Origin of the sequence: Chelativorans sp. (assembly GCF_031180965.1) — a bacterium.
GTDB lineage: Bacteria > Pseudomonadota > Alphaproteobacteria > Rhizobiales > Rhizobiaceae > Chelativorans.
Map to the genome: position 1 here is coordinate 1 of NZ_JAPSLH010000001.1, position 56,691 is coordinate 56,691.

Consider the following 56,691-nt stretch of genomic DNA (forward strand, 5'->3'; position numbering starts at 1 on the left):
TGCATCCCGGCACCGCCGGCCTGTCGCGGGCCCTCAGCATGCCTCCAGGTACCGATCCCTGGAGGGGGAGGTTGCCGCCGCTCTCCCGAACACCCGGTGCGCATCCGGTTCCCGCAAGAGCGATGGGACGGATTGTAAGAGGGCTGCCGGGGGTGGGGATAAAAAAACACAGAAATTTTTTCGGCGGCGTGCCGGTGTGATTGAAAACAGCAGATTAGCCGGCCAAAAATTCTCCTGGCCTTCGAGATATATCACTCCGCCGCATCACCGAGGCGATCCTGAAGCACCAGGGGCGGCGCGCAGAATCGATCCCCAATCGCGGAGCCGTCAGCCAACCCGCGGTTCAGACGTGTTGGCCGCCGTTGATATGGATCTCGGCCCCTGTGACATAAGATGCGTTCTCCGAGCAGAGGAAGAAGATGGTGTCCGCCACCTCCGCCGTCTGCCCCAGGCGACGCAGCGGGATCGTCTCCACCAGCCTGTCGGTGCCGGGCGAAAGGATCGAGGTCTCGATCTCGCCCGGCGCGATCGCGTTGACGCGGATGCCATAGGGACCGAAATCGGCGGCCATTTCGCGGGTCAGGGCGGCGAGTGCCGCTTTGGAGGTGGCATAAGCCGTGCCTGCGAAGAGATGAACCCGGCTGCCGGCGATAGAGGTCACATTGACGACGGTGCCTTTTGCGGCCGCCAGTTCCTTGAACAGGCCGCGCGCCAGCATGATTGGCGCAAAAAAATTCACCTGGAACACGTCGCGCCACACATGCATCGGCGTGTCTATGGAATTCATGCGCTTGCCGCCGTCAAGCTTGGGGGAAATCGCAGCATTGTTCACCAGCGCGTCGAGCCTGCCGCCATTGGCGTCCAGCCGATGGCGTATTTCGCCGATGGCGATGCCGACGCCCTCCTGGTCGGACAGATCGAGCTGGATATGGTCTTCGGGCCCGGCGGGCCAGGGGCAGTCCTCGGAAAAAGCCTGGCGCGAGCAGGTGATGACGCGCCAGCCCTCGCGCGAGAAGCGCTTCACCGTGGCATGTCCGATGCCGCGGCTGGCGCCGGTCAGCACCAGCGTTTTCCTCTTGTCGGTCTCGCTCACCGCGCTCTCCATCTCTGCCCGATATGTAATCCCTGGGCGCGGAGAAGGCGATAGGGCTAGTTGCCGAGGATGACGTCGAGGATGGAGAGATTGCGCCGCTGGGGCGGGGCGCCGCCGACCTCCGCGGGCGGGACGGGCCGGCGCTCTCCCCGTTCGACCGATGATGGGATCCCGGCCGAGGACGGTATCGGCGCGGGCCGCGCCGTCTCGCCCACAGCGTTCTGCGGCGCCGGCGTTGACGCCTGCAGCGGCTCCGGCGCTGGATTTCGACGCGGCCTCCAGCCTCCCGGCAGGCCTGCGACAGGGACACCTTCGTGGGCGGCGGCCATGAATTCGCGCCAGGCCTGCGCCGGCAACGAACTGCCGGCCGCCCTGGTGGCGCGGCTATCGTCATTGCCGAACCAGACGCCGGTCACCAGGTTGGACGTGTAGCCCACGAACCAGGCATCGCGGGAGTCCTGGGTGGTGCCGGTCTTGCCGGCGGCAGGCCAGCCGAAAGCGGCGGACCGGCCGCTGCCATATTCGATCGTGCCCGCCATCATGGAATTCATCATGCCGATGATCTCAGGGCTCGCCACGCGCGGCACGCGGCTTGTCCGGTGCTCGTAGAGGACCTTTCCGGAGGCTGTGACCACACGCTCGACGAAATGCACCTCCGGGCGGAAACCGCCATTGGCGAAGGGTACATAGGCCGCCGTCAGCTCCAGCGGGGTCACTTCGGAAGTGCCGAGGGCGATTGAGGCGTTGGGCTTGAGGACCGACTCGATGCCCATGCGCTGCGCCACCTCGATGACCGCCTCCGGCCCCACCTCCATGACAAGCTGGGCGGCGACGGAATTCAGCGAGCGGGCAAGCGCCTCGGCGAGCGTGACCTGCCCGTAATACTTGCCTTCGTTGTTCTCCGGCCGCCATTTGCCGATTCTGACTGGCGCGTCGTTGCGCATGCTCTCTGGCGTGCGGCCCTGCTCCAGCGCGGCCATGAAGACGAAGGGCTTGAAGGCGGAGCCGGGCTGGCGGCGCGCTTCGGAAGCGCGGTCGAACTGGCTGTTTGCATAATCGTAGCCGCCGACCATCGCGCGCACCGCGCCCGACCCGTCGATCGAAACCAGCGCCCCCTGGCTCACCTGCAACTTCCCGCCTTTTTCGTCGATCAGCCGGCGGATCGATTTCTCCGCGACCTTCTGCAGGTGGAAGTCGATGGTCGTATGCACCACCAGATCCTTCTCGACGGCCCCGATCAGCGCCGGCAGTTCTTCCACGATCCGGTCGGCCACATAGTGCTCAGATCCGGTCCAGAAGGCGCTTGCGCGGGCGGCCGGCGCGCTCATGGCGGCCGTAAGCTGGCCATCGCCGATCATGCCTTCCTCGCGCATCGCGGCGAGCACGACCTGCGCACGCTCTTCGGCGGCCTGGGGATCGCGGGCGGGCGACAGCCGCGAAGGTGCTTTCAGGAGGCCGGCGAGCAAGGCTGCTTCGGCAAGCGTCACGTCACGCGCGGATTTGTTGAAATAGCGCTTCGCTGCCGCCTCCACGCCATAGGCTCCGGAGCCGAAATAGACCCGGTTCAGATACATTTCGAGGATCTGGTTCTTGGTATATTTCTGCTCCATCCAGATGGCGAGCAGCATCTCCTGCACCTTGCGCTCGAGCGTGCGGTCGGGCTTGAGGTAAAGGTTCTTGGCAAGCTGTTGGGTGATGGTGGAACCGCCTTGGCTCAGTTCCCCCTGCATCAGGTTTTCCACCATGGCGCGGCCGATGCCGACCGGATCGACGCCCCAATGGGAGTAGAAGCGCCGGTCCTCGATGGCGATCACCGCCTGCGGGATGTGCGGCGACATCTCCTGCAATCCGATGGCTTCTCCGCCCGTCATCCCGCGATTGGCAATGACGGTGCCGTCCGCGGCGAGAATTTTCACATTCGGCGGCCGGTCTGGAATCGACCATGTGGTAAGGCTCGGCATCTTCGCGCCGTAGAAGGCGACAAGCCCGGCCGCGCCGATGCCCGCCCAGAGCGCAAGCACGAGCGACCAATAGACAAGACCCCGCATGAATCCGCCGAAGCCGCCCCGCCGGCTTCGCCCGGAACGCCCACGCGACTTCCTCTTGCCCTTTCCTCTGCCCGCAGGCGGCAGCACGCGGTCGGACGCGCGCACCGAAAGCGCAGCGCGGCGCGATCCCGGCGCGTCAAAGCTCGGCTCTATGCGCCTGTTGCGATTGGACTTGGCCATTCCCGAAGTCACCCCAGCGCCACCCCGATGGGCGCGTCAGCCCCGATGGAGGCTAAACATGGCAATTTAAGGGGGTGTTAAGGCGGTCTCGGGACGCCGTAGGTACAGGAGGTCAGATGGCCCGCACATGCGGGCCATCTGACGGTCAGGTCCTAAAAATCTATATCAACGCCGCCCTCTCCAATGCCGACGGAAGCCCCGTCGGAGCCGCCGATCCCGGCATTGATGCCGCTGGAGTTGCCGCTGCCGGCGCCCCGGCCGCCCACATCGGCATTGATGCCGCCGGTGTTGCCGGTCGCTGCATCCGGGCCGACGCCCACATTGATGCCGCCCGTCGTTCCCGAGGCCGCACCGCTGCCCACGCCGGCATTGACGCCGTTCTGATTGCCGGCGGCGGCACCGCTTCCGACGCCGGCATTGATGCCGCTGGAGTTGCCGGAAGCGGCGTTTGCCCCAGCGCCCACATTGACGCCGCCAGTATTGTTGTTGCCGCCGCCTGCCGCACCGACATGAAGGCCGTCCGGGGTTGCCGCGCCGGGCAATGCGGCCGCGCCCGGCCCGCCGACACTGCCGCCCGGTCCGGTAACGCCAGGTGCGCCGGCGCCCCGCCGGCCGATCGCGGAGGTCTGCCCGGGATCGACCTGGCATCCAGACTCGGCGATTTGCCTTAGCTGTTCCGCCGAAAGAGCGCTGGCGGGCAGGTCGCAGATATCCTGCGTCTGCGCGCCAACGGCCAGCGGCGTCATCGTCGTGCCCGCCAGAGCAATGCCGAAGTAAATAGCAAGGCGCGACGGTACTTTTGTCATTTTCATGGAAGAGACTCCTGTCGTTGTCTCCCACGTCCCGATCATCGAACTGAAAAATCTTTATTTTGTTCAACCCCTTGCCGTCAGGCTCCGCTTCCGAAGCGCCGAACTGCCCTTGTCGAAGCGAGGAGCGGGCGAGTGATCCGGCTTGCGGATGTCGCGCAACCAAGCAGCGGCGGTGGCGTTAGACCGGACCATGAGCGATGAGAGTCAAGCGCCCGACCGCAGGAACCAGCTTGCCGCCGACCGCACGGTCTTCGCGGCCGAGCGCACCTATGCGGCCTGGGTCCGAACCGGCCTGGCGGCGCTGGCGAGCGGGATCGGCGCCAAGGCCCTCCTTGAAAACGTCGTACCGGAATTCCTGATCATTGCCACCGGCACGATTCTTGTCCTGTTCAGCGCCTTCTGCTTCGGCACCGCCGTGTGGCGCGAGATCAGCCCCGGGCCGCCGCCGCCGCGGCCGGAGGTCAAACGCATCTCGCCCTATCTTCTCGTGCTCGTGAACGGCTTCCTCGTGCTGGTCGCCTTCGCCGCCCTCATCGGCATCTGGTTCGGCGATACAGGGGGCCAGGGGCAATAGTGCGGTCCATCCGCCGGGTTTAAGCCTTTGCCTGCCCCATATCGGCGTGGCGATGGACGAGCTTCCAGCTGCCGTTCTCGCGGCGGAAGACCTCGGTGACCCGAAGCCGCATCGGAACGCGGCGGCCCTGAATCTCAACCTCGGCGACCTGCAAGCCCGTCCAGAATCCGAGGTCACCGTCCGAACCCATCTGCAAGATCTCGAAGCGGCTTTCGCCGCCCGGCCCGAACTGTGCGGCGCCCCCTCCGTAGTCTTTCCGGACCGCCTCAGCACCCTCGAGGATCTTGCCGTCGGGGCCGAAGAAGGTGGCCGGGTCGTTCTCCGCCGACAGGGCCACAACTTCGCTGCCGTCACCGCGGCAGAACGCGCGCGCCGCCTGCTCCCGGCGCTCGATGAACTGCCTGAAATCGTCCATGGCGTTCTCCTTTGTTCCTATCCGAACGCCAAGATATGAAGGGCTGCCGAGGCAGCAAGGGATCGGGCATTCCGCTCCTGACATCCATGTCAGGATGTGAACCGCCCCCGTTGAATGCCGTCAGCTATGGGCGAAAATATCCTCTTCCTCCCATCCCATCAGGTCGAGCTTGGCGCGCGTGGGCAGGAACCTGAAGCAGGCAGCCGCCTCCCGCATGCGACCGTCGCGCTCCAGCCGCTGCGCCAGCACATCGCGCAGGCGGTGGAGGTAGAGAACGTCGGATGCGGCATATTCCAGTTGCTCCGGCGTCAGCTGGTCTGCGCCCCAGTCGGAGGACTGCTGAACCTTCGATAGATTGACGCCGAGCAATTCGGCGCAGATGTCCTTGAGCCCGTGCCGGTCCGTATAGGTGCGGGCCAGCCGCGAGGCGATCTTTGTGCAGAACACCGGATCGGCCATGACTCCGAACGCGTGGTAAAGCACCGCAATATCGAAGCGGGCGTAGTGGAACAGCTTGGCGATACGCCTGTTGCGCAGGATGGCGACCAGATTGGGCGCGCGCTTCTGCCCCGGTGCGATCTGGATCACGTCCGCCGTCCCGTCCCCCGGCGAGATCTGCACCACGCAGAGACGGTCCCGGTGGGGTTTCAATCCCAGTGTCTCCGTGTCGATCGCCACCGCCTCGACATCATAATGGGAGAGGTCTGGAAGGTCGTGCTGGTGGAAGCGGATCGTCATCGGCCTTCATCCGCAAGAGCGGCGAGGATGCGCGCCCAGGAGCGCTGCCCCTTATGGAAGGAGCTGAGCTCGTATTTCTCGTTCGGGGAATGTATGCGGTCGTCCGCGAGCCCGAATCCCACCAGCAGCGACTCCATGCCCAAGAGCTTCTGGAAATCGCCGACGACTGGAATGGAGCCGCCCATGGCGGTGGTGACCGCCGGCTTCGGCCATTCCTGCGAAAGCGCAGCCTGCGCCGTTTTCACCAGCGGGGAGTCGTAGGAAAGCTGGATCGCCGGCGAGCCGCCATGCGGCGCAAACTCCACCGAGCAGTCGGCCGGGATGCGCTCGCGGACGAAGGCGCGGAAAGCGTCGCGGATCTTGTCCGGGTCCTGCTTGTGCACCAGCCGGAAGGAGACCTTTGCCGAAGCCTCGGCCGGGATGACGGTCTTGAAGCCCTCGCCCGTATAGCCGCCATGGATGCCGTTCACCTCCGCCGTGGGCCTTGCCCAGACCAGTTCCAGCACGGAGCGCCCCTTCTCCCCGGCAGGATGCGCAAGGCCGATCGGCCCCAGCAGCATCTCGGCGCTCCGCCCGAGCGCTTCCCAGCTCTTCAGGACCTCCGGCGGGGTCTCTTCCACTCCCTCATAGAAGCCGGGGATCGTCACGCGACCGTTCTCGTCATGCAGGTCGGCCAGCACCTTCGCAAGGATGCGGATCGGATTGGCCGCCGCGCCGCCATAGGAACCGGAATGCAGGTCGCGATTGGCGGCCTTGACGGTCACCTCCTCGCCGACGAGCCCGCGCAAGCCGACGCAGATGGCCGGCGTCTCCGCGTCCCACATGGAGGTGTCGCAGACAAGGGCGAAATCCGCCTTCAGCTCGCTGGCATTCTCCTCCAGAAACGGTTTCAGGGAAGACGAGCCGGACTCTTCCTCACCCTCCAGGAGGATGCTGATCCGGCAGGGCAGCTTGCCATGCACGGCTTTGTAGGCGCGGCAGGCCTCGATGAAAGTCATGAGCTGGCCCTTGTCGTCGGAGGCGCCGCGCCCGGTGATCACCTTGCGGCCGGGCGCGATCTCCTTGATCTCGGGTCTGAACGGATCGTTCTCCCAAAGGGGGAGGGGATCCACAGGCTGCACGTCATAATGTCCGTAGAAGAGCACATGCGGCCCCTCCCCCGGGTGATGCGCGACGACCATCGGATGCCCCGTCGTGTCGCGGACGCTTGCTTCGAAGCCGATGGATCTGAGGTCCTCCGCCAGCCAATCGGCGGCCCGCCGCACTTCCGCTGCGAAGGCCGGGTCGGTGGAAATGGACGGAATAGCCAGAAGACCGAAAAGCCTTTCGAGGCTTTCCCCGATCGAGCGGTCGAGATGGTCGAGCACGGGCGAAATATCTGTCATAGGCAATAGGCTCCAAACGGCTGCTGGCCGGGCGCTGCGGAACGGCCCGGACCCTGTAGCACATGAAAAAGGGCCGCGACGGCCCTTTCCCAGCGTCCTTGAAGAGCGTTTACCAATAGGGGCAGGAATTGTCTTCCAGGTAGTTGTGGACGGTGAGCGTGCCGGAGATGATGTCGGCCTTCGCCTTCTCGACCGCGTTCTTCATCTCTTCGGTGATCAGATCCTTGTTGTTGTCGTCGAGCGCGTAGCCGACGCCATCCTCCTTCAAGCCCAGATCCTGCTGGCCGTAGCTGAACTCGTTGTTCTTCGCGTCCACGAAGGAATCATAAACGGCCACATCGACCCGCTTCAGCATGGAAGTGAGCACATGGCCGGGATGCAGGTGGTTCTGGTTGGCATCGACGCCGATGCCGAGCTTGCCGGCGTCCGCCGCAGCCTGCAGCACGCCGACGCCCGTGCCGCCGGCGGCGTGATAGATCACATCGGCCCCCTGGTCGATTTGCGTGCGCGCGATTTCGCCCCCTTTGGTCGGGTCGTTCCAGGCGGCCGGCGTGTCGCCCGTATAGTTGCGGATGACCTTGGCGTCCGGGTTGGCGGCCTTGACCCCGCCCACATAGCCGCACTCGAACTTGGCGATCAGCGGCACCTGCATTCCACCCACGAAGCCGACCGCGCCGGTCTTGGACGCCATGGCCGCCAGCATGCCGACGAGATAGGAGCCCTCATGCTCCTTGAAGGTAATGGAGCGGACATTCGGCTGATCGACCTTGTCGTCGATGATCGTGAAGCTCACATCCGGGAATTCGGGCGCTACCCTGTTGAGATATTCCACCCAGGAAAAGCCGGCCATCACGATCGGATTGTGGCCGCGTTCGGCGAAGCGGCGCAGCGCCTGCTCGCGCTGGGCGTCGTTCGAAATCTCGAACTCGGCATATTCGACGCCGGTCTCCTGCTTGAACTTCTCCGCGCCCATATAGGCCATTTCGTTGAAGGATTTGTCGAACTTGCCGCCGAGATCGAAGAGGAGAGCCGGCGAAACCTCCTGGGCCATGGCGGTGCCCGCCATCGCGGCCGCAGCCAAGAGTCCGAGAACGATACGCTTCATGTGATCCACACCCTGTCGGTTGCTTTGACACTGGACTGAGCGCCAGACCGTCAAGGGCACGGCGCGCCATCCATCGGCAGGCATTCTTTCTCCTGCTTACCGCCCACTCTCGCATGGGCGGCATCAAAATTCCACGCGGAAAATTGCGGGTTTGGGTAGCCCGGCGCGGGGCCAGAATCCCTATTGCAGACCAGAGGCGCCCGGCATCGGGCAGGTGACGCCGGTACCCTGAAGGCCGCAATAGCCGCCGGGGTTCTTGGCCAGATACTGCTGATGCTCCTCCTCGGCGAAGTAGAAGGTCGGAGCCCGCGCGATCTCGGTCGTGATGGAGCCGCCGCCAGCAGCCCTCAGCGCCCTCTGATAGGCCTCGCGCGAGACCTGGGCCTCGCCGAGTTGCTCGTCCGTCGCCGCATAGATGGCCGACCGGTAGGTGGTGCCCACATCATTGCCCTGGCGCATGCCTTGGGTAGGATCGTGGCTTTCCCAGAACACCTTGAGAAGTGCGGACAAGGAGACGATCTGCGGGTCGTACACCACAAGAACCACTTCAGCGTGGCCGGTCAGGCCCGTGGTCGTCTCGCGGTAGGTCGGGTTGGGCGTCAGCCCGCCGGCATATCCGACCGCTGTCACCCAGACCCCTTCCATCTGCCAGAACAGGCGTTCGGCACCCCAGAAGCACCCCATGCCGAAAAACACCTGCTCGGTACCTTCAGGATATGGCCCCTTGAGAGGCCGGCCATTGACGAAATGCCGTTGGGCGGTCGGGATCGGCTGCTCGCGCCCGGGCAGGGCCTCCTGTGGCGAGGGAAGTCTGAGTTTCTTTTCCGAGACTTGAAAGAACATGTCGTCCTCCGCGGTTGCGCCGTGCGGTCAGCGCGAGATGATGAGGGAGCCGCCTGGGCGCCGCCGCCTATGCCCGATGGCAAAGAGCAGCAAGGCAAGCGCGGCGAAGACCAGCCAGCCCGGCAGGGTAAGGATGAAAGTCATCACGGGATCCCACAGCACGGGAGCCCTGCTGCCTTCGAGGAACCGCTGTAGCGAGGCGAGCGTCTCGGGCCAGGTTCCGCGCCAGCTTTCTCCCAGTGGTGTGAACGTCCAGGCATCGGCGGCTACGGTGCGTGTCGCGTCGATGACCGCCATGACCACTGCGACGGAAAGGGCAAAAAGGGCAAGCAAGCGGAAGATGAAGCGCATCGGCACATCCGGCAAGGCTGATGCTCGGGAGATAGGCACTGAAGGATCGGTTGGCAATCGCTGCTCGGCCGGTTGTCGGCTGCGCATGCGCGTTCCACCGCCGAGCCCGAGAGAAAAGCCGCTGGGCATCTTGGCAGGGCGGGTCAATTCGACTAGATGAGCCGCGGGCATCTTGGGTGCCCCGGCGGCCGCGGCTCATTGCCGGGATCGTTCGCGGAGAGGTGGCCGAGTGGTTGAAGGCGCACGCCTGGAACGCGTGTATACGGGAAACCGTATCGAGGGTTCGAATCCCTCTCTCTCCGCCAGTCGCTTGGCGCCTCAGATTACGGTGTCCAGGCCGGCTTGGATCAGGACCCACCGCGCCGTCAGCAGCTTGTATAAACGCTGATCCGACCTGTTCGACCGGGTGAATCGATCTAGGCAAGAATGCCCGCTTCTTCGGCCGCAGCAACGAAAGCCTGCCGTGCAGCCGCGACATCGGTACTTCCGTCCAAGACATCGAAGCATACGGCCAAGGCCTGCCTGTGCAGAGGCCCACCTTGCACAGGCCATTGGTGGATGAGCACCTGAACGGCCTCAAGGGTGCTGTCGACTGCGTCCATAATGCCGCCCGTGGGGCCCAGTCGCACGGCAACGGGCTCGCTCCAGTGGCCGATCTCCATACCACCGAACAGCCGTCGAACCGCCTTGTTCCTGCGCTGGGGTCTAGTGTGCTGCCGGCCGGTTGACGTCAGTCGTCCTCGACTTCGCCATTCTCCACTTCAACGTCCTCGCCCTCGCCGCATCCAGCCATGGCGAGCGGAGCAGCCAAAGCCAAAATCAGCGTCACGATACGAAATATGGACATGCATCTACCTCCTGCTTTGATGCGGGAAACGGTCTGGAGCCTCCTGGGTTGCTCGACCAGGATAACATTCGCAGGAAGGGAGCCCTCTTTGCGTTGGAGCTGGACCTACCACGCCTTGAACGCACCGAGTCGCTAGACCCACTGCAGTCCAAAAATCGCGGTTCTCCTGCAACATCATTTCTCGAAGCGGCTCCGCGTCGGCTGATCCTTTCTGCTTGGGCCCGGTTACGCGGATTCTGTTTGACGCGTAGGTAATTTCCATGCTGAATCGGGCTTCAACCTGGCTCGTACGAGCACGCCAGTTGGAGCGCATAGGTCGCTCGGCCGGAGGGGGTAAGGCAGGATATGCGTTCTGCGTTTTCGACCGATCAGATTGGCGAAAGCGGCACTTCCTTCCGCCTCGATGGCTTCTCCCCATTCCTGTTCATGCAAGCATGGCCGCGGCGACGCGGCTTTTTTTGTGTCGAACGATGGGGAGCTGCGCCTCCATGGAATTGCGCGGCGGGTCGAGAGAACAACAAGCGTATCAACGCGAAAGTGATGGGAGTCCGATATGAAGAGAATGGCAGCAATCCGTCCGGCCGTAGCCGGCGCGCTGGCGCTGGCCGGTGTTTTCATCGGCGCGAGCACGGCGCTGGCGCAAGTCACCTATGTGCGCGGCAACGACGCCAATCCTGAGACGCTGGACCAGCACAAGACCTCGACGATCGCGGAGGCGAACATCCTGCGCGATCTCTACGAGGGTTTGGTCATCTATAGCGCGAAGGCTGAGGTGATCCCTGGCGTCGCCGAAAGCTGGGAGACGTCCGATGACGGCCTCGTCTGGACCTTCAAGCTGCGCGACGATGCGGCATGGTCGAATGGCGACCCGGTGACCGCCGAGGATTTCGTCTACTCGTATCAGCGGATCCTCAACCCGGAGACCGGCGCGAAATACGCCAACATGCTCTACGTCATCAAGAACGGGGAAAAGGTGAACAAGGGTGAGCTTCCGCCCACCGAAGTCGGCGTACGGGCGGTGGACGAGAAGACGCTGGAGATCACGCTGGAGAACCCGACCCCCTATTTCCTCCAGCTTCTCACGCACCAGACGAGCTACCCGGTACACAAGGCCAGTGTCGAGCAGCACGGGACGGATTTCGTGAAGCCCGAGAATCTCGTCACGAATGGACCCTACAAGCTCGTCTCCTTCGTGCCCAACGACAAGGTGGTGCTCGAGAAGAACCCCGAGTTCCGCGAAGCGGATAAGGTGGCGATCGACCGCGTCGAGTTCGTTCCCTTCGAGGAGCGCGCCACCTGCGTGCGCCGCTTCGAGGCGGGCGAGGTGCACAGCTGTTCCGACCTGCCGGCCGAGCAGTTGGAGCAACTGCGCGAACGGCTGGGCGAGCAGGTGCATGTGGCCCCTTATCTCGGCACCTACTACTACGCGCTCAACAACAAGAAGGACGATCTGAAGGACCCGCGGGTCCGCCAGGCGCTTTCCATGATGGTCGACCGCGAGTTCATCGCCGAGGAGATCTGGTCGGGCGCCATGCTGCCTGCCTACACCTTCGTGCCGCCGGGCATCGGCAACTATACGGGCGGCGGCGCCAAGGTCGATTGGGCCGACCTTGACCCGCTCGACAAGGAGGACCAAGCCATCGCGCTGATGAAGGAGGCCGGCTATGGCCCCGACAAGCCGCTGGAGCTGGAAATCTCCTATAGCGCCGGCGAGAACCACAAGAACACCGCGACAGCCATCGCCGACATGTGGAAGCCGCTCGGCGTCAACGTCACCTTCAACGTGCGTGACGGCTCGGCGCACTACTCGCATCTGCGCGACAGCGAGGACTACGAAGTGGCGCGCGCCGGCTGGATCGGCGACTTTTCCGACCCGGTCAACTTCCTGCAGCTGTGGGAGAGCGACAACAAAGGGTTCAACTATTCCAAATATGAGAACCCGGAATACGACAAGCTGATGGACCAGGCGGCCGCCGAAACCGATCTTGCCAAGCGCGAGGAGATCCTGCGCCAGGCCGAGGCCCTGCTTGTGAAGGACGCGGCGGTCATCTCCATGCTGTACTACTCGTCCCTCTCGCTCGTCTCGCCCAAGCTCAAGGGCTGGGAGGACAATATTCAGAATGCTCACGCCACCCGCTGGATGAGCCTTTCCGAATAATTGCAATGCCCGGAGCCGCGCGTGAAGGCGCGGCTCCGGCGCACAGCCGAGAGTGACGGCCCATGTTTGGCTATGTTTTGCGGCGCCTCCTCGGGGCGATACCGACGCTATTTGTTATCATCACGCTTTCCTTTTTCCTCATGCGCGTCGCGCCCGGCGGTCCCTTCGACCGCGAGCGCGCTCTGGAAGCCAAGGTCCTTGAGAATCTGAACCGGGTGTTCCACCTCGACCGGCCGCTGTGGGAGCAATATCTCTACTATCTCGGCAACCTCATGCGCGGGGACCTCGGCCCGAGCTTCATCTACCGCGACTTTTCCGTGCAGCAGCTTTTAGGCAGCGGATTGCCCATCTCGATCCAGCTTGGAGGGACCGCGCTGCTGCTCGCCCTTTTCGTCGGCTCCGTGCTGGGCACCATCGCCGCACTGCGCCAGAACTCCTTGATCGATTATGGCGTCACCGCCGTTGCCACATTCGGCATCACCATCCCGAACTTCGTCGTGGCGCCGCTTCTCTCGCTCATTTTCGGCGTGTGGTTCGGCCTGCTCCCGGCGGGCGGCTGGGGCAATGGCGCGCCCGCGAACATGCTGCTGCCCGTCATCACTCTGGCGCTGCCGCAGGTGGCCATCGTCGCGCGCCTGATCCGGGGCTCCATGATCGAGGCGCTTCGCTCCGACCATGTGCGCACCGCTCGTGCCTACGGCCTTCCTAAAACGATGGTGGTGGGGGTGCATGCCTTTCGCGCCGCCTGCCTCCCAGTCGTCTCCTATCTTGGGCCTGCCGCCGCGGCCCTGCTCACGGGTTCCGTGGTGGTGGAAACGATTTTCGGCTTGCCGGGGATAGGCCGCTATTTCGTGCAGGGCGCGCTCAACCGCGATTACACGCTGGTGATGGGCACGGTGATCATCATCGCGGTCTTCGTGGTCGTCTTCAACCTTATCGTCGACCTGCTCTACGCGGCGCTGGACCCGAGGGTGCGCTATGACTGACATCGCCACCAACACCCCCGAAGCCGCCGTCGGCGCACCGGTCAAGAGCCGCTCGCTCTGGGCGACAGCGCTGATGCGGCTTGCCCGCAACAGGGCAGCCATGGTCAGCCTCGGTCTCCTCGCCATCTTCGCGATGGCCGGAGTGTTCGGACCGATGCTCGCGCCGCACCACTATTCCACGGTCTATCCCGAATATGTGCGGGTCCCGGCGAGCCTTGAAGCCTATCCGCCCGAGGATGAGATCATCCCGCAGGCGGAGAGCGTGCTCGCGCGTACGCGGCTCGACATCGACTCGGTCGAGATCGATGGCAACACGCTGCGGGTGGAGGCATCCTCCGCACGCGAGATCGATCCTCGCGTGACGCGCTATCTCGACCGTTCGGACATTTTCTCCAATGCCCGGATCGTCGAGACCGGCCCTGATGGACGCTCCGTGGTCATGGAGGCCAATGTCCAGCGCCTGCGCTTCATTTTCGGCACAGACGCCAACGGCCGCGATCTGTTCGCCCGCATCCTTATCTCTATCCGCATCTCCCTCATCATCGGCGTACTCGCGACCGGGGTGGCTCTCCTCATCGGCGTTCTCTATGGGGCGACGGCCGGGTTCCTCGGCGGCCGCGTCGACAATCTCATGATGCGCGTCGTGGACATCCTCTATGCGCTGCCCTTCACATTCTTCGCCATCCTTCTGGTGGTGTTCTTCGGCAGGCATATGGTCCTCATGTTCATCGCCGTCGGTGCGGTGGAGTGGCTCGACATGGCACGCATCGTGCGCGGCCAGACGATATCCCTGCGGCGGCGCGAATTCGTGCAGGCGGCCGAGGCGCTTGGCGTAAGCTCGGGCGGCATCCTGCGCCGTCACATCATTCCCAACACGCTCGGTCCGGTGATCATCTACATGACCCTGCTCATCCCGAAGGTCATCCTGCTCGAAAGTTTTCTCTCCTTCCTTGGTCTTGGTGTGCAGGAGCCGCTCACCAGCCTCGGCGTGCTCATTTCCGAAGGAGCGCGCAATATGCGCAGCGCGCCCTATCTCCTTCTCTATCCCTCGCTCGCACTCACGCTCCTCCTCTTCTCCCTGAATTTCCTGGGAGACGGCCTGCGCGATGCGCTCGATCCGAAGGACCGCTGAGATGGCGGTAGGTGAGAGAGGCGAGCGAATTTTCGACATCCGCGACATCCGCGTCGCCTTCGATACGCCGGATGGCGTCGTCGAAGCGGTGCGCGGCGTCGATATGCATGTGAATGCGGGGGAGACCGTCGCCGTCGTCGGCGAGTCTGGTTCCGGGAAGAGCCAGATCATGATGGCCGCAATGGGCCTGCTCGCCGCGAACGGGCGGGCGCGAGGCTCGGCCACCTATCGCGGGCAGGAGTTGATCGGCCTCCCCAAGGAAAAGCTGAACCGCATCCGCGGTGCGAAGATCACCATGATCTTCCAGGAACCGATGACCTCGCTCGACCCGCTCTATACTATCGGGCGGCAGATTTCCGAGCCAATCATGGTGCATGGCGGGCTGTCGCCGTCTGCCGCCCGAGCCCGGGCTTTGGAGCTTTTGAAGCTGGTGCATATCCCGGACCCGGAGCGGCGCCTCAACTCCTATCCGCATGAGCTTTCGGGTGGTCAGCGTCAGCGCGTGATGATCGCCATGGCACTTGCCAATGGTCCGGATCTGCTCATCGCGGACGAACCGACCACGGCGCTCGACGTGACGATCCAGGCGGAGATCCTGCGGCTGCTCGCCGAATTGCAGCGCAAGCTGGGCATGGCGATCCTCTTCATCACCCACGACCTCACCATTGTGGAGGCCTTCGCCGACCGCGTTTATGTGATGCAGAGCGGGAAGGTGGTCGAGGAGGGCCCAACGGACGATATTTTCCGCCGCCCGAGGCAGGCTTATACCAAAATGCTGCTCGCCGCCCAGCCTGAGGGTTCGAAGCCGCCTGTGCCGGAGCGCGCGCCCATCCTGCTCGATGCAAGAAAGGTATCCGTCACTTTTTCCTCCGGCGGCGGCTTTTTCTCGCGTGCCGCATTCGAGCTGAAGGCGGTGCAGGAGGTCACGCTCTCGCTGCGTGCGGGCCAGACCATCGGGATTGTAGGTGAGTCCGGATCGGGTAAATCCACCCTCGGCCGGGCGCTCCTGCAGCTGCTGCCCTGCGAAGGGCGCGTGGTCTACCAGGGCACACCGATCCAGGGGTTCGACCGCGCCGCCATGCGGCCCTACAGGAAAAACCTGCAGATGGTCTTCCAGGATCCCTACGGCTCGCTCAGCCCGCGCATGACGGTGGGAGAGATCGTCACCGAAGGCCTTCTTGTGCACGAGCCGCAGCTGTCTGCGCGCGAGCGCGAGGACGCGGCCATGAAGGCGCTGAAGGAAGTCGGCCTCGAGCCGGCGGTGCGCAATCGGTTCCCGCACGAGTTCTCCGGCGGACAGCGCCAGCGTATAGCCATCGCGCGCGCCGTCGTCCTGAAGCCGACCATCATCGTTCTCGACGAACCCACATCCGCGCTCGACCGCTCCGTACAGAAGCAGATCATCCTGCTTCTGCGCTCCATCCAGGAAAGCCATGGTCTCTCATACATTTTCATCAGCCACGACCTGGCGGTTGTGAGGGCACTGGCCGACTATACGATCGTAATGAAATCGGGCCGCGTGGTGGAGGAGGGGCCGACGGAAGCGGTGTTCCGGCAGCCGGTCAGCGACTACACGCGCGCGCTCATGCAAGCCGCTTTCAACCTCAAGGAGGTTCTAAGCCGGCGAATGGAGCCGCAGGCCTAGGCTGCTCCTGCCCGGCACGGTGAACGCAGCGCTGACACAGACTCCGGCGCCGCGCTGTGAGCAATGTCGTTGATCGCGCCGGCCGGGGCGGTTAACGATGTCTGAATCAGAAGTGGCAGCGGATTCGGCTTCGGTGAAAGACGCTATCAGGAACGCGCTCCAAAAGGGCAACGCGCACGACCGGGCTTTCCGCGAGAAGGTCTACCGGCAGGCTTTCGCCGCCCTTGAGCGCTCCTTGCAGGGGCGGCCAAATATCGCTCCGGAAGAAGTGCACCGGCGCCGCGAGCAGCTGAAGGGCGCGATCATCGAGATCGAGCGCGAGTTCCTCACGGCAGCTTCACCTCCCTCGCAGCCGCCTTCTCCTGAAGCCGACCCGCCGCCGGTCGAACCCGTGTCGTCCGGCTATGACCACGATCTTTCGCCGCGGCTCGACCACGGCGATCTGGTGCAGCAGGAAATCGCTGCGGCGCCAGCCGGCGAGATGCGGACACCGCTCGTGGCGGGAAGAAGGCGCCGGCCTCTCATCCTGTTAGCCGTCATCGCCGCCCTGATCGCGGCAATAGGTCTCGGCATGTGGTGGATCATTGGCGGCGTGCCCCAATTGGGCGGGCCGCACCAGTCCAATCCGCCGGCTCAGGCGGCGGGCGACGACAGCGCAGCGCCGCCGGTTGCTGCTGGCGATAGCGCACAGGAGGAGGATTGGATCTCCGTCTTCACGCCCGACGACCCAACCGCGGTGACGGCGCCGGCGGGCGCGAGCGCCGAGGCTTCCACCAGCGCCGGCAACGAGCCGTTCCTCAGAATCAGCAGCGGCAATGCCGACGCATCCGTATCCTTCGATGTCGGCCAGGGGGTCCTGGAGCAGCTTGCGGGCAAGCACGCGATTTTCAGCCTCAGAGCGCGTGCCGAGGGAGGAGAGACCCAGATCTCGATTTCCTGTGATTTCGGCGCCTCCGTCGAATGCGGCCGGACGCGGTATGAAGTGGGGGCGCAGCCGTCCGAATACCTCTTCGAGGTGCAATTTCCCGACCAGGCGGTGAGCGGCGGTGGTGCGATATCGATTACGCCGGATGTCGAGGGGCAGGGCCGCCCGCTCGATGTGTTTTCGTTGCGGGTCATGGCCGTCGAGTAGCCGACGGCGCCACGATCTCGCTCCGCATATCGGCACCTTTCGAGCTATTCGCGCGGGAGCATCGCCTCCAGCGTCTCGATCCGGTCAGCCTCATGGGTCGGCTTGTCCCATCGTAATCGGGAAATACGGGGGAACCGCATGGCGATGCCCGATTTATGCCGGGTAGATCGCTGGAGCCCCTCGAAGGCAACTTCCAGCACGAGCCCGTGATTACGGTCCGCACGCACAGCCCGCACCGGCCCAAAGCGCTCGACCGTATTGTCGCGCACATACTTGTCGATCTGCTTCAACTCTTCGTCAGTGAAGCCGAAATAGGCTTTTCCCACCGGCAGCAGCACCGGCTCGTTCTCCGGCCCGGCCCAGACCCCGAATGTGTAGTCGGAATAAAAGCTCGATCGCTTGCCGTGCCCGCGCTGGGCATACATGAGCACGGCATCGACCGTGAAGGGATCGCGCTTCCATTTGAACCAGGGGCCTTTGGGGCGTCCCGGCAGATAGGGCGAATCCTTCCGCTTCAGCATCACCCCCTCGATGATCGGATGCGGCGGATTGCAGCGCTTCTCGTCGAGTTCCTTCCATGTCTCGAAAGGGATGGTCGGTGAAAGGTCGAAGCGGTCGGCGGGGAGCGTCGTCAGGAACTCCCGCAGGAGTTGGCGTCGCTCGGCATAAGGCAGCGGCCGCGTGTCGCGCCCCTCCAGCGCAAGAACATCGTAGCAGCGCATGAAGACCGGATAGTCCCTGAGCATTGTCTGGGAGACGGTCTTCCGGTTCAACCGCTGCTGAAGGTCGGAAAACGTGCCGGTCTTATCGCGCGGGTCGCCCACCAGGAGTTCGCCGTCGAGCGCAGCGTCGAAATGCATGGCATCCGCCAGGTCCGGGAACGCGCCCGAGATGTCGTCGCCGGTGCGGGAATAGAGCTTGCGGACGCCGCCCTCGGCGACCGCCTGGACGCGGATGCCGTCCCATTTCCATTCGGCTGCATAGTCGCTGGGCTCAAGGGAAGCAAAATCCCCCTCGGCGATCGCATGCGCCAGCATGACAGGCCGGAAGGGCGCCCTCGCTGCGTTTTCCGGCTTCGGGCCGCGCTTCTCCAGCCAGGCGAAAAGCTCCGCATAGGGCGGCCAGATCCCGTGCCAGAGTTCCTCGATCTCCTGCACGTCCACCTGCCCGAACTCGGCCAGCGCCTGCTTTGTCAGTCGGGCGGAGACCCCCACGCGCAGGCCGCCAGTCGCAAGCTTTATCGCCGCGAAGCGCCCCGAAGGGGTGAGCTGATCCAGAAGCCGCGCCATCACGGCGGGGGCATCGGACCGGCTTGCCTGCCCCAGGCGCTCCACGACTTCGGAGAGGGCAGGTGTCCTGGCGCCGTCGTTTTCGCCCGCCGGCCAGATTAGGGAGACCGTCTCGGCGAGGTCGCCCACATAATCGTAGGAATAGCCGAAGAGCACGGGATCGACCCGCTCCATGACGAGCGCTCGCAGCATGGCCGGTTTGACTGCCGGAAACCCGATGCCGCCGGTCAGCGCCGCAAGGCCGTAACCGCGGTCCGGATCGGGAACGGTGGCAAAATAGTCTGTGAGCAGCCGAAGCTTGCCGTTGCGGGACGGGGTCAGCACCAGCCGGTCGAGGAGTTCGGCAAAACGCTCCACTACTCGGCCTCGTCCTCGTAGCCGGCCAGATGCAGCGGCTTTGCCGCAATCCCGTTGATCTCGCACCAGCGCACCAACGCTTCCTCGCGGCCATGCGTGACCCACACTTCTCCCGCGCCCGTCTCGCGGATCGTTTGGGTAAGCTCGCCCCAGTCCGCGTGGTCCGAGATGATGAGCGGCAGTTCCACTCCGCGCTGGCGCACGCGCTGGCGGATGCGCATCCAGCCCGACGCGAAGCAGGCGAGGGGATCTGCGAAGCGGCGCGACCAACGGTCGTCTATGGCCGCGGGCGGGGCCACCACGATGGAGCCTGCAGGCGGCGCAGCCCCTCGGTCCTCCACCGTGGCAGGCTGGATGAAGCCGAGCGGCACGCCCGCGCTTTCGTAATAGTCGCAGAGCTTCTGCAGAGCGCCGTGGATGTAGACGACGTCGTTGTAGCCCGCCTGTCGCAGCAGCGCGATCACGCGCTGCGCCTTGCCCAGCGTGTAGGCGCCGACAATATGCGTGCGCTCCGGGAACTGCCGCACCGATTTCAGCAACTGGCCGATCTCATGCGAAGCATCGGGATGGGTAAAGACCGGCAGCGCAAAGGTCGCCTCGGTGATGAAGACATCGCAGGGAATCGGTTCCAACGGGGCGCAAGTGGGATCGCGGCTGCGTTTATAATCTCCCGAGGCTACTATGCGTGTGCCGTCCGCCTCCACGCAGATCTGGGCCGACCCCAGCACATGGCCGGCGGGCTTGAAGGTCACCCGCACGCCGTTGAGTTCGACCGTTTCGCCGAAATTCGCCGCCTGCGTGGCGCGGGCGAAGTCCGGCCCATAGCGCAGGCCCATGATGTCGAGCGTTTCGCGCGTGGCGAGTACCGCACCGTGTCCGGCGCGCGCATGGTCGGAATGGCCATGCGTAATCAACGCACGCTCCACCGGGCGCACGGGATCGATGAAGAAGTCGCCCTGCGGGCAATAAAGTCCCTCGGGCCGGGAGCGGAGAAGATCACGCGGCAGCATCACCGCTCAAAATAGGCCTTTTTCGCCGGAGCGGAAGCCGCTTGCAAAACGGTCGCTTCTCGACCATAAGCCGCGCTCGCTCCCGGACAGTTTGATGAAGCCGCTCTCCTTCTCCTCGGGCAATCTTCTGGCCGACCGCCGCGCTGACTATGCGGAGATGCTGCTTTCGGCCGGCGACCACAAGGCGGCTGCCGAGCTGATGGGTGAGGCGCTGGCGCTGGCGCCCGATTGGGCGGCAGGTCATTTCCGGCACGGTGAGATGCTGGCGGAAGCGGGCGAAACCGCAGCAGCGGTCGAAGCATGGCGCATCGTGTTGCGGCTCGACCCCGCAGATCGGCTCGGCGCGGCCTTGAAGCTCGAATTCCATGGTGCCGCCGCCGGGCTCAATGCGGCGCCCAGCGCCTTCGTCGAAACGCTTTTCGACCAATACGCGGACCATTTCGATGAAGCGCTGGTGGAAAAGCTCGCCTACCGGGTGCCGGAACTACTGCTTGGCGCACTGCAGAAGCTCGGGCGCGAGGAATTCGCCCATGCGGTTGACCTCGGTTGCGGCACGGGCCTGATGGGCGAGCGGCTGAGAGCGGGCGCGAGCTTCCTGGAAGGCATCGACATTTCCGGCGAGATGCTCAAGAGAGCCGAAGCCAAACGCATTTACGACCGTCTTTCGCGCAGGGATCTGCTGACGCTTGATTCCCTCCAAGAGGGAGTCGATCTCGTCGTGGCGGCTGATGTTTTCATGTATATGGGGGCGCTGGAGCGCATCTTTGCTGTCGTTGCGGCAGCGCTGGCGCCGGGCGGTGTCTTCGCCTTCTCTGTCGAACAGCATGATGGGCCGGGAGACATGGTACTGCGCCCGTCGCGCCGCTATGCGCATTCCCCCTTCCATCTGCGGTCGCTGCTGGAGGCGGCCGGTTTCAACATCGCCTCCTTCGAATCCGCGGTGATCCGTATGGACCGCGGCGAGCCGGTGGAAGGGCTCATTGTGGTCGCGGTGCGCAAGGAAGCGGCTGCCGACGATGTTGCGATGCTCGAAGAAGCAGCAGCCGAACGGACCGAGCTGCAATAGAAGCAACAGTATAGAGCCGGCACCTTTTGGGCCTTCTCGCCTCCCTTTCAATCTCTGGGAAACGAGAACGTGACATCCCGCTTGGCGGCGCCCTCGTTCTGCATTAGTTCTAGCCACCTTGGAACAGACGGACCTCATTGCCGGCGGCCGCGCCGCCTCTCTCCCTGCGCCTTTCCGCGAGTGGTTCGCGGCGCGCGGATGGTCGCCGCGACCGCATCAGCTCGAGCTTCTAAGCCGCACGCGCGAGGGCCGCTCGGTGCTGCTCATCGCGCCGACCGGCGCCGGCAAGACGCTCGCCGGCTTTCTGCCCTCCCTGGTCGATCTTGCCGAGCGGCCGAAGCGGAGACCTGGGCAGGCTCATGGTGGCATTCATACGCTCTACATCTCGCCGCTCAAGGCGCTTGCGGTGGACATCCAGCGCAACCTGACGAAGCCGGTGGAGGAGATCGGGCTCGACATTCGTATCGAGACCCGCACCGGAGATACCCCCGCCCACAAGCGCCAGCGGCAGAAATATGCGCCGCCGGACATCCTCCTCACCACGCCGGAGCAGCTGGCGCTGCTGATCGCTACGGCGGAGGCGGAAAGGTTCTTTGCCGGCTTACGGTACATCGTGCTTGATGAGCTGCATTCGCTCGTCACGTCGAAGCGCGGGCATCTCCTGTCGCTCGGCTTGGCGCGGGTGCGGCGGCTCACCCGCGGCGCGATCAGCATCGGCCTCTCAGCCACGGTAGCCGAGCCGGACGATCTGCGCCGCTGGCTCGTGGACCAGAGCCCGCCGGGCTTCATGGCCGATATCGTCGTGGTGGGCGGCGGCGCCAAGCCGGAGATCACGATTCTGGAGACGGAAGAGCGGGTTCCCTGGTCGGGCCATTCGGCTCGCTATGCGGTCCCGGCGATCTATGAGGCCATCAAGCAGCACAAGACCACGCTCCTCTTCGTCAACACGCGCAGCCAGGCGGAATTCCTCTTTCGCGAGCTCTGGCACATCAACGAGGACAATCTGCCGATCGCGCTCCATCATGGTTCGCTCGATGTAGCGCAGCGGCGCAAGGTGGAAAAAGCGATGGAGACGAACAGTCTTCGCGCCATCGTCGCCACCTCCACGCTCGACCTCGGGATCGACTGGGGCGATGTGGATCTCGTCGTCCATGTGGGGGCGCCCAAAGGGGCTAGCCGCCTCGCCCAGCGCATCGGCCGCTCCAATCACCGCATGGATGAGCCAAGCCGCGCCATTCTTGTGCCGGCTAACAGGTTTGAGGTGATGGAGTGCCGAGCAGCGCTCGAAGCGAACTACCTTGGCGCGCAGGACACGCCGCCTTTGGCCAAGGGCTCCCTCGATGTTCTGGCCCAGCATGTGCTTGGCCGTGCCTGCGCCGGCCCGTTCGACGAGGAGGAGTTTTTCGCCGAGGTGCGCAGCGCCGCTCCCTATGCAGGGCTTGGTCGCGCCACCTTCTCCCGTGTCGTCGAGTTCGTGGCGACCGGCGGCTATGCCCTGAAAACCTACGAGCGTTATGCGAAAATCCGCCGCATGAAGGATGGCCGCTGGCGCGTTTCGAATTTCAATGTGGCGCAGCAATACCGGCTGAATGTCGGCACCATCGTTGAAGCCCCCATGCTGAATGTGCGGCTCACGCGTCGCCAGGGCGCGGGCGGCAACGTGCGCGGCGGGTTGCTGCTCGGCCAGGTGGAGGAGTATTTTCTAGAAACGCTCGCGCATGGCGACACCTTCGCCTTCTCCGGCCGGATCTTGCGCTTCGAGGGCATCCGCGAGAACGAGGCCTTTGTCACCAACGCCGCCGGGCAGGACGCAATGGTGCCCTCCTATGCCGGCGGAAAATTCCCGCTTTCCACCTATCTCGCCGGCGAGGTGCGGGCGATGCTGGCAGACCCGTCGCGCTGGAAGGCGCTTCCGGACCAGGTTTCCGATTGGTTGCGCATCCAGCAGGAAAAGTCAGTGCTGCCGCGCAAGGAGGATCTCCTGGTCGAGACGTTTCCGCGCGGCAACCGCTTCTACATGGTTGCCTATCCCTTCGAGGGCAGGCTCGCGCATCAGACGCTCGGGATGCTCTTGACGCGACGGCTCGACCGTTTCGGGGCGCGTCCGCTTGGTTTTGTGGCGACGGATTATTCCCTGGGCATCTGGGCGCTTGAGGACATGGGGCGGATGATCCGGCGCGGTCAGCTTTCCCTCGGCCGGCTGTTCGACGAGGACATGCTGGGGGAGGATCTCGAAAGCTGGCTCGCTGACAGTTGGCTGCTGAAGCGCACTTTCCGCAATTGCGCGGTCATCTCGGGGCTGGTGGAGAGGAACCATCCCGGAAAGGAGAAGACCGGGCGGCAGGTCACCGTCTCCGCCGACCTTATCTACGACGTGTTGCGCACCCACGAACCGGACCACATCCTTCTGCAGGCAACCTGGAATGACGCTGCAACGGGGCTCCTCGATATCGGGCGCTTGGGCGAGATGCTGTCGCGCATCCGCGGCCGAATCATGCATAAGGACCTGGAGAGGATCTCGCCGCTCGCCGTGCCGGTGATGCTGGAGATCGGCAGGGAGCAGGTCCCCGGCAGCGCGAACGAATCGCTCCTGGGCGAAGCCGCGGAAAGCTTGATCGAGGAGGCCATGGGCCGCGCATGAATGTTCTGGAGAGGGTTGTTTGGGACGCCATCGAGATCACGGTCGCCGGCGAGCGCGCGATCTGTGATCCCTCGGGCGCGCTCTTCCTGCCTGCGGACGGCGTGCTCGTCGTGTCCGATCTGCACCTGGAAACAGGTTCTTCTTACGCCCGTCGCGGCAGCTTCCTGCCGCCTTACGATACCATGGCCACCTTGCGCCGTCTCCAGACGGTGATCGCGCGGCTTCAGCCTTCGGCGGTCATCAGTCTGGGCGACAGTTTCCATGATGCGGGCGGATCCGGCCGGATGCCGGAAATCTTCCGCGATCATCTCCTGGCGCTGATGGGCGGGCGCGACTGGTTCTGGGTCGCCGGCAATCACGACCCGGTGCCGCCCGAGGGGCTGCCGGGCCGCTCGGTGAGCGAGCTGGCGCTTGGCAGTCTTGTCTTCAGGCACGAGCCGTTGCGCGGCGCGGAGGGGGAGATCGCCGGTCACCTCCACCCCGGCGCGCGCATAGTGCAGCGTGGCCGCTCCGTGCGCCGCGCCTGCTTCGCCTGCGACGGCGCTCGCATGGTAATGCCCGCTTTCGGCAGCCTCACCGGCACGCTCAACGTGCTCGACCGCGCTTTCGCCGGGCTCTTCAGCCCCGATTCTCTGATGGCTTACATGCTGGGCCAGGACAGGGTCTATCCGATCTCCGGCGGGCAGCTCCGCGCCTGACCGAGGTCAATCGCGCCGGAAGATTATCCGGCCCAGCCAGCCGGTAAGCATCGCAAGCAGCACCGCAAAGAGGCCATAAAGAAGGCTCTGCTGGTGCGCGAATTGGAAGATGGTCTGCTCCAAGCCCGCCTTGCGGATGACGAGCGGTGCGGACGTCTCGCGCAGGAAGGTGCCGTTGCGGAACAGGAAGGCGCGCGCCTTGTGCGTGCCCACGGGAACGTGCGGCGCCAGATAGAGCGTGGCGCGGAACAGCGATCGTGAGAGGAACTGCACCCCGCCCACATTTTCCACATAGAGATCGGCCGACTGCTTGAGCTGGCGAAGCGCGGCCGTGAACTCCTCGATGGTGCGGGGATTGCCATCGGCGTCGAGCGGCCGCAGGTGGATGTTCTCGATTCTCAGCGCCAGCCGATCATAGCTGGCCGGGTCTGTTATGTCCTGCGGCTGCCGTGTCAGCGCGACGGAATAGGAGGCCGGCACATCGCGGAACACTACCGATTCCGTATTGATCCACATGCCGAGAACGCGTGTCTTCTTGCGCACCACTTCCGTCCGCGGTGGGCCTTCGAGCACCACGACGATGTCGTAGCGGCCCTGCCGACTCACCAGAGGGTCGGCATTGTCGAGCGCGCCGAAGATCGTCAGATTCGTACCGGCAAAGTCGGATGTGATGGCGACGCTGTCTGTCGAAAGGCCGATCTCGATCGCCTCCGGCTGGACCTCTTCCTGGGCCACGGCTCGCCCGGTGAGCGCGAGCAGAAGGACAAGTGGAATGAGGCGCGGGAAGGCTCGCATCACAGATTCCCCGCAAGCGAGTAGACGCTGGCCGGCCGCACGAAGAGGTCGAAGGCGAGCCTGAGCGCCACGGCAAGGACAAGCAGCGCCAGCAGCGCGCGCAATTGCTCCCCGCGCAGCTTCTGGCCGACGCGCGTGCCGTATTGGGCGCCCGCCACACCGCCCACCATGAGCAGGAAGGCGAGTACGACGTCCACCGTCTGGTTGGCCGCCGAGTGGACCACCGTCGTGAAAGCGGCGACGAAGATGATCTGGAACAGCGAGGTACCCACCACGACATTCGTAGGGACCTTGAGCAGATAGATGAGGGCCGGCACCATGATGAAACCGCCGCCCACACCCATGATGGAGGCGAGGAAGCCGATCATCGCGCCGATCCCCAGCACCGGAATGATGCTGACGAACAGTTTTGAGGTACGAAAGCGCATCTTGAGCGGCAGGCGGTGGATCCAGTTGTGCTGGCCGGGGCGGCGGAGCGATCCCGTTTGACCGCCGCGCGCCCGCTGGAGGGCTCGCACGCTCTCGACCAGCATCAGTCCACCCACCGATCCGAGAAACACGACGTAAAGCAGCGAGACGATGAGATCGAGCTGCCCGAGGCTGCGCAGATAGGCGAAGACATAGATGCCTATGGTGGAGCCGGCGATGCCGCCCAACAGCAGCACGAAGCCCAGCTTCACGTCGAGCGTGCCGCGCTTGAAATGGGCGAGCGCGCCCGAAAACGAGGAGGCGATCACCTGGTTGGCGCCGGTCGCCACGGCGATCGCCGGCGGCACGTTGTAAAAGATGAGCAGCGGCGTGATCAGGAAACCGCCGCCGACCCCGAACATGCCGGAGAGGAAGCCGACCGCAGCCCCCATGGTGAGCAGGACCACCATGTTGACGGACATTTCCGCGATCGGGAGATAAATGCCCACCCGCGACACCAAAAAAGAGCTGTGCACCGCAGCCCGGCGGGGCCGCCGCGCGCGAGAAGTCGACTAGCCCGTTCTTGCGCCCACAATGGGGCGAAGTCAAACACGTGGAGGCGGAAAACTTTGAAAAGGCGCGGGAATTCGCCTCCGGGAGTGCCGGGAAACCGCCAAGTGGTTACTGCGTCGTTTCATTGCGCTTGAGAAGAGCGCGAACCAGCGCGTCATCGATTTCGCCCGTCTCCGCCATTCCGTTCTTTTTCTGGAAAGAACGGATCGCGGAGCGCGTGCGCTCGCCCATCTGCCCATCCGCCGGACCCGCCTCGAAGCCGATCTTGTTGAGGATGAGCTGAATGTTGGTGACCGCCCTTTTCATGTCGACGCTGGCGGTGATCTCCGCGCCTGCGCCGGCCCATTCGGGCGGCAGCTGGACCACGTTGGCCGCCGGGCTCGCTTCGCGCGCCGACCAGCCCTTGGCCTTCTCCTGCGCCTTGGCGAGTTCAGCCGGCGCCATGGCCGAGGCGATCTCGTCGCGCTTGGCGGCCGCATCCTGATCGCCCGTGCGCGCGACGATGTCGAACCATTTGTAGGCCTCCGCCAGGTCGCGCGGGATGCCCACCCCCTTGGCGGCAAGGATGCCGAGATTGAACTGGCTGTCCATCACGCCGAGCTCGGCTGCCTCGCGGAACCAGCGGGCGGCGGAGGCATTGTCCGCCGGCCCGTCCGCGCCCATGGCATCGAGCACGCCCAGATTGTGCATGGCGCTGGCGTTGCCCTGGCCGGCCGCCCGGTGATACCACAACTTCGCCTTGGCGAGGTCGCGCTCCACGCCGATGCCCCGCTCGTACAGATTGCCGAGATGGTATTGCGCCGGCGCAAGCCCCCGCTCCGCGGCCGCCTCGTACCATTGCGCGGCCTTCGCCTTGTCCACGGCAACGCCGCGTCCTTCCGCATATCGGCTGGCGATCTCGTAGAGCGCGCCGGCATTGCCTTGCGCCGCCGCTTCGCGCAGCGCCGCCGGCTGGATATCTGCGGGCACTTCCGGTACCGGGCGCGCCGGGGGCAGCGGCGCGGGCTGCCCTGGAGAAGAAGTGTGATTCAGCGCCGGCGCCTGTTGGTTTTGCAGGGCGGAAATCTGCAGGGGCTGCGGCGAGGTGGCGAGCGGCGCAGGCATCGCCGCGGGGCTCTGCTCGGCGCTGGGCTTCGGCGCGGCGGGTCGGTCCGGTCCGGCGCTGGCTGGCCCGACTGGGTCCTGCTGGACGGCCGCTTGGGCAGTCGCCCTCGAAGTATCCACCGTTTTGGCAGGCGGCCTGGTTGAGGCGGAACGCGCCGGCTGGGTGGCCGGAGCTTTCGGAGTAGACGCCAAGCTGACCTTCTCGCCCGGTTGAGCGGGTGTTGCCTGCTTTGACTGGGCCGGCGCCTTGCCGTCGGAAAGGAATGCCAGTTCTTCCGCGCGGTCGAGGAACGAAGGGCCGAAATGCACCCCGCCCGCGACGAGCACGGCTGCGGCCATGGTGAGGAGGAGCTGCTTTTTCCGCCGACGCAGAATCCTGCCGGCGCGCCCCTCTGTCTGCGACGTGGGTTCGGCGGCGTCACTGTTGGAAAATTCGGCTTCGGCCGCTGCGGCCTGAGCGGCCCGGCGTGCGGCGGCAATGAAGTCCGCCTTGGCCGTCTCCTCCGCCGCGTGCTCGCGCACGCCCTGCCGTTCACGCACGCGCCGCATGATCGCGTTGATGTCCGGCGCGCCGGAGCCCGGCTCCAGCGGCTCGTTCATGTGCTCCTTGCTGAGGAGCGGGTCGTTTTCCTCGTCCAGGCTGGAAAGGATCGGCTCCTCGCGCGGTGCGACGGTGGTCTTGCTGCGGGCCGAGAGGGCGCGGGAAAGCCCCCTGAGCAGCCTGCGCCGCTCCGGGTAAGTCGCGTCCCCGCTCTCATCCGACAGTGCCGCGTCGGCGGCTATGCTTGCAGCCTCCGCCGGCGCCCGCCGGGGAGGGCTCGCTACCTCGGCGGGATCGCCGAAGGAGTAGTCGAGACCAGATACGGCTTCCGATGCGGCCTTTCCTCCGACCTCCTCGAGCGAGCCGAGCCGCTCGACGATCTTGAGCAGCGTGTCATGGATCGCCTCGAACGTCTTCGTGTTCCGTTCGTCGGATTTCCTGGTCAGGGCTTCGAGATTCTTCAGCTCGCGGCGCAGCGCGCCGTCGATCGGATCGGGTGCTGCCATGCCCTGCACCGCCTCGTTGGCGGCTCTCCTGGCTGCCTCGATCACGACCGTGCGGTTTTCCTCGATTGCGCGCTCAAGCCTTTCCAGGCGCGGAGCGATGTCCTCGAAATCCGGAATATCGGCGGTCGGCTTGGCGAGATGAGCGGCAAGCGCCGCCACCTGCGACTCGAGATTGCGGATCACATCCGCATCGATTCCGGCATTGGCAGAGGTCGAGCTCTGCAACCGGTCCGAGATATCGTCGAGCCGCGCCTCGAGCGCCTGCAAGGCGGTGCCGTCCGTCTCCGGACGCGAACCGTCGAAGCGCGAGGCAAGCTCGGCAAAGCGGCTGTCGATGGCGGCCATGATGCCCGGCCCGCCGTGCCGGGCGCCGGCCCTGTTGAGGCTTTCGGCCGCGGCTTCGATTCGCTGCTCCATCTCCTGGAACAGGTGCCGCCCCTCCTGGATCGCGTCTTCCTGCCGGCGCGCCATGGCTTCGGAGAGATCGGCAAGCCGGTTCTCGAAGTGCTGGAAGAATTCCTCCGTCTGTTGCGGATGAGCGGCCGAATCGAACTTTTCCGCGAGACGCGCCATATGCTTCGCCAGCCGCTCGACAGCCTTTTCCGGCACGTCGAGACGTCCCGCGATCTGGTCGATGCGCTCGGACAACGCGTTGAGCCGCTCCGCCACGAGCCCGCCCGACCGGTCCTGCGCCACCTCTTCGAGTTGCCTTGCGAGGGAGACGACGCGCGCCTCGATCCTGCCCAGAAGAGCCGGGTCGAAATTGGGGCTATGGGCCAACGCTGCCGATGCGGTGACGGCACGCGTGATCTCGTCGAGCCGCTCTTCGACCATGGCGACGAGATCCGGCTGGCTGCGTTCCTGCTGCCCTGCGAACCTGTCGAGCGCACTTGCCAGGGCGCCGACCTGCTCTTCCAGCGAGTTGAGGGAAAGTGATTCGGGCAGGTTGTTGACGGCCGCGGCGATCTCCTCCAGCCGAGCGGCCAGCCGCTCGACGGCTGGATCCGGAATGCCCTGCTGTGCGGAAAGCCGGCTTTCCAGGGAGCGCACCGTATCCTCGCGCGCCAGCTTGGCGAGCGCCGCCTTCACCTGCTCGAGTTCCAGCCGCAGGAGTTTGGTATTCTGGTCGCCGCCGCGTTCGGCAAGCCGCTCCACGGCATTGGACAGCCGCTCGAATTCGCCGCTTACTGCAGCGGGCATGGCGGCGCGCGGCAGGGCCGCAGTGATGCGCCCTATTTCCTCGCGAAGGGCATTCAGCTCGGTCCGCAGCATGGCGCCGGGCGAGACGCGTATATCGTCACGCAGAGCCTTGAGTTCCGCGGCGATGCTGCCGATCGAGGCGAGTTGATCCTCCCAGCGGCGGGTGGTTTCGAATTGGCGCGCGATGCGTTCAAGCTTCATGCGCGGGGAAGGCTCGGGGCGCGACTCCGTATGGCCTGCCGCCTTCCGCATGCCCGCCTGGTCGGAGAGGCGCTCGATGCGCCGGACAATATCTTTGTCCTCCTCCTCGCTCGGCCGCGGTTCGAGGGCGCGTTCCAGCCTGCTTTCGAGCTGGTTGAGCGTGCGCGTGATCTCGTCGAGGGCGCTTGCGGGGCGACGCTCCCGCCCGGTATTCAGATTTTCGAGATACGACCGCTTGCTGTTCATCGCGATGCCTGCTTTTGCGCGGCTGACCGGTCGCCGCTCCGAACCTCTCGAGGGGCACGGAGCATTCTCCTGCCGCTCCCCCAGCCGAGACACCGCGATCGATGCGAAACAGGCCACGCATGGCACCCCGACGGGCCGACTTTGGCCAATCGTGGTAAACAAGCCGTTAATCCTTGTGGCGGTCCGTGTTGGAAAGTTTCATCTCGCCGGCGGCGCCGGGCGAGACGATGCACCAGACAGCGCGGTGCTCGCCACGGCCTGAATGGCTATCCGTTCCAGCGCATCCGCATATAGACGCCGCCGCGCTCCAGCTCGTCGAGCATCTGCGCGAGTCGCTTCTGGCGCGTTGCGGGGCGCTTGGCGGCGCTGATCCACCAGAGATAATCATTGCGCTGATAGGGCGGACGCGCCTCGTAAGCCGCCATCAGGCCGCGGGCTACCAGCGCCGCCCGCACATCATCTGGCATGGGGTTGAGGGGGCGTTTCAGCACCATGGATGGAGATTGGCAAAACCGGACTTGCCGATCAATGCAAAGGGTGCATCACTGGTTGCGCTTTTGTCTCAACTCGTCATCAGCGGCTCCCCCGAGGAAAGCATGTTCACCGATCTTCTTCTTGCCATCTTCCATCACCTCCTGATGTTCATGCTCTTCGCAGTGCTCGTGAGCGAACTGATCCTCATGCGCAGCGGCCTTTCGGGTCGCGAGCTCAAGGCGCTCGTCCATGTCGACCGCATGTATGGCCTGGTGGCGCTCGCCATTATCGCCGTCGGCATCGGCCGGGTGGTCTACGGGCTGAAGGGCTGGGAATATTATCTCACCAACGGCGCCTTCTGGGCCAAGATGGCGGCCTTCATCGCGGTGGGCATCATTTCCTTTCGGCCGACTATGCGCATCATGCAGTGGAGCAGGGCCAGCCGCAGCGCCACAGGCGGTTACATCGTCCCGGATATCGAGATCGCGGCCATGCGGCGCTATCTCCTGGGAGAGGTTGCGGTCTTTGCCCTGATCCCGATCTTCGCTGCGATGATGGCGCGCGGCATAGGCTAGGGTCCCGGCCTGACGCCGCCCTCGACCTCTTCTTCCGGGCTGCGCCCTTGCTCTACCGGCTGCCATGGCACGAGCGGGGCGGGCACGTCCGACCACTTCTCCGGCGCCTTGCACAAGTCTGCGATGATGCAGGCCGGACAGTCGGGCTTCCGAGCCTTGCAGACATAGCGCCCGTGCAGGATCAGCCAGTGATGGGCATGGAGGAGATAGTCCGGCGGCACCACCTGGAGCAGCGCCTGCTCGACCTCCTCCGGCGTTTTTCCGGGTGCAAGCAGTATGCGGTTCGAAACACGGAAAACATGCGTGTCGACGGCCATGGTCGGCTGGCCGAAGGCGACATTGAGCACGACATTGGCTGTCTTGCGCCCCACGCCGGGCAGCTTCGTCAGCGCCTCGCGGTCATCCGGCACTTTCCCACCATGATCGCGGAGCAGCGCCTCACATAGCGCGATCACGTTCTTGGCCTTGTTGCGCCATAGCCCGATCGTGCGGATATATTGCCCGAGCTTCTCTTCTCCCAGCGCCAGCATCTTTTCCGGCGTATCGGCGATCTTGAAGAGCGGCCGAGTCGCTTTGTTGACGCCGGCATCCGTGGCTTGCGCAGAAAGCGCCACTGCAACCAGTAGGGTGAACGGGTTCACCGACTCAAGTTCCCCCCGTGGCTCGGGGCGCTGCACGCGGAAGCGGCGGAAGATTTCCTCCACCTGGTCCGGCGTATAGGCCGACAGCGGCTTCTTGCGCGCTTTCCTGGCCGGCGGTCTGGGGGTCGGGCGGCTCGCCCCGGCAGCGGCGTTTTGGGACTTGGGCTTTTGCATTCCGCCTCTATAATTGGGTCCATGGACGAAAAGAATGCCGCAGATGCGCCTTTCTTCAAGGCGCTTCTAGTACCGCACCGCTCGCTTAGTCGTGCCGGCTTTGCGGTGCTTATGGGGGCGCTGCTTTTTGTATGGCTCACCATCGGCGCTTATTTCATGAGCATCGGCGCGTGGCCGATCTTCGGCTTCTTCGGCCTCGATGTGCTGGCGATCTATATCGCTTTCCGGGTGAACTATCGCGCCGCCCGAATCCGCGAGGAGATCTCGCTCTCGCGCACGAATCTCCACATCCGCAAGGTGCCGCTCTCCGGACGAATCGAAGAGCACAGCTTCAACCCGTTCTGGGCCCGCTTCCATGTGCAGCGCCACGCCGAGATGGGCATCACCGGCATGGCCGTCGAAGCGAGGGAAAAGCGGGTCCTCCTTGGTGGTTTCCTCAACCCCGACGACCGCGAGAGTTTTGCAGCCGCCTTCGGGCAGGCGCTGGCGACGGCGAAAGCCCGGTGAATCCGGCAAGAATCGGGTGGAGAGGCGTTCCTTCTCCGCTCATATTGGCACGCAAGGAGAAAGTGCCATGAATGCAGAACTTGCCATACTCGAACGCGACATCACCCCTGTCGGCAGCGACTACGAGATCGTCCGCCGCGTCATCGAAAAGATCAGCCTGGACTATCGGGCTCAGCCCTCGCTCGAGGCGCTCGCGGCCGAATTGGGCGAAACGCCGACTGGCCTGCAGAAGCTCTTCACCCGCTGGGCCGGGCTTTCACCGAAGGCTTTCCTGCAAGCGGTCACGCTAGACCACGCACGCCGGCTGCTCGACAGCGGCATGCCGCTTCTGGAAGCTTCGTTCGAGCTCGGAATGTCCGGGCCTGGCCGCCTGCACGACCTTTTCGTAACCCATGAGGCGATCTCGCCCGGCGAGTACAAATCGCGCGGCGAGGGTCTGATCATCCGCTACGGCTATCACCTCTCGCCATTCGGCATCGCCCTGGTGATGGTGACGGACCGCGGGCTGGCCGGGCTTGCCTTCGCCGATCCGGGCGAAGAGCAGGCCGCCTTCAAGGACATGAGTTCGCGTTGGCCGAACGCGAACTATGTCGAAGACATTTCCGCGACCGCGCCCTACGCCTCGCGCGTCTTCGACCCCTCCCGGTGGCGCGGGGAAGAGCCGCTGCGGGTCGTCCTGATCGGCACGGATTTCCAGGTGCGGGTCTGGGAGGCCCTGCTGAAGATCCCGATGGGGCGTGCGCGCGCCTATTCCGACATCGCCGCGGAGATCGGCTATCCGACTGCTTCGCGGGCCGTCGGCGCTGCCGTCGGCGCCAATCCGCTTTCCTTCGTGGTGCCCTGCCACCGGGCGCTCGGCAAGTCCGGCGCACTCACAGGCTATCACTGGGGCCTGACGCGCAAGCGCGCCATTCTCGGCTGGGAAGCGGCGCAGCTCCAGCGGCAGGCTTAAGGAAGTCCAACGGGAGAACACCCTCTCCGTCTGCCTCGGCGGCGGAGAGGGGCACGACAACCCCCAACACCCCTTTGCCATCTGGCTGAAAGTCGCTAGCTTCCCGCCTGGTCCTGCGGGAGGTTTTCGTGATCACCATTATAGGCTCCATCAATCTCGACCTCATCGCGCGCGTGGAGAGGCTGCCGACGCCGGGGGAAACGGTGCCGGGCATGGAATTCTCCACCGCGCCCGGCGGCAAGGGCGCGAACCAGGCGCTTGCCGCGCGGCGGGCCGGCGCCCATGTTCGCATGATCGGCGCGGTTGGTGCCGACGCCTTCGCCGATGAGGCGCTGGCGCTCCTGGACGAGGCAGGCATAGATCTGTCGCGGGTGAAAAAGACCCGCTCGCCCACCGGAACCGCGATGATCCTCGTCGGCAGCGACGGCGAGAATATGATCGCCGTCGTTCCCGGGGCCAATGCTGAGGTTCTTCCCAGCGACGTGGATTCGGCGAGTCTCAGCCGCGGGGAATTCGTGCTGTTGCAGCATGAAGTGCCGTTGGAGACTGTCGAGGCTGCGCTCCGGGGCGCCCGAGCGGCCGGCGCGGTTTCCTTGCTCAACACGGCGCCGTTCCACGTGGATGCCATCGGCTATCTCGACCTCGCGGACTATGTGATCGCCAACGAGACCGAATTCGATCTCTACGCCATGCCGCTCGCCCTTGAAGGAGATGGCCGCGAGGAAAAGATGCGCGCCCTGGCGCGAAGGGCCGGCCGCACCATTGTGGTCACGCGGGGTGCGGAAGGTGTGTTGGCAGCCACCCCCGACGAATTCCTGCATGTGCCGACCGTCGAGGTCACGCCGGTAGACACGGTCGGCGCGGGCGACACCTTCTGCGGTTATCTGGCTGCAGGCCTCTCGGAGGGTCTCGCGCTCGAAGCGGCGTTGCGCCAGGCCGCCATTGCCGGCGCGCTCGCCTGCCTCAAGCGCGGCGCACAGCCGTCAATCCCGCTGCGGGCGGAAGTGGAGGCTGCGGCAGGCCGCTCCGGGTAGAGACTGGACAAGCCGCCCCCGGCGTGCCTCCATTGGCATGGGGAGGAGCCTTGTCATGTCGCTTGACGCCTACACCGCCTATCTGATCGTCCTGCTGGTGGCGACCGTCGCTCCCGGCCCAACAAACATGCTGATCGTCGCCAACGGCATGCGCCATGGCATCTACGCCGGCCTCCTCAATGTCGCCGGTACTTTGCTCGGGCTTCTGATCATGGTTTCCGTAGCTGGCATCGGTCTCACCTCGCTCATCGAGCTTGCGGGCCATTGGTTCGGCTGGGTGAAGCTCGCCGGGGCAGCATATCTTTGCTGGATCGGCTGGAAGATGATCCGGGCCGCCGCGGGGCCTGGCGAGCGCATCCGGGCAGAGACGCCTCGCCGCGGCTTCTTTCTGCAGGGCCTTCTCGTGTCGCTCGGCAATCCGAAGCAGCTTCTCTTCTTCGGCGCCCTGCTGCCGCAATTCGTCGACCCGACCGGCAATCATTTCCTGCAGATATTCGTGCTGGGCGGCACCGCGCTTGTCTTTTCGCTGGTTTCGGACGGCAGCTATGCCCTGGCTGCCGGCAGCATCGGCCGAAAACTTAGCGTAAGGGCGATGCGCCGGATCGGCCGCATCGGCGGCGGCTTTCTTGTAGGTGGCGGGGTTTGGCTCGCCTTCTCGCGATGATCAGAGCCGGGCCAGCCGCTCGGTGAGCAGTTTGAAAAAGCCCTCGTCGTCAATATCGCGCATGACCAGCGCGTTGGCGGGACGGTCCGTCACCTGCCACCAATCGACCACGGTCATGCCGAGCGTCAGTTCCGAGGCTGTCTCCACGCTCACATTGCAGCGTCTTCCCCGGAAGAGCTCGGGCTTGAGCAGATAGGCGATCACGCAGGGATCGTGAAGTGGCCCGCCGTCCGAGCCGTATTTCTCCTCGTCGAAGCGTTCGAAGAATTCGAGCATCTCCGCCGTCGCGATGCCGACCGGACTGCCAAGCTCACGGATGGCGGCGATGCGGCTGGCGGATGTCAGCGCCTTGTGGGTCACGTCGAGCGGCATCACGACGATCGGCACCTGGGAGCGGAATACGACATCGGCCGCGTGCGGATCGACATAGATGTTGAATTCGGCGGCCGGCGTGATGTTTCCTCCCTCGAAGAAGCCGCCGCCCATCATCACGATCTGCTTGATGCGCGGGGCGATCTCCGGCTGCCGCACCAGCGCCAGCGCGATATTGGTCAGGGGCCCAAGCGTGCAGAGAGTGATGTCGCCAGGCGGATGCCCCATAAGGGTCTGGATGATGAAGTCGACCGCGTGCTGTTCCTGCAGCGGCATTGTGGGCTCGGGTAGATCCGGCCCGTCGAGTCCCGTCTTTCCGTGCACATGCTCGGCGGTGACAAGTTCGTTCACCATGGGGCGGACGGCGCCGGCATAGACCGGCACGTCCCTGCGCCCCGCCAGTTCGCAGATCTTGCGGGTGTTCTTTTCCGTCAGCGCCAGCGGCACGTTTCCGGCCACCGCCGTGATGCCGACTATGTCGAGCTCATGGCTTGCCAGCGCCAGCAGGATGGCGACGGCATCGTCCTGGCCAGGATCGGTGTCTATGATGATCTTTTGTGCTGCCGTCACGAAATGCCGCCCTTCTTGAACTCGTTTTGCGGATCGACCATATCAAGGGCGCAGGCAGGAACGCCATCCGGGTTTCTGTCTGTCCACGTCGCTCTTTGAGGACAGGAAGACATGACGCGTATGACGCCGTTCTCGAACCCGCTTCTGCTGGGGTTCGACAGTATGGAAAAGACGCTCGAACGCATCGCCAAGTCGGGCGACAGCTATCCCCCATACAATATCGAACGCATCCGCAACACAGACGGGCGAGGCGAACGTCTGCGCATCACGCTTGCTGTGGCCGGCTTCTCGGAGCAGGACCTCGAGGTTGCCACGGAAGAAAACCAGCTCCTGGTGCGAGGACGGCAGAACGACGAGACGGAACGGGAATATCTGCACCGGGGAATCGCCTCGCGGCAGTTCCAGCGCGTCTTCGTCCTTGCCGATGGCATGCGCGTCTTGAGCGCCGAGCTCAAGAACGGCTTGCTCGCCATCGATCTCGACAGGCCCGAGCCTGAGCGGCTGGTGCGAAAAATCAACATTTCGGTGAAGGACTGAAGCTTGGCCAGCCGGCCAGCGCTTTTGCCGGAACCACAAGCTCTTGAGCGGGTTGGTCTCGCAGGGACGGCCCGCTGGATAGGAGGCTGAGATGACTGAAGGTGGATCGAAATTCACGGTATCTCCGCAGCAGCTTGCCCATTTGGGCGAGGGCGTCATCGCCTATATGCGCGAGATGGACGCTGCGGAACTGAAGGTCAAATTCCCGGGTATGCCGGATATGGCGCCCGGCACGAGGCTTTGGGCGCTGTTTGCCGCAAATGGTCAGCCGATTCTGCTTGCCGACGGGCGTGAGGCAGTATTGGCGGGTGCGTTCCAGAACGATCTGAAGCCGGTCAGCCTGCACTGAAACCGGCCGAAAACTCGGCTGACGCCACGCAATAGCCTTGCGTGGCGGCCGTGGGGTCAGGCCGCGTTGGACGCCGGAGCTTGCGAAAGAAACGTATGGATGGCCACCGCGTCCCTTGTTCCGCGGATTTTCGCAGTGGTATCGGCATCGCGCAGCACCCGCGCGATCCGCGACAGCGCCTTCAGATGATCGGCCCCGGCGCCTTCCGGCGCCAGCAGCAGGAAGACGAGATCGACCGGCAGGTCGTCAAGGGCGTCGAAGTCGACAGGCGTTTCCAGGCGGGCAAAGACGCCCGTGATCTTCTTTATCCCCGGCAGTTTCCCATGCGGAATGGCGATGCCGTTCCCCACGCCGGTCGAGCCCAGTCTCTCGCGCTGCAGGATCGTGTCAAATATCTCCCGCTCGGGCAGCCCGGTCACAGCCGCTGCCTTCTCCGCCAGAAGCTGCAGGACCTGCTTCTTGGAATTCGCCTTCAAGGCCGGCAGGATTGCCGGAACCTCGATGAGATCGCTGAGATCCATTTCATCCCGTCCTTTGCTGGCCGTGCCGCGTCCGGGGCGGAGCCGGCGGCATAGCTTTACCCGTTCGCCATTGAGGGATCGATCCAGCCGATATTTCCGTCCGGCCGCCGATAGACGATATTGACCGCGTTGCTGCCCGTATTGCCGAATGCGAACACCGGCTTTCCTTCATCTCGAGCTCGAGGGTGGCCGAGGCGACGCTCATGGACCGGACCGCCAGACGGGATTCGGCGACAACCGCCGCCTCCTGCAGGTCCTGCCCCTTCTGGTAGGAGCTGTGGGATTTCAACTTGCGTTTGTAGCGCCTCAGCCTCTTTTCCATGTGCCCGGCAGCGTCGTCGAAGGCGAGTTGCGGGTCCTGCGCCTCGCCGGCCGCCTGCAGCACGGCCCCGGTGTCGAGATGGATCGTGCAGCCGGCACTGAATCGGCCGCGCGATTTCTCGACGGTCACGCGCCCTGAAAAGCCGCCGTCGAAATATTTCTGCATCGCCTCGCTGATCCGCTCTTCGATACGCCTGTGGAAGGCTTCGCCGATTTCCATGTGCTTGCCGGAAATTCGGAGGTTCATGGGAGAACGACCTTTCCTGGTCAGGAATCCAACCTGCAAGAGTTTATACCCGTGCCCCGCCTATACAAGCTTCCACGATGGCAATGCGTGGGTATTTCCGCAGCGATTTCCGCACACCCTCACAGCGGTGCGGAACAGCGGGTGCTGGTCGCCGTACCTGCCCTCTCATGCGGCGGGGCTTCTAGTGGCTTACCCCGCCCTTGTCAATCAAAGCCGGCCGCTTATGGCGCGGGCGGCCGAGCTCAGGCGCCGGCTCCGGCAAGAGCCTTCTTCTCGCGCCGGCGTTGCACCGATGAGGGAATATTCATGCCTTCCCGATACTTGGCTACTGTCCTGCGGGCGATGTCGATGCCTTCCTTGCGCAGCACATCGACGATCGAGTCGTCGGATAGAACGTCCTCCGCGTCCTCCGCACCGACGAGCCTGCGGATGCGGTCGCGCACCGCCTCGGCCGAATGTGCATCGCCCCCGTCATTCGCCGCGATCGCCGTGGTGAAGAAGTAGCGCAGTTCGAATACCCCTCGGGGCGTCATCATATACTTGTTCGCCGCCACCCGGCTGACCGTCGACTCGTGCATGCCGATCGTTTCGGCCACGGTCTTCAGCTTGAGCGGGCGCAGATGGCGCACGCCCTTGAGAAGGAACGCATCCTGTTGCCGCACGATCTCCGCGGCCACCTTTAGGATCGTCTTCGCCCGCTGGTCCAGGCTGCGCGCCACCCAGTTGGCGCTCTGCAGGCATTCCGACAGGAACACCTTCTCTTCCCTCGTGACCCGCGTCGACACGCTGGCAAAATAGGTCTCGTTGACCAGCACGCGCGGCAGCGCATCCGGATTGAGCTCGACGGTCCAGCCGCCCTCGGCGGACGGCCGCACGAGGACATCCGGCACGATCGGGTCGGCGGGCGCCGTGGAAAAGCCGGCGCCCGGCTTGGGATCGAGCGCCCGGATTTCGGCCAGCATGTCCACGAGGTCCTCCTCGCCGACACCGCAGATTCGCTTCAGCGTCTGAAAATCGCGCTTTGCCAGAAGATGGAGATGCGCAAGCAAAGCCCGCATGGCAGGGTCTAGGCGGTCGCGTGCCTTCAGCTGCAGCGCCAGGCACTCGGAAAGGTTCCGGGCGAATAGCCCGGGAGGATCGAGCTCCTGGCACGCGGCCAGCACGCGCTCCAGCATCTTTGGTTCGGCCCCGGTGCGCTCGGCTACTTCCTGCAGCTCGCCTACGAAGTAGCCGGCCTCGTCCAGGCAGTCGGCAAGCTCCCCCGCCAGGGCCCGCTCCGTCGGCCTGGGAAATGCCATGGCGATCTGTTCGCGCACATGGTCGCGCAACGTGGGCGGCGCAGACGCCACGGCTTCGAGGTTCCAGTCCTCCGCGCCGCCGATAGCCAGGCCGTTGCCGCTTGCCGAGCGCCACTGCGCCGAAAGGTCCGGCCCGATCGGGTCCTGCGTCCCCGGATCGTCAGGGAAGAGGTTTTCGAGGGAGGTGTCGAGGCGCTCGGCAATAGCTTCCGAACTGAAGTCGCCTTCTGCCCCGCCGCCCGCCGGCGCGAATGCCTCCACATCCGGCTCCTCCCGCTCCAGAAGCGGGTTGCGCTCTATCTCGGAGGCGATGAACTGCTCCAATTCCGCATGGCTCAGCTGCAGCAGCCGGATGGACTGCAGCAGTTGCGGCGTCATGACCAGTGACTGGCTCTGGCGCGGGAATAGACTGGGTGAGAGCGCCATCAGCGCCGTTCCGCCTTGCGATTGCCGGCTCGTGCCGTGCGGCGATAAAACTGGCCCGAGATTTGCTTGTCAAGGAAATGAGGGTCCGCGCCGCCTGCTTGTGGCTTTGCGACGCAGTCGCCGCGCTCACGAATGGCGCCAAGGCAACTAAAGGGTAAATCCCTCGCCCAGATACAGGCGGCGCACATCGGCATTGCCGACAATGTCGTCCGGGCGTCCGTGCGTCAGCACCTGGCCGGCGTGAATGATGTAGGCGCGGTCGATCAGGCCCAGCGTCTCGCGCACATTGTGATCGGTGATGAGCACGCCGATGCCGCGCGCCGTCAGGTGGCGCACAAGCTGCTGGATATCGGTGACTGCGATCGGATCGATGCCGGCGAAGGGCTCGTCCAGCAGCATGAAGTTCGGCTTGCTGGCGAGCGAGCGGGCGATCTCCAGACGGCGCCGCTCGCCTCCAGAAAGAGCGATCGCGGGCGATGTTCGCAGATGGCTGATATGGAATTCCTCCAGGAGTGCATCGAGCGTTCGCTCGCGCTCCTTCCGGCTTCTTTCCACCACCTCCAGGATGGCCCGGATATTCCCCTCCACGGTGAGTCCGCGGAAGATGGAAGCTTCCTGTGGCAGATAGCCGATACCCAGCCGCGCGCGCCGGTACATGGGCATGGAGGTCACGTCGAAGCCGTCGATGTGGATCGTGCCCTTGTCCACCGGCACCAGGCCCGTCACCATATAAAAGCAGGTGGTCTTGCCGGCCCCGTTGGGGCCGAGCAGGCCCACGGCCTCGCCGGCGCGCACGCCGAGCGAGACGCCGCTCACCACCTGCCGGTTCTTATAGGACTTGGTGAGTCCGCGGGCGATCAGCGTGCCTTTGTAGGGCTCGGGCGCGGCAGTTGGTTGCGGTTTCACGGAACCTCCGCCTGCGCGCGACTGGAAAAAGGCCACGATGCGCCTACTGCCTGTCCTGCGAGCCTGGGGTCAGGAGCATCCTGACGCGCCCGCCCGTTCCCTGATCTGCGCAGCTTTCCAGCGTGGCTTGCCCGGTCTTCATCTGCACCGTGAGCTTGCATCCGACGACGACATTCTCGCCTTCGGAAAGCACGACCTCCTTGCCCGAAAGCACCAGCACCTCGGTCGCCATGTCGAACGTGCCCTGGTCGCCGGTGGCTACCTGCGTGTCGGATTTCACATAGACGCCGCCATCCGCCTCCAGCCGCTTGATATTGGACGGTCCGGCGGTCGGCGAGCCGCCGCTGCCTTCCGCATAGTAGATCTTCATGCGTGCCGCCTTCAGCTGGGTGGGACCCTGCACGACGGTGACATTGCCCGTCAGCGTCGCAAGGTTCTGGTTCTGGTCCACCTCGACCCGGTTGCTCTCGATCTGGATCGGCTCGTCGCTCGAAAGATCAAGGCCGAGCTGGCTCGGTCCGCTGGCGCCCTCCTGCGCGAAGCTGGCTTGCGGCAAAAGACAGGAGACGCCCACGAGCAAGGCCAGGGCAAAAGCTTTATCCATCGGCTGCATTTCCTTCTGCCTGCGCCCTTCTCAGCTCCGCTGGATCGATCTCGATGCGTACACGGTCCTCGAAGACGATTTTGCGGCCGCCTTCGGTGGCACTGAAATTGTTTGCGCGCACCTGCATGCCGTTTACCTTCATCTCCACCGGCTGATCGCTGCTGAGCGTGCTCGATGCTATGTCCACATCCGCCGATTCGAGCCGCCCATACATGCCGAAATTCGTCTCGAAGGTCACCGTCCCGGTGAGCCGGAGATGATTGTTCTCCCGGTCGAGCACGCCTCCCCCGGCGTGGACGGTTGCCTTCCGGTCCTTGTCGAGAGGCAGGGTCGCGCTGATCTCATCGAGTTCGATCGGCGCCGCGTCCGACCCGATAAGCTGCCGCGCCCGCGCCGCCATCACATGGAAGGGAAGATTCTCTCCGGTAAAGCCGTTGAGCGAAGGGTTGTGCATCACCAGGTTGCCATTCTCGATCGAGGTGGAATCGAGATCGATGGAGTCGAACCCGGTGGGGGCCAAGAAGGAATAGCCGAGGAAAACGGCGCCGATGACGACGGCGGCGGCCGGCAGCACGATTTTCAGCGCGCGCACCCGGCGCGAGTGTCGGCGCGCGTGCTCAAATGCTTCCGCGCCGCGTTCGCTGCGGCCGAGGGATGGTGCGGCGAGGCCGCTCGATCTCGCATTGACTGCGCTGTTCAACCGCTTGCTCCTGACGACGAGAGAGGGCTCCCGGACGGCGGCTGCCAGCTCGCGCGCGCCATGCGCAGCGCTGCTGCTTCCGCCGTTTCCAGCCGGCCGCTGCATCGGTCCCTCTCACCCATTGCCGCCGTCACACCGCATTATGGCCGATTTTAGGTTTCCCTCAAAGGCTTGCGATGAAACGTAGCGCGCCTCTTCCGGCGCGTGCGAAACACCGTAGCTCATATGCCCAGCTTGGTCTAAAAGGCAAGCCTGACGGATTATAAGTGGGTGGTGCGAACCGACATGTCGACTAGAGCCGACGATCTGATCGACCGCCGGCGCCTGCGAAGGAAGCTCACCTTCTGGCGCGTGCTGGCATTCCTGGTCCTGGCGATTGCGATCCTGGCCTCCGCGCGCTGGCTATTCGGTGATACGTTGGCGGCCGGGCCGCACATCGCCCAGGTGCGCGTTGAGGGTACGATTCTCGAGGACAAGGAACTGCTCGAGCTGCTGGAGGACGTGCGCAGGTCGAGCCTTGTGGAAGGCGTGATCATAACAGTTGATTCTCCGGGCGGCACCACCGCCGGCGGAGAAGCCGTCTTCGACGAGATCCGCCGTGTCGCCGCGGAAAAGCCGGTCGTGGCTCAGATTGGCACACTCGCCGCCTCCGCCGGCTATCTGGTGGCGAGCGCGGCCGATCACATCGTCGCGCGGCAGACCTCCATCGTCGGCTCCATCGGCGTCATCATCCAATATCCCGATGTCACGCAGCTTCTGGCCAAGCTCGGGGTCAAGGTGGAGGAGGTAAAATCAACGCCGTTGAAGGCGGAACCGTCCCCCTTCAACCCGACGACCGAGCAGGAGCGGCAGATGCTGGCCGCGATGATCCGCGACAGCTACGACTGGTTCGTCAACCTGATCAGCGAGCGCCGCAAGATGCCGCGTGCCGAGGTTCTGGCGATCGCCGACGGCTCCGTCTTCACCGGGCGGCAGGCAGCCGAGCGCCGGCTCGTCGATACCCTCGGCGGCGAGCGTGAGGCGAAGGCCTGGCTTGTCGAGCGGGGCGTGAGCGAGGATCTCGAAATCGTCGAGTGGAAGCCCAGCGATGCGGGCCAGTTTTTCTTCCTGCCGGGTTCCGCCGCCGAGTGGATTGGTGGTCTGCTAGGGCTTCCGCGCCAGGGCGAACTGCTTGAGCGTCTCGGAATGGAACGCATCTTCCTTGACGGTCTCCTGTCGCTCTGGCAACCTGAAACTGCCGGCTTGTCGGAATGAAAAGAAAAACAATATCAGGGGAATATCTTGGCAGTCACAGCCGCGGAACAGAGCTATGATAAAGTCTGAACTCGTCCAGACCATTGCCAATCGCAACCCGCATTTGTTTCTTCGCGACGTGGAGAATATCGTCAATGCGATCTTCGACGAGATCACAGAGGCGCTCGCCGAGGGCAACCGGGTGGAGCTGCGCGGCTTCGGGGCCTTTTCGGTGAAGAACCGGCCCGCCCGCACCGGGCGGAACCCGCGCACCGGGGAGGCCGTTCACGTCGAGGAAAAATGGGTCCCCTTTTTCAAGACGGGGAAGGAACTACGCGAGCGGCTGAACGCGGAAGAGTAGTCCCGCTCCCTTGCAAGCGGAAGGAACCGTCAGAATGCTCCACCGCGTCGTGCTGGTTCTCGTCGTCATCCCACTGGCCGTCATCCTGATCGCGCTGGCGGTCGCCAACCGGGCCTTCACGCCCTTCACGATAGATCCGTTCAATCCCGGAAATCCGGCCCTGACGATCGAGCTGCCGCTCTTCGTCTACCTCTTCCTTTCGCTGATCCTCGGCCTTGTCATCGGCGGCGCGGCCACCTGGTTCCGGCAGGGCCGCTACCGGCGGCTTGCCCGCGAGCGCGCGCTGGAAGCGGAGCGGCTGCGCCGCCAGGCGCCGCCCGAGCAGGGCTCCACCGCCCTCGCCCGTACGAATGGCTGAACCGGCCGCATGATCACGATAACTGCCGGCGACGTCGACAGGTGCCTTACCTATCCGGGCCTGGTCGAGACGCTGCGCCGGGCCTTCCGTGCCGGCGCGGTTCAGCCCGTGCGGCACCACCATGCGGTGAAGCGCCCGCAAGGCGCCGACATCACGCTTCTGCTGATGCCCGCCTGGACGGATTTTTCGCAGGAGCAGGATGGGCATGTCGGCGTGAAGATCGTCACGGTCTCGCCCGACAACAACAGCATCGGAAAGCCCGCCGTCATGGGCCTTTACCTGCTGATGGACGGCAGGACGGGCGAGCCGCAGGCGCTGATCGATGGCCAGCGCCTGACGCTCTGGCGCACCGCCTGCGCCTCGGCGCTCGCCGCTTCCTACCTGGCCCGGGAAGATGCTTCGCGTTTGCTCCTGGTCGGCGCCGGCGCCCTCTCGACCCACCTCGCCCGCGCCCATGCCAGCCAGCGGCCCATTCGCGAGGTAAGGATCTGGAACCGAACGCCGGCCAATGCAACAAAGATAGCGGAGGTGCTGCGGGAGGACTGCCTGGACGCCTCCGCTACCGAGGATCTGGATGCGGCGATCGGCTGGGCCGACATCATCTCCTGCGCGACGCTCTCTACCGTGCCCCTGGTCCGTGGCGCGCTCCTGAGGCCCGGGACCCATGTCGATCTCGTCGGCGCCTTTTCGCCGTCCATGCGCGAGAGCGACGACGAAGCGGTATCGCGGGCCTTCGTCTTCGTCGATACGCGTGCGGGCGCCACCAAGGAAGCTGGCGACATCGTCCAGGCGATCCAGTCCGGCGCGCTGACGGCGGAGGGCATCAGGGCAGACCTTTTCGAGCTTGCGCGCGGCGAGAAGAAGGGCCGGCAGAGCGCCGGCGAGATCACCCTGTTCAAATCCGTCGGCGCGGCCATCGAGGATCTTGCCGCCGGCATCGCCGTATACCGCGCCTTCCGGGCCTGAGCTCGCCGGCCACGCTTGTTGCACGTGCCAGAACCCTATGGCAGAAGCGGCGAGGCGCCCAAACCTCCGGAGCCCTTGTTGAAGCCGTCGCGAGACAGGAATCGCCAGAACCGCCAGCGCAATGAAACCCTCGAGAGGCCTAAACCTCCCGCGGCGCCGCGCCTGGCTGGCCGCAGGCCGGGCCCGCTGCCGGAGGAGCGGCTGCCGCTCATCCTCGAAGTGCTGCCGGACGAGGACTACGCGCTTCTTGATTCGGGCGCGGGACGCAAGCTTGAGCAATACGGCCCCTACCGCATCATCCGCCCGGAGGGTCAGGCCATCTGGCAGCCCGCCTGGGAGGGGGCCGAGTGGGAAAGGGCGGACGCCATCTTCACCGGCGATACGGATGAGGAAGGGCTGGGCCGCTGGCGCTTTCCGCGCGTGCCCCTCGGCGAGACCTGGCCCATGCGCCACGACGGGATCGCCTATCTCGGCCGTTTCACCTCCTTCCGCCATGTCGGCGTCTTCCCCGAGCAGGCGCCGCATTGGGCGCATATGCGCGGGCTCATCGAGGAGGCGCGGAGGCCCATTAAGGTGCTGAACCTCTTCGGCTATACCGGCCTTGCATCGCTGGTGGCTGCCCGTGCGGGCGCGCAAGTCACCCATGTGGACGCTTCTAAGAAGGCGATCGGCTGGGCGCGCGAGAACCAGGAGATGGCCGGCCTGTCCGACCGGCCGATCCGCTGGATCTGCGAGGACGCCGTCAAATTCGCCGAGCGCGAGGCGCGGCGCGGCAATGGCTATGACATCATTCTCCTTGACCCTCCCGCTTACGGGCGGGGCCCGAAGGGGGAGGTGTGGCAGCTTTTCGAGGACTTGCCGGGACTGGTGGAGACCTGCCGTGCGATCCTCTCGCCCAAGCCCCTTGCCGTGGTGCTGACCGCCTATTCGATCCGCGCCTCCTTCTTCGCCATCCACACGTTGATGCGCGACAGCTTCGCCGGCATGGGCGGGCGCGTAGAATCCGGCGAGCTCGTCATCCGCGAAAAATCCGCCGGCCGGGCGCTCTCCACCTCGCTCTTTTCCCGCTGGGTCGCCCGATGAGCGGCGAGAAGGACATCCGTGCGCCAGGCCGCGTGAAGGAGGTTACGAGCCTCTCCAACCCACTGATCAAGGAGATCAAGGCGCTCGCCTTGAAGAAATACCGCGACCGCGAGCGCACCTTCATGGCCGAGGGGCTGAAGCTGGTGCTCGACGCGCTCGACGCCGGCTGGACGATCCGCACGCTCATCTATGCCAAGGCGGGGCGCGGCAATGCCACCGTGGAGAAAGCCGCGGCGCGCACCGTGGCGGCCGGCGGCCTCGTGCTGGAAGTCAGCGAGAAGGTCCTTTCCGCCGTTACCCGGCGCGACAACCCGCAGATGGTCGTGGGCGTCTTCGAGCAGCGCTACCGCCCGCTGGAGGAGATCCGCCCTGCCGCCGGCGATGTCTGGGTGGCGCTCGACCGCGTGCGCGATCCGGGCAATCTCGGCACCATTATCCGCACCGTGGATGCGGTCGGCGCAAGGGGCGTGGTCCTGGTCGGCGAGTGCACCGACCCTTTTTCCATCGAGACGGTGCGCGCCACCATGGGCTCCCTCTTCTCCGTCCCGCTCGCCCGGGCCGAAGAGGAAGCCTTCCTTGCCTGGCGGAAGGATTTCGCGGGGCTGGTCGTCGGCACGCATTTGAAGGGCGCGGTTGATTTCCGCAAGCTGGACTATTCGTCAGGTCCGGTCCTGCTTCTCATGGGCAACGAGCAGCAGGGTCTCGCGGACAGGCTCGCGCAAAGCTGCGATCGGCTCGTACGCATCCCTCAGGCCGGCCGGGCCGATTCCTTGAACCTCGCCGTCGCCACCGGTGTGATGCTTTACGAGATCCGCCGGGCGGCGCTGCCCGCTACACCGGAGACTGCCTGAATGAAGCTTCGCCAGACCATGCCCTATGCCGCGGTGGTTCTTGTCGCGGCTTTGCTCGACCAGGCAGTGAAGGCGGTCGTGGAGGCGCGCCTGCCGCTGCATGAGCAGGTGGACATTCTTCCGTTCCTCGCCCTTCTCCACTCCCGGAATACGGGCGTTGCCTTCTCATTCCTCTCCGGCGTCGGCGGCTTTTGGCTGAGCCTCCTGGTGCTCGGCATCATCCTCTTGATTGCCATTCTGGCCCTGCGGACCGATTCGACACAGCTCCTGGCGAGGCTCGGCTTTGCGCTCATCCTGGGCGGCGCCGTCGGCAATCTGATCGACCGCGCAGTGCGCGGCTATGTGGTGGATTACGTCTATTTCCACACCCCCGCCTGGTCCTTTGCTATCTTCAATCTCGCCGACGCCTTCATCACCGTCGGCGCATGCCTCGTGATCGTCGAAGAGCTTTTAGACTGGCGCCGCCAGAAGGCGGAAGGCTAGGAGCCTCGGCGTGGCCGGCGCCCGCCATTGACGTTCCGCGCGCCCCGTCCCACAGTCCGCGGGAAGATTGGGTGTCCGGAGTAGCGCCATGAGCGAGCGTTTCGAAGCCGTGCTCATCACCCGCGACGAGGAGAAGAGACAGTGCGTCGCCATCGTGGAATTGGGCGAGGACGATCTGATGCCGGGTGATGTCACCGTCGCGGTGGAGGCCACCACGGTCAACTACAAGGATGGCCTCGCCATCACAGGCAAGTCGCCGGTGGTGCGCCGCTTCCCCATGATCCCCGGCGTCGATTTCGCCGGAACGGTGATCCGCTCCAGCCATCGCGACTGGCGGGAGGGCGACAAAGTCATCCTCAATGGCTGGGGCGTCGGCGAGGTCCACTATGGCGCCTATGCGGGCGGCGCCCGCGTCAGCGGCGATTGGCTGGTGCCGCTGCCGCAGGGCATGACGGCGCGGGAGGCCATGGCGATCGGTACGGCCGGGTATACGGCCATGCTCTGCGTCATGGCGCTGGAGCGCCAGGGGATTTCGCCTGACCGTGGCGCAGTCGTCGTCACGGGCGCGGCGGGCGGCGTCGGCTCCATTGCCGTCTCCCTTCTGGCGCGGCTCGGTTATGTCGTGGTGGCGTCCACCGGCCGCACCTCCGAGGAGGCGTATCTGAAGGATCTCGGCGCGCACGAGATCATACCGCGCGACGAGCTTTCTGGGCCTGCCCGCCCTCTTGGCAAGGAGCGCTGGGCAGGCGGCATCGATGCCGTCGGTAGCCATACCCTTGCCAATGTGCTGTCCATGACCTGCTATGGCGGCGCAGTCGCAGCCTGCGGCATGGCGCAGGGCATGGACCTGCCGGCCACGGTCGCCCCCTTCATTTTGCGCGGCGTCTCCCTCATCGGCGTCGATTCCGTCATGGCGCCAAAGTCCCTGCGGCTGGAGGCCTGGAGTCGCCTTGCCGGGGAGCTGGATCGCCGCAAGCTCGCGGTTCTGTCCAGCACGATAGGCTTTCGTGATGTGATCAAGGCGGCTGAGGACATCGTCGCCGGGCGGGTCCGCGGCCGGCTCGTCGTCGAGATGTAGGAGAAAACGCGGCAAGGGCGTAACATTCCGTAAGTCTTGCCGGATTAACGTGTCGGCATGGGTGTGGTGAGCGTAAGAGAGTTTGTTCGGCGGCTGCGGCGCGAGGCGACGGCGCGGTCGGGCGCTGCTGCACTTTTTCTCTTTGGTCTTGCTGCGCTGCTCTTGAGCGGCCTTGCATTCTCCACCGGCGCCGCGGCTCTGATCTCCAGCGCCCTTCTTTTCCTCGGCCTTGCCGCTTGCACCCTTGGGCTCTTGCTCCCTCCGCCGGAGCCTGTGCAGCCTCAGCCCGCCGAAACGCAGCTCGCCGAGCCGGCCGCGCCGGAGAGCCAAAGCGCGCCGGAAAGCCAGACGATGGAGGAACTTGCCGATCGCGTCTGGGAGATGCAGGAAGCCGAGCAGCGTTTCTATGGCCTGCTCGAGGCGCTCGGCGACCTGGTGATCCACCGCGATCGCGAAGGCCGCATCCTCTATGCCAACCGCATCCTGGGCGAGCTCATGGAATGCGATGCGCGCGAGCTGTTCGGAAAATCGCTGACGCAGCTCGGCATCAATGTCGGCGTGACGCCTGAATCGGCCTCCGCCGACGGGGAGCATCTGACCTCGACCGACGTCTCGATCCAGACCGTGGGCGGCCTGCGCTGGTTTTCCTGGACGGAGATTTCCCTGCGCGACCGCGAAAGCGGCAGCGTCTCGCATTGGGCGATCGCCCGCGACATCACCGCCCGCAAGCGTGCCGAGACGGCACTGGTGAATGCGCGCGAGCGCGCCGAACAGGCAAGCTTCGCCAAGTCGCGCTTCCTTGCCACGGTGAGCCATGAGATCAGGACGCCCATGAACGGCATCATGGGCATGGCGAAGCTCCTTGCCGACACAAAACTTTCCGCCGAGCAGCGCACCTATGTGGGCGCGATCTCCACCTCCGCCAGCGCGCTGCTGGCCCTGATCGAGGATCTGCTCGACTATTCCAAGATAGAGGCGGGCCGGCTGGAGCTCGAGCCGCAGCGCATGTCGGTGCGCGAGCTTGTGGAAAGCGTGGTCGAGCTCATGGCCGCCCGCGCCTTCGGCAAGAAGATCGGGCTCGGCTGCCATATCGCGCCGCAGGTTCCCGATACGATCGTGGCTGATCCGGGCCGCCTCCGGCAGGTGCTTCTCAACCTGCTCGGCAACGCCATCAAGTTCACGGAGGAAGGCGGCGTGCTCGTCACGGTCGCGGCGGTCACGCACGAGGGCAAGCCCGCCCTTGCCTTCAAGGTGGACGACACCGGCCCCGGCATAGAGAAGGACGATCTGGCGCGCATCTTCCAGGAGTTCGAGCAGGCAGACACGAGCTCCACGCGCCCGCATGGCGGCGCCGGCCTGGGCCTTGCCATCACGCGCCGGCTTGTCGATGCGATGGGCGGAGCGATAGCGGTGGAGAGCGCGCCGGGGGAGGGCGCCGCCTTCACCTTCCATGTGCCGCTGGTGGATCCGGAAGGCGCCAGTTCCGAGGCGGTTCTCGCGCTGAAGGGCTGGGATGTCGCCATCCTCACGCCGCATGCGGTCGAGGGTGAGGCGCTTGCGATGTCGGTGCGCGCCCACGGCGGCAAGGCGCGGGTCTTCGATGGCGAAAAGAGCGCGCTTGCCCTCCTGCGTCGGCGCAAGGCCGGCTTCGACGCCGTCATCATCGATGCTTCCCTGGAGAACGAGACGGGAGATCTTCTGGGCCGGCTGCGGCGCAAGGGCCTGCACGCGGGACAGGCGCTCACGCTCATCGCTCCCACCGATCGCTCGCGCCTCACGAAGCTGCGCGCCAATGGCTACAGCGCCTTCATCGCCCGTCCGGTGCGCGATCGCACGCTGCTGCGCCTCCTGTTGAATGCGCAGGCGGCGGAAAGTACGGCGGCTAACGAAGAGGCGGAAGGCAGGGCCGCTCCAGGGGATCGCGGCGGCCTCAAGGTGCTGGTCGCCGAAGACAATGAGATCAATGCCATGCTGGCTCGTGCCGCCCTTTCCAAGGCTGGGCACAAGGTAACGATCGTGTCCAACGGCCGCGCCGCTGTCGATGCGCTGGCGCATCCCGCCCGCGACTACGACATGGTGCTGATGGACCTGCACATGCCCGTCATGGACGGCCTCGACGCCATCGTGAATATCCGCCTTTATGAGGAGGAGACCGGTCTGCCGCCGGTCCCCATCCTGGTCCTCTCCGCCGACGGGCAGGAAAAGACGCGGCAGAGAGCACTTGCCCACGGCGCGACCGGCTTCGTGACAAAGCCCCTTGATCCCGATCGGCTGCTTTCCGCGCTGGAAGTGCACGCGGCGGCGTGATTTGAAACGCCCCTGCGGCTACGCTATATGAAGCGGTGTGCCTTTGCGCGCCCGTTTTGGCATTCGCATAGGTTCGTTCCTGGTATTGCAGGCCGATATGACCTGATGGAACGTCGGCGGCAGATCGACAAGGACTTGCCGAGATCAAGCCGGAACTGCCTGAAGACTAAATCATGGGAATGCTGGGAGGCAGTCGATTGTAAGCCGGCCAGTTTCCTGTCATGGTTCTGTCGCAGCTTGTCTCTATTGCCGCATCATTGCTGTGTGAGGAGAATCAGCCGTGCAGAACGTGACGCTGAAGTCGACCGTTCACCATCAAGGCGCGGACAAGCTGGCGCTGCTGAAAACTGGTGCGCCGGAAGAGAGTCCCGTACTGGGCAGGATAGGCTCCCTCGAAGTGCGCCTGGCGCGGGGCGCCGATGAGGTCGCCGCGGCGCAGTCCGTGCGGTTCCGGGTTTTCTTCCAGGAACTCGGCGCCAGGATGTCCTCGCTGCAAATGGCGGAGGAACGGGATGCCGACCGGTTCGATGCGATCTGCGATCATCTGCTTGTCGTCGATACGGCCCTTCCGGGTTCCGGGCACGACCGCATTGTCGGCACGTACAGGCTCCTTCCACAGGAGCAGGCGCTTGCCTCGGGCGGCTTCTATTCCGAAAGCGAGTTCGAGCTGATGCGCCTTCTGGAACGGCATCCGGGGCGGCGCTTCCTCGAGCTCGGCCGTTCCTGTGTTTTGCCGGCTTACCGGTCCAAGCGCACCATTGAGCTTCTGTGGCAGGGCATCTGGGCCTACTGCCGGCGCGGCAATATCGACGTGATGACCGGCTGCGCCTCTTTCCATGGCACGCTGCCCGCGGCCCACGCGCAGGCGCTCTCTTTCCTGGCTCATTTCTGCCAGGCCGATGGCCCCTGGTATGTACGCGCTCGGGCCGACCGCTACGTTTCCATGGACCTGATGCCGAGCGAGGCGGTGGACGCCAGGGCCGCACTTTCCGCAATGCCCCCGCTTATCAAGGGTTACCTGCGGCTAGGCGCCAAATTCGGCGACGGCTGCGTGATCGACCGCGAGTTCCGCACCACGGACGTTCTTGTCGTTCTGCCGGTCGAAGCGATCTCCGAGCGCTATATCGCCTATTACGGTTCAGAGGCGGAGCGCTTCGCCGCGTGAGAACGGGCGTCTCTGGCGAGACACCGTCCAGCAGCCCTGCCGCCTCACCCGCCTGCGCTATACGCCGCTATGGCCGCCATATTGACGATGTCGGAATCCTTTGCGCCCAGCGAGACGATCTGCACCGGCTTGTTGAGCCCCACAAGCAGCGGCCCGATCACAGTCGAGCCGCCCAGTTCCTGCAGCATCTTCGTCGAGATCGAGGCCGAATGGAATGCCGGCATCACCAGCACATTGGCCGGCCCTGAAAGGCGGCAGAAGGGATACTGCTGCATGATCTGCGGGTTCAGCGCCACATCGGCCGCCATCTCGCCGTCATATTCGAAATCGACCCGCCGCCTGTCGAGGATATTCACCGCCTCCTGCACGCGCTCGCTGCGCTCGCCGGGCGGATGGCCGAAGGTGGAGTAGGCGAGCATGGCGACGCGCGGCTCATACCCCATGCGCCTGGCGAAACTCGCCGCCTCCTCCGCGATGTCGGCGATCTGGTTGGCATCGGGCATGTCATGCACGGCGGTATCCGCGACGAGGACCGTGCGGCCGCGCGCCAGCACGATGGAAACGCCGATGACGCGGTGGCCGGGCCGCGCATCGATCACGCGGCGCACGTCGTCGAGCGCGGTGGAGTAGTTCCGCGTCACCCCGGTCACGACCCCGTCCGCATCGCCCAGCGCCACCATGCAGGCGGCGAAATGGTTGCGGTCGTTGTTGATGAGCCGCTGGCAGTCGCGGAAGAGATAGCCCTTCCGCTGCAGGCGCTCGTAGAGATAGTCGGCATAGATGCCGTTGCGGCGCGAAAGCCTGGCATTGATGATCTCGATGCCTGGCCGCGCAAGGTCGACGCCGGCATTCCTTGCCGTCTCGCGGATGCGCTCCTCGCGCCCGAGCAGGATGGCGGTGCCGAGCCTCTGGTTCACATAGGAGACCGCCGCGCGCATCACCTGCTCCTCCTCGCCCTCGGCGAAGACGATGCGCTTCGGCTGGCGCCGCACCCGGTCATGGATGCGCTGCAGCGTGGAGGCGATCGGGTCGCGCCGGGCGGAAAGCTCCTGCTCGTATTTTTCGAGATCGAGGATCGGGCGGCGCGCAACGCCCGAATCCATCGCCGCCTTGGCCACGGCGACCGGCACGGCGGTGATCAGCCGCGGGTCGAAGGGCACGGGGATGATGTAGTTGGGCCCGTATTTCGGCCGGTTGCCCTGATAGGCCGCGGCCACGTCGTCCGGCACGTCCTGGCGGGCTAGCGCCGCAAGCGCCTCGGCCGCCGCCACCTTCATCGCGTCATTGATCGTGGTCGACCGCACGTCGAGCGCCCCGCGGAAGATATAGGGGAAGCCGAGCACATTGTTGACCTGGTTCGGATAGTCGGACCGTCCGGTCGCCATGATCGCATCGGTGCGGATTTCCACCACCTCCTCCGGCGTGATTTCCGGATCTGGATTGGCCATGGCGAAGATGATCGGGTTCTTCGCCATGGACTGCACCATGGCGGGCGTCAGTGCGCCTTTGGCGGAAAGCCCGAAGAAGACATCCGCTCCCTCCAGCGCCTCCGCCAGCGTACGCTTGTCGGTCTCCACGGCATGGGCCGACTTCCACTGGTTCATACCCTCCGTGCGGCCCCTGTAGACCACGCCCTTGGTGTCGCAGAGGATGATGTTTTCCGGCGTGAAGCCGATGGATTTCGCCAGCTCGATGCAGGCGATGCCGGCCGCCCCTGCGCCGTTGCAGACGAGCTTCGTCGTCTTCATGTCGCGTCCGGTCAGATCCAGCGCATTGATGAGGCCGGCTATGGCGATGATGGCCGTGCCGTGCTGGTCGTCATGGAAGACGGGAATGTCCATGAGCTCGCGCAGCCGCGTCTCGATCACGAAGCATTCCGGCGCCTTGATGTCTTCCAGATTGATGCCGCCGAAGGAGGGGCCGAGCAGCCTGACGCAGTTGACGAACTCGTCCGCATCTTCCGTATCGACCTCCAGATCGATGGAATCGACATCGGCAAAGCGCTTGAAGAGCACCGCCTTGCCTTCCATCACCGGCTTGGAGGCGAGCGCGCCGAGATTGCCGAGGCCGAGAATGGCGGTGCCGTTGGAGATAACGGCGACCAGATTGCCCCTGGTGGTGTAGTCGAAGGCGCGGCTCGGGTCCTCCGCGATCGCCTTCACGGGCACGGCCACGCCCGGGGAATAGGCGAGCGACAGGTCGCGCTGGGTGGCCATCGGCTTGGTGGGGTTGATCTCCAGCTTGCCGGGCCGCCCCATGGCGTGGAAGTCGAGCGCCTCCTGCGGGCTCACCGAGGGTCCCGTCCTGTCGTTCTTCTCCGCTTCCGCCATGTCTTCCCGCCTCCCCGATCGGCTTCCTGTGGAGTTTTGCCGAACACGGGTGCATAAGGCTAGATTTGCAGTAGGTAAATGGCCAGGCAGAGCGAAACTGCTTCTAGGGGCGCCCATTGAACCACGAGAGCCCGATGCGTGGAGTTGAGGTCGCGGCCGTGCCGTTGGCCGCCGAGGGCGCCACGCCCATGATGCAGCAATATATCGAGATCAAGGCTGCCAATGCGGACTGCCTGCTCTTCTACCGCATGGGCGATTTCTACGAGCTCTTCTTTGATGACGCGGAGATTGCAAGCCGCGCGCTTGGCATCACGCTCACGAAGCGCGGCAAGCATCAGGGCCAGGACATCCCGATGTGCGGCGTACCCGTGCATGCAGCCGACGACTATCTGCAAAAGCTCATCGCGCTCGGCCATCGCGTCGCCGTATGCGAGCAGATGGAGGATCCGGCTGAAGCCAGGAAGCGCGGCTACAAATCCGTGGTCCGCCGGGATGTGATCCGCCTCGTCACGCCCGGCACGATCACGGAAGAAAAGCTGCTCGACCCGTCCCAGGCCAACTACCTGATGGCGCTCGGCCGCGTAAAGGGCGATGGCGGGCAGCAGCTGGCGCTTGCCTGGATCGACATTTCCACCGGCGTCTTCCGCGTTGCTTCGACCGCGCCCGACCGGTTGCTCGCCGACATCTGCCGCATCGACCCGCGCGAGTTGATCGTGGCCGAGCCGGTCTACCACGACCCGGACCTGCGTCCGGTGTTCGACCTTTTCGACCGCATCGTCGTGCCGCAGCCGCCGACATTCTTCGATTCGGCCAGCGCCGTCATGCGGCTCTCGCGCTTCTATGGCGTCGTCACCCTGGACGGCTTCGGCCGCTTCTCCCGCGCCGAGCTTTCGGCCATATCCGGCGCTGTCGCCTATGTGGAGAAGACGCAGAAGGCGGAGCGCCCGCCGCTCGGCCGGCCCGAGCGCGATGAGGACGGCGCGAGCCTTTTCATCGATCCCTCAACCCGCGCCAATCTGGAATTGACGCGCACGCTGTCGGGCAGCCGCGACGGCAGCCTCCTGAAGGCCATCGACCGTACGGTTACCGGCGCCGGCGGCAGGCTCCTCGCCGAACGGCTGACATCGCCGCTCACCGATCCCAGGGCCATTGCCGATCGGCTCGATTCCGTCTCCTTCTTTCTCGACGAGCCGGGCTTGCGCGACGGTCTGCGCGAGCTTCTGAAAGGGGTGCCGGATATCAGCCGCGCGCTGTCGCGGCTTGCGCTCAATCGCGGCGGCCCACGCGACCTCGGCGCGCTTTCGGCTGGACTCGAAGCGGCCGCCGCCATAGCCGAGCTCCTCGCCATGAAAGAACTGCCGCTGGAGCTCGCGGCCGCCGTCTCGGCGTTGCAGGCGCTTCCGCAAGAACTTGCCTCTCACCTTGACCGGGCGCTCTCCGACGACCTTCCGCTCCTGAAGCGGGACGGGGGCTTCCTGCGCGCGGGCTACGATGCTGAGCTCGACGAGATGCGCGCCCTGCGCGACGAATCGCGCCGCGTCATCGCGGGGATGGAGCGCGACCTCATCGAGGAGACCGGCATCCGCTCCCTCAAAATCCGGCACAACAACATCCTCGGCTACTACATCGAGGTGACCGCCAACAACGCCGGAGGCCTGACCGGCACGGATGCGGCTCGCGGCCGCTTCATCCACCGCCAGACCATGGCGAGCGCCATGCGCTTCACCACCACGGAGCTGGCCGACCTTGAGACCAGGATCGCCAACGCCGCCGACCGGGCGCTCGCCATCGAGCTTGCCGTCTTCGACCGGCTGGTCGGCGAGGTGGTCGCCGCCTCCGAATCGCTCCGCGCCGCCGCCCAGGCGCTTGCCGTGCTCGATGTCTCCTCCGCGCTCGCCTGCCTGGCCGAGAGCGAATCCTATTGTCGCCCGGCGGTCGACCTCAGCCTCGACTTCCAGATAGAGGGCGGCCGCCATCCCGTGGTGGAACAGGCGCTGCGCCGGCAGCTCGGCGAGCCCTTTGTGGCCAACGATTGCGACCTCTCGCCCGCTGATGGTCAGAAGGCCGGAGCCATCTGGCTGCTCACCGGCCCGAATATGGGCGGCAAGTCCACCTTCCTGCGCCAGAACGCGCTGATCGCCGTGCTCGCCCAGATGGGCTCCTTCGTGCCGGCACGTACCGCGCGCATCGGCGTGGTGGACCGGCTCTTCTCGCGCGTCGGCGCCTCCGACGATCTGGCGCGCGGGCGCTCCACCTTCATGGTGGAGATGGTGGAGACCGCCGCCATCCTCAACCAGGCGGGCGAGCGCTCGCTGGTCATCCTCGACGAGATCGGCCGCGGCACCGCCACCTTCGACGGCCTTTCCATCGCCTGGGCGGCGGTCGAATACCTGTATGAGAAGAACCGCTGCCGGGCGCTCTTCGCCACGCATTTCCACGAGATGACGGCACTGACCGAAAAGCTGTCGCGGCTTGTCAACGTCACCATGCGGGTGAAGGAGTTCGAGGGCGAGGTCATCTTCCTG

Annotated in this window: 51 protein-coding genes, 1 tRNA gene and 1 pseudogene (1 of these 53 only partly in view); 28 read left to right on the forward strand and 25 right to left on the reverse strand. The window is 64.9% G+C overall.

Annotation, left to right across the window (positions count from 1 at the left end; genetic code table 11):
• Positions 1-343: 343 nt before the first annotated feature.
• From RIN79_RS00005 to RIN79_RS00015, 3 genes are all read right to left on the reverse strand, one after another.
• On the reverse strand, positions 344-1,093 hold the full coding sequence (locus RIN79_RS00005) for an SDR family oxidoreductase (RefSeq protein WP_309082514.1): 750 nt from the start codon (positions 1,091-1,093) through the stop codon (positions 344-346).
• A gap of 56 nt (positions 1,094-1,149) precedes the next feature.
• Positions 1,150-3,321 carry a transglycosylase domain-containing protein gene (locus tag RIN79_RS00010; RefSeq protein WP_309082515.1) on the reverse strand — a complete coding sequence of 724 codons (2,172 nt, stop codon included), beginning with the start codon at positions 3,319-3,321 and terminating at the stop codon, positions 1,150-1,152.
• A 152-nt stretch (positions 3,322-3,473) separates the two neighbouring features.
• On the reverse strand, positions 3,474-4,133 hold the full coding sequence (locus RIN79_RS00015) for a hypothetical protein (protein ID WP_309082516.1): 660 nt from the start codon (positions 4,131-4,133) through the stop codon (positions 3,474-3,476).
• Positions 4,134-4,323: 190 nt separating this feature from the next.
• On the opposite strand from RIN79_RS00015, the gene RIN79_RS00020 reads away from it, so the two are divergent.
• Positions 4,324-4,707, forward strand: coding sequence for a DUF202 domain-containing protein (locus tag RIN79_RS00020; protein ID WP_309082517.1), 384 nt, complete (start codon positions 4,324-4,326; stop codon positions 4,705-4,707).
• Positions 4,708-4,726: 19 nt separating this feature from the next.
• Here the strand turns inward: RIN79_RS00020 and RIN79_RS00025 are convergent, their stop codons facing one another.
• The 6 genes from RIN79_RS00025 to RIN79_RS00050 form a co-directional block, all read right to left on the reverse strand.
• Complete coding sequence (locus RIN79_RS00025) at positions 4,727-5,122, reverse strand: nuclear transport factor 2 family protein (protein WP_309082518.1); 396 nt, start codon at positions 5,120-5,122, stop codon at positions 4,727-4,729.
• Between the two features lie 120 nt (positions 5,123-5,242).
• Entirely contained in the window at positions 5,243-5,860 is a 618-nt protein-coding gene (locus RIN79_RS00030) for a ribonuclease D (protein WP_309082519.1), read from the reverse strand.
• Entirely contained in the window at positions 5,857-7,245 is a 1,389-nt protein-coding gene (locus tag RIN79_RS00035) for a dipeptidase (protein ID WP_309082520.1), read from the reverse strand. Before RIN79_RS00035 ends, RIN79_RS00030 begins: the two co-directional genes overlap by 4 nt.
• Before the next feature lie 109 nt (positions 7,246-7,354).
• Positions 7,355-8,350: a BMP family ABC transporter substrate-binding protein gene (locus RIN79_RS00040; RefSeq protein ID WP_309082522.1), complete on the reverse strand. Its 996-nt coding sequence runs from the start codon at positions 8,348-8,350 to the stop codon at positions 7,355-7,357.
• A 180-nt stretch (positions 8,351-8,530) separates the two neighbouring features.
• On the reverse strand, positions 8,531-9,193 hold the full coding sequence (gene msrA, locus RIN79_RS00045; RefSeq protein ID WP_309082523.1) for a peptide-methionine (S)-S-oxide reductase MsrA: 663 nt from the start codon (positions 9,191-9,193) through the stop codon (positions 8,531-8,533).
• A gap of 27 nt (positions 9,194-9,220) precedes the next feature.
• Entirely contained in the window at positions 9,221-9,544 is a 324-nt protein-coding gene (locus RIN79_RS00050; protein ID WP_309082524.1) for a hypothetical protein, read from the reverse strand.
• Positions 9,545-9,759: 215 nt separating this feature from the next.
• On the opposite strand from RIN79_RS00050, the gene RIN79_RS00055 reads away from it, so the two are divergent.
• Positions 9,760-9,849: transfer RNA gene (locus RIN79_RS00055), tRNA-Ser, on the forward strand.
• Positions 9,850-9,960: 111 nt separating this feature from the next.
• Here the strand turns inward: RIN79_RS00055 and RIN79_RS21520 are convergent.
• On the reverse strand, positions 9,961-10,206 hold the full coding sequence (locus RIN79_RS21520; RefSeq protein WP_375165846.1) for a DUF982 domain-containing protein: 246 nt from the start codon (positions 10,204-10,206) through the stop codon (positions 9,961-9,963).
• Positions 10,207-10,944: 738 nt separating this feature from the next.
• On the opposite strand from RIN79_RS21520, the gene RIN79_RS00060 reads away from it, so the two are divergent.
• From RIN79_RS00060 to RIN79_RS00080, 5 genes are all read left to right on the forward strand, one after another.
• Positions 10,945-12,549: a peptide ABC transporter substrate-binding protein gene (locus RIN79_RS00060; protein WP_309082525.1), complete on the forward strand. Its 1,605-nt coding sequence runs from the start codon at positions 10,945-10,947 to the stop codon at positions 12,547-12,549.
• A 62-nt stretch (positions 12,550-12,611) separates the two neighbouring features.
• A complete protein-coding gene (gene oppB, locus RIN79_RS00065) occupies positions 12,612-13,535 on the forward strand; it encodes an oligopeptide ABC transporter permease OppB (RefSeq protein ID WP_309082526.1) in 924 nt (307 codons plus the stop codon).
• Positions 13,528-14,667, forward strand: a complete 1,140-nt coding sequence (locus RIN79_RS00070; RefSeq protein ID WP_309082527.1) for an ABC transporter permease subunit — start codon at positions 13,528-13,530, stop codon at positions 14,665-14,667. Before oppB ends, RIN79_RS00070 begins: the two co-directional genes overlap by 8 nt.
• 1 nt (position 14,668) lies before the next feature.
• Positions 14,669-16,312: an ABC transporter ATP-binding protein gene (locus tag RIN79_RS00075; RefSeq protein ID WP_309082528.1), complete on the forward strand. Its 1,644-nt coding sequence runs from the start codon at positions 14,669-14,671 to the stop codon at positions 16,310-16,312.
• 97 nt (positions 16,313-16,409) lie between these two features.
• The gene (locus RIN79_RS00080; RefSeq protein WP_309082529.1) at positions 16,410-17,444 is read left to right on the forward strand and encodes a hypothetical protein; all 1,035 of its coding nucleotides are present in this window, start codon (positions 16,410-16,412) and stop codon (positions 17,442-17,444) included.
• 44 nt (positions 17,445-17,488) lie between these two features.
• On the opposite strand, the gene RIN79_RS00085 is transcribed toward RIN79_RS00080, so the two are convergent.
• Together RIN79_RS00085 and RIN79_RS00090 are read right to left on the reverse strand one after the other, a co-directional pair.
• A complete protein-coding gene (locus RIN79_RS00085; RefSeq protein WP_309082530.1) occupies positions 17,489-19,090 on the reverse strand; it encodes a cisplatin damage response ATP-dependent DNA ligase in 1,602 nt (533 codons plus the stop codon).
• Complete coding sequence (locus tag RIN79_RS00090; protein WP_309082532.1) at positions 19,090-20,100, reverse strand: ligase-associated DNA damage response exonuclease; 1,011 nt, start codon at positions 20,098-20,100, stop codon at positions 19,090-19,092. Before RIN79_RS00090 ends, RIN79_RS00085 begins: the two co-directional genes overlap by 1 nt.
• Positions 20,101-20,194: 94 nt before the next feature.
• On the opposite strand from RIN79_RS00090, the gene RIN79_RS00095 reads away from it, so the two are divergent.
• The 3 genes from RIN79_RS00095 to pdeM all read left to right on the forward strand — a co-directional run bounded on the left by RIN79_RS00095 (position 20,195) and on the right by pdeM (position 24,505).
• Complete coding sequence (locus tag RIN79_RS00095; RefSeq protein WP_309082533.1) at positions 20,195-21,166, forward strand: methyltransferase; 972 nt, start codon at positions 20,195-20,197, stop codon at positions 21,164-21,166.
• Between the two features lie 118 nt (positions 21,167-21,284).
• On the forward strand, positions 21,285-23,807 hold the full coding sequence (locus RIN79_RS00100; RefSeq protein WP_309082534.1) for a ligase-associated DNA damage response DEXH box helicase: 2,523 nt from the start codon (positions 21,285-21,287) through the stop codon (positions 23,805-23,807).
• Positions 23,804-24,505 (forward strand): ligase-associated DNA damage response endonuclease PdeM, encoded by a 702-nt coding sequence (gene pdeM, locus RIN79_RS00105; RefSeq protein ID WP_309082535.1) that lies wholly within the window; start codon positions 23,804-23,806, stop codon positions 24,503-24,505. The genes RIN79_RS00100 and pdeM overlap by 4 nt, the downstream gene beginning before the upstream one ends.
• A gap of 6 nt (positions 24,506-24,511) precedes the next feature.
• Here the strand turns inward: pdeM and RIN79_RS00110 are convergent, their stop codons facing one another.
• From RIN79_RS00110 to RIN79_RS00125, 4 genes are all read right to left on the reverse strand, one after another.
• On the reverse strand, positions 24,512-25,300 hold the full coding sequence (locus RIN79_RS00110; RefSeq protein ID WP_309082536.1) for a TIGR02186 family protein: 789 nt from the start codon (positions 25,298-25,300) through the stop codon (positions 24,512-24,514).
• Positions 25,300-26,217, reverse strand: a complete 918-nt coding sequence (locus tag RIN79_RS00115) for a sulfite exporter TauE/SafE family protein (RefSeq protein WP_309082537.1) — start codon at positions 26,215-26,217, stop codon at positions 25,300-25,302. Before RIN79_RS00115 ends, RIN79_RS00110 begins: the two co-directional genes overlap by 1 nt.
• A 172-nt stretch (positions 26,218-26,389) precedes the next feature.
• Complete coding sequence (locus RIN79_RS00120) at positions 26,390-30,079, reverse strand: peptidoglycan-binding protein (protein WP_309082538.1); 3,690 nt, start codon at positions 30,077-30,079, stop codon at positions 26,390-26,392.
• Positions 30,080-30,345: 266 nt separating this feature from the next.
• The gene (locus RIN79_RS00125) at positions 30,346-30,573 is read right to left on the reverse strand and encodes a YdeI/OmpD-associated family protein (RefSeq protein WP_309082539.1); all 228 of its coding nucleotides are present in this window, start codon (positions 30,571-30,573) and stop codon (positions 30,346-30,348) included.
• Between the two features lie 102 nt (positions 30,574-30,675).
• Here RIN79_RS00125 and RIN79_RS00130 point away from each other — a divergent pair, with 102 nt between their 5' ends.
• Positions 30,676-31,128: a DUF2214 family protein gene (locus RIN79_RS00130; protein ID WP_309082540.1), complete on the forward strand. Its 453-nt coding sequence runs from the start codon at positions 30,676-30,678 to the stop codon at positions 31,126-31,128.
• On the opposite strand, the gene nth is transcribed toward RIN79_RS00130, so the two are convergent.
• Complete coding sequence (gene nth, locus RIN79_RS00135) at positions 31,125-31,943, reverse strand: endonuclease III (protein WP_309082542.1); 819 nt, start codon at positions 31,941-31,943, stop codon at positions 31,125-31,127. The two genes, RIN79_RS00130 and nth, sit on opposite strands and share 4 nt — an antisense overlap.
• Positions 31,944-31,964: 21 nt before the next feature.
• On the opposite strand from nth, the gene RIN79_RS00140 reads away from it, so the two are divergent.
• From RIN79_RS00140 to RIN79_RS00155, 4 genes are all read left to right on the forward strand, one after another.
• A complete protein-coding gene (locus RIN79_RS00140; RefSeq protein WP_309082543.1) occupies positions 31,965-32,450 on the forward strand; it encodes a DUF2244 domain-containing protein in 486 nt (161 codons plus the stop codon).
• Between the two features lie 67 nt (positions 32,451-32,517).
• Entirely contained in the window at positions 32,518-33,402 is an 885-nt protein-coding gene (locus RIN79_RS00145) for a methylated-DNA--[protein]-cysteine S-methyltransferase (RefSeq protein ID WP_309082544.1), read from the forward strand.
• Between the two features lie 128 nt (positions 33,403-33,530).
• Positions 33,531-34,436 carry a ribokinase gene (locus RIN79_RS00150; protein ID WP_309082545.1) on the forward strand — a complete coding sequence of 302 codons (906 nt, stop codon included), beginning with the start codon at positions 33,531-33,533 and terminating at the stop codon, positions 34,434-34,436.
• Between the two features lie 55 nt (positions 34,437-34,491).
• On the forward strand, positions 34,492-35,100 hold the full coding sequence (locus RIN79_RS00155; RefSeq protein ID WP_309082546.1) for a LysE family translocator: 609 nt from the start codon (positions 34,492-34,494) through the stop codon (positions 35,098-35,100).
• On the opposite strand, the gene RIN79_RS00160 is transcribed toward RIN79_RS00155, so the two are convergent.
• Complete coding sequence (locus RIN79_RS00160; protein WP_309082547.1) at positions 35,101-36,042, reverse strand: nucleoside hydrolase; 942 nt, start codon at positions 36,040-36,042, stop codon at positions 35,101-35,103.
• Between the two features lie 111 nt (positions 36,043-36,153).
• On the opposite strand from RIN79_RS00160, the gene RIN79_RS00165 reads away from it, so the two are divergent.
• Positions 36,154-36,579, forward strand: a complete 426-nt coding sequence (locus RIN79_RS00165) for an Hsp20 family protein (RefSeq protein WP_309082548.1) — start codon at positions 36,154-36,156, stop codon at positions 36,577-36,579.
• Between the two features lie 91 nt (positions 36,580-36,670).
• On the forward strand, positions 36,671-36,928 hold the full coding sequence (locus RIN79_RS00170) for a DUF1150 domain-containing protein (RefSeq protein WP_309082549.1): 258 nt from the start codon (positions 36,671-36,673) through the stop codon (positions 36,926-36,928).
• A gap of 56 nt (positions 36,929-36,984) precedes the next feature.
• Here RIN79_RS00170 and ptsN read toward each other — a convergent pair whose 3' ends face one another.
• The 6 genes and pseudogenes from ptsN to lptC form a co-directional block, all read right to left on the reverse strand.
• Positions 36,985-37,449: a PTS IIA-like nitrogen regulatory protein PtsN gene (gene ptsN, locus RIN79_RS00175; RefSeq protein ID WP_309082550.1), complete on the reverse strand. Its 465-nt coding sequence runs from the start codon at positions 37,447-37,449 to the stop codon at positions 36,985-36,987.
• A gap of 56 nt (positions 37,450-37,505) precedes the next feature.
• Positions 37,506-38,017 (reverse strand): annotated as a pseudogene (hpf, locus tag RIN79_RS00180) (ribosome hibernation-promoting factor, HPF/YfiA family).
• A 242-nt stretch (positions 38,018-38,259) separates the two neighbouring features.
• Positions 38,260-39,741: an RNA polymerase factor sigma-54 gene (rpoN, locus tag RIN79_RS00185; protein WP_309082551.1), complete on the reverse strand. Its 1,482-nt coding sequence runs from the start codon at positions 39,739-39,741 to the stop codon at positions 38,260-38,262.
• A gap of 147 nt (positions 39,742-39,888) precedes the next feature.
• Positions 39,889-40,647: an LPS export ABC transporter ATP-binding protein gene (gene lptB, locus RIN79_RS00190; RefSeq protein WP_309082552.1), complete on the reverse strand. Its 759-nt coding sequence runs from the start codon at positions 40,645-40,647 to the stop codon at positions 39,889-39,891.
• Between the two features lie 43 nt (positions 40,648-40,690).
• A complete protein-coding gene (locus tag RIN79_RS00195; protein WP_309082553.1) occupies positions 40,691-41,251 on the reverse strand; it encodes an LptA/OstA family protein in 561 nt (186 codons plus the stop codon).
• Positions 41,244-41,951, reverse strand: coding sequence for an LPS export ABC transporter periplasmic protein LptC (gene lptC / locus RIN79_RS00200; RefSeq protein WP_309082554.1), 708 nt, complete (start codon positions 41,949-41,951; stop codon positions 41,244-41,246). Before lptC ends, RIN79_RS00195 begins: the two co-directional genes overlap by 8 nt.
• A gap of 285 nt (positions 41,952-42,236) precedes the next feature.
• On the opposite strand from lptC, the gene sppA reads away from it, so the two are divergent.
• The 10 genes from sppA (at position 42,237) to RIN79_RS00250 (ending at position 51,836) form a co-directional block, all read left to right on the forward strand.
• Complete coding sequence (sppA, locus tag RIN79_RS00205) at positions 42,237-43,205, forward strand: signal peptide peptidase SppA (protein ID WP_309082555.1); 969 nt, start codon at positions 42,237-42,239, stop codon at positions 43,203-43,205.
• Between the two features lie 55 nt (positions 43,206-43,260).
• Positions 43,261-43,545, forward strand: coding sequence for an integration host factor subunit beta (locus RIN79_RS00210; RefSeq protein WP_309082556.1), 285 nt, complete (start codon positions 43,261-43,263; stop codon positions 43,543-43,545).
• Between the two features lie 34 nt (positions 43,546-43,579).
• Complete coding sequence (locus tag RIN79_RS00215) at positions 43,580-43,903, forward strand: LapA family protein (RefSeq protein ID WP_309082557.1); 324 nt, start codon at positions 43,580-43,582, stop codon at positions 43,901-43,903.
• A gap of 9 nt (positions 43,904-43,912) precedes the next feature.
• On the forward strand, positions 43,913-44,869 hold the full coding sequence (locus tag RIN79_RS00220) for an ornithine cyclodeaminase family protein (protein WP_309082558.1): 957 nt from the start codon (positions 43,913-43,915) through the stop codon (positions 44,867-44,869).
• Between the two features lie 18 nt (positions 44,870-44,887).
• On the forward strand, positions 44,888-45,952 hold the full coding sequence (locus RIN79_RS00225; RefSeq protein WP_375165847.1) for a class I SAM-dependent methyltransferase: 1,065 nt from the start codon (positions 44,888-44,890) through the stop codon (positions 45,950-45,952).
• Positions 45,949-46,803 (forward strand): RNA methyltransferase, encoded by an 855-nt coding sequence (locus RIN79_RS00230; protein ID WP_309082561.1) that lies wholly within the window; start codon positions 45,949-45,951, stop codon positions 46,801-46,803. The genes RIN79_RS00225 and RIN79_RS00230 overlap by 4 nt, the downstream gene beginning before the upstream one ends.
• Positions 46,804-47,286: a signal peptidase II gene (gene lspA / locus RIN79_RS00235; protein WP_309082563.1), complete on the forward strand. Its 483-nt coding sequence runs from the start codon at positions 46,804-46,806 to the stop codon at positions 47,284-47,286.
• A gap of 88 nt (positions 47,287-47,374) precedes the next feature.
• On the forward strand, positions 47,375-48,364 hold the full coding sequence (locus RIN79_RS00240) for an MDR family oxidoreductase (RefSeq protein WP_309082564.1): 990 nt from the start codon (positions 47,375-47,377) through the stop codon (positions 48,362-48,364).
• Between the two features lie 273 nt (positions 48,365-48,637).
• Complete coding sequence (locus tag RIN79_RS00245) at positions 48,638-50,671, forward strand: response regulator (RefSeq protein ID WP_309082566.1); 2,034 nt, start codon at positions 48,638-48,640, stop codon at positions 50,669-50,671.
• A 331-nt stretch (positions 50,672-51,002) separates the two neighbouring features.
• Complete coding sequence (locus RIN79_RS00250; RefSeq protein ID WP_309082820.1) at positions 51,003-51,836, forward strand: GNAT family N-acetyltransferase; 834 nt, start codon at positions 51,003-51,005, stop codon at positions 51,834-51,836.
• A gap of 44 nt (positions 51,837-51,880) precedes the next feature.
• Here the strand turns inward: RIN79_RS00250 and RIN79_RS00255 are convergent, their stop codons facing one another.
• The gene (locus RIN79_RS00255; RefSeq protein WP_309082567.1) at positions 51,881-54,166 is read right to left on the reverse strand and encodes an NADP-dependent malic enzyme; all 2,286 of its coding nucleotides are present in this window, start codon (positions 54,164-54,166) and stop codon (positions 51,881-51,883) included.
• 134 nt (positions 54,167-54,300) lie between these two features.
• Between RIN79_RS00255 and mutS the strand changes: the two genes are divergently transcribed.
• A protein-coding gene (gene mutS, locus RIN79_RS00260) for a DNA mismatch repair protein MutS (RefSeq protein WP_309082568.1) crosses the window boundary here: on the forward strand, positions 54,301-56,691 show its 5' portion. The gene runs 315 nt beyond the window's last position; the window shows 2,391 of its 2,706 coding nt (coding positions 1-2,391); it begins with the start codon at positions 54,301-54,303; the stop codon falls past the right edge of the window.

What these genes read in the sequence shown, in the direction of transcription:
- RIN79_RS00040 (WP_309082522.1), bottom strand. Translation starts at nt 8,350, where the DNA reads ATGAAGCGTATCGTTCTCGGACTCTTGGCTGCGGCCGCGATGGCGGGC.
- RIN79_RS00220 (WP_309082558.1), top strand. Translation starts at nt 43,913, where the DNA reads ATGATCACGATAACTGCCGGCGACGTCGACAGGTGCCTTACCTATCCG.
- RIN79_RS00075 (WP_309082528.1), top strand. Translation starts at nt 14,669, where the DNA reads ATGGCGGTAGGTGAGAGAGGCGAGCGAATTTTCGACATCCGCGACATC.
- RIN79_RS00125 (WP_309082539.1), bottom strand. Translation starts at nt 30,573, where the DNA reads ATGGTGCTGAAACGCCCCCTCAACCCCATGCCAGATGATGTGCGGGCG.
- RIN79_RS00095 (WP_309082533.1), top strand. Translation starts at nt 20,195, where the DNA reads ATGAAGCCGCTCTCCTTCTCCTCGGGCAATCTTCTGGCCGACCGCCGC.
- nth (WP_309082542.1), bottom strand. Translation starts at nt 31,943, where the DNA reads ATGCAAAAGCCCAAGTCCCAAAACGCCGCTGCCGGGGCGAGCCGCCCG.
- pdeM (WP_309082535.1), top strand. Translation starts at nt 23,804, where the DNA reads ATGAATGTTCTGGAGAGGGTTGTTTGGGACGCCATCGAGATCACGGTC.
- ptsN (WP_309082550.1), bottom strand. Translation starts at nt 37,449, where the DNA reads ATGGATCTCAGCGATCTCATCGAGGTTCCGGCAATCCTGCCGGCCTTG.
- RIN79_RS00255 (WP_309082567.1), bottom strand. Translation starts at nt 54,166, where the DNA reads ATGGCGGAAGCGGAGAAGAACGACAGGACGGGACCCTCGGTGAGCCCG.
- RIN79_RS00215 (WP_309082557.1), top strand. Translation starts at nt 43,580, where the DNA reads ATGCTCCACCGCGTCGTGCTGGTTCTCGTCGTCATCCCACTGGCCGTC.
- RIN79_RS00165 (WP_309082548.1), top strand. Translation starts at nt 36,154, where the DNA reads ATGACGCGTATGACGCCGTTCTCGAACCCGCTTCTGCTGGGGTTCGAC.
- RIN79_RS00030 (WP_309082519.1), bottom strand. Translation starts at nt 5,860, where the DNA reads ATGACGATCCGCTTCCACCAGCACGACCTTCCAGACCTCTCCCATTAT.
- RIN79_RS00070 (WP_309082527.1), top strand. Translation starts at nt 13,528, where the DNA reads ATGACTGACATCGCCACCAACACCCCCGAAGCCGCCGTCGGCGCACCG.
- RIN79_RS00120 (WP_309082538.1), bottom strand. Translation starts at nt 30,079, where the DNA reads ATGAACAGCAAGCGGTCGTATCTCGAAAATCTGAATACCGGGCGGGAG.
- RIN79_RS00170 (WP_309082549.1), top strand. Translation starts at nt 36,671, where the DNA reads ATGACTGAAGGTGGATCGAAATTCACGGTATCTCCGCAGCAGCTTGCC.
- RIN79_RS00230 (WP_309082561.1), top strand. Translation starts at nt 45,949, where the DNA reads ATGAGCGGCGAGAAGGACATCCGTGCGCCAGGCCGCGTGAAGGAGGTT.
- RIN79_RS00110 (WP_309082536.1), bottom strand. Translation starts at nt 25,300, where the DNA reads ATGCGAGCCTTCCCGCGCCTCATTCCACTTGTCCTTCTGCTCGCGCTC.
- RIN79_RS00210 (WP_309082556.1), top strand. Translation starts at nt 43,261, where the DNA reads ATGATAAAGTCTGAACTCGTCCAGACCATTGCCAATCGCAACCCGCAT.
- RIN79_RS00035 (WP_309082520.1), bottom strand. Translation starts at nt 7,245, where the DNA reads ATGACAGATATTTCGCCCGTGCTCGACCATCTCGACCGCTCGATCGGG.
- RIN79_RS00010 (WP_309082515.1), bottom strand. Translation starts at nt 3,321, where the DNA reads ATGGCCAAGTCCAATCGCAACAGGCGCATAGAGCCGAGCTTTGACGCG.
- RIN79_RS00240 (WP_309082564.1), top strand. Translation starts at nt 47,375, where the DNA reads ATGAGCGAGCGTTTCGAAGCCGTGCTCATCACCCGCGACGAGGAGAAG.
- oppB (WP_309082526.1), top strand. Translation starts at nt 12,612, where the DNA reads ATGTTTGGCTATGTTTTGCGGCGCCTCCTCGGGGCGATACCGACGCTA.
- RIN79_RS00140 (WP_309082543.1), top strand. Translation starts at nt 31,965, where the DNA reads ATGGACGAAAAGAATGCCGCAGATGCGCCTTTCTTCAAGGCGCTTCTA.
- sppA (WP_309082555.1), top strand. Translation starts at nt 42,237, where the DNA reads ATGTCGACTAGAGCCGACGATCTGATCGACCGCCGGCGCCTGCGAAGG.
- RIN79_RS21520 (WP_375165846.1), bottom strand. Translation starts at nt 10,206, where the DNA reads ATGGAGATCGGCCACTGGAGCGAGCCCGTTGCCGTGCGACTGGGCCCC.
- msrA (WP_309082523.1), bottom strand. Translation starts at nt 9,193, where the DNA reads ATGTTCTTTCAAGTCTCGGAAAAGAAACTCAGACTTCCCTCGCCACAG.
- RIN79_RS00155 (WP_309082546.1), top strand. Translation starts at nt 34,492, where the DNA reads ATGTCGCTTGACGCCTACACCGCCTATCTGATCGTCCTGCTGGTGGCG.
- RIN79_RS00145 (WP_309082544.1), top strand. Translation starts at nt 32,518, where the DNA reads ATGAATGCAGAACTTGCCATACTCGAACGCGACATCACCCCTGTCGGC.
- RIN79_RS00130 (WP_309082540.1), top strand. Translation starts at nt 30,676, where the DNA reads ATGTTCACCGATCTTCTTCTTGCCATCTTCCATCACCTCCTGATGTTC.
- RIN79_RS00015 (WP_309082516.1), bottom strand. Translation starts at nt 4,133, where the DNA reads ATGAAAATGACAAAAGTACCGTCGCGCCTTGCTATTTACTTCGGCATT.
- RIN79_RS00090 (WP_309082532.1), bottom strand. Translation starts at nt 20,100, where the DNA reads ATGCTGCCGCGTGATCTTCTCCGCTCCCGGCCCGAGGGACTTTATTGC.
- rpoN (WP_309082551.1), bottom strand. Translation starts at nt 39,741, where the DNA reads ATGGCGCTCTCACCCAGTCTATTCCCGCGCCAGAGCCAGTCACTGGTC.
- lspA (WP_309082563.1), top strand. Translation starts at nt 46,804, where the DNA reads ATGAAGCTTCGCCAGACCATGCCCTATGCCGCGGTGGTTCTTGTCGCG.
- RIN79_RS00050 (WP_309082524.1), bottom strand. Translation starts at nt 9,544, where the DNA reads ATGCGCTTCATCTTCCGCTTGCTTGCCCTTTTTGCCCTTTCCGTCGCA.
- RIN79_RS00020 (WP_309082517.1), top strand. Translation starts at nt 4,324, where the DNA reads ATGAGCGATGAGAGTCAAGCGCCCGACCGCAGGAACCAGCTTGCCGCC.
- RIN79_RS00060 (WP_309082525.1), top strand. Translation starts at nt 10,945, where the DNA reads ATGAAGAGAATGGCAGCAATCCGTCCGGCCGTAGCCGGCGCGCTGGCG.
- RIN79_RS00080 (WP_309082529.1), top strand. Translation starts at nt 16,410, where the DNA reads ATGTCTGAATCAGAAGTGGCAGCGGATTCGGCTTCGGTGAAAGACGCT.
- RIN79_RS00195 (WP_309082553.1), bottom strand. Translation starts at nt 41,251, where the DNA reads ATGGATAAAGCTTTTGCCCTGGCCTTGCTCGTGGGCGTCTCCTGTCTT.
- RIN79_RS00025 (WP_309082518.1), bottom strand. Translation starts at nt 5,122, where the DNA reads ATGGACGATTTCAGGCAGTTCATCGAGCGCCGGGAGCAGGCGGCGCGC.